The organism is Streptomyces sp. NPDC001889 (genome assembly GCF_053594535.1).
Genome location: NZ_JBSFER010000006.1, coordinates 173,015 through 230,685 on the forward strand (window position 1 = coordinate 173,015; position 57,671 = coordinate 230,685).

Genomic DNA, 57,671 nt, shown 5'->3' on the forward strand with positions numbered 1-57,671 from the left:
GCGACCGGCGGTGCGGCGACCCTGCTCTCCTGTCCCGCGACGGCGGTCTTCCTGACCCCGCAGGGACAGGTGGTGCACAGCATGGCCGCGGGCCCCGGGAAGCCCGCCCGGTTGCTGCCCACCCACCCCGGTGTGCTGAGCCGGGTCTCGGGCCAGGCGCTCGGCTCGGGCACCGGCGCCGAGATCGCGGACATTCCCCAGCCCCTGTGGCGGACGCTGGTGCCGTCCGACCATCTGAAGGGGGATGTCTCGCTGCTGGTGGCGCGGACGCAGCGGGGCCGCCCGGCGCTCTGTTTCGCGGTCCCGGCCGAGGCCCTGTCCGGCCCCGACGACCGGGAGCTCTTCCAGCACCTGGCGGTCGCGGGCGCGCTGGCGCTGGAGTCGCTGCGCAGCCTCGCGGAGGAGCACTCCCTGGCGCTCACCCTCCAGAAGACCTTTCTGCCGGACCGGCTCCCCACGGTGGCGGGGGTCGAGATGGCCTTCCGCTATGTGCCCGCCGGTGCCCAGGCCGAGATCGGCGGCGACTTCTACGAGGCGCTGGAGACCGCCGACGGGCTGCTGGTGGCCATCGGCGACGTGGCCGGTCACTCGCTGGCCGCCGCCACGGTGATGGGCGAGATCCGGCACGCCCTCCGCGCGTACGCCCTGGAGGGCCATCCCCCGCATCACATCCAGGACCGGCTGGAGATCCTGCTGGCGCATTCGCGCCCGGGGGTCACGGTCACCCTCTGTCTGATCCTCGTCGAACCGGGCGGACGCCGCGTCCGTCTCTCCAACGCCGGCCATATCCCCCCGCTGCTCGTGGAGCCGGACGGGCGGGCGCGGTTCCTCCATGAGCACGGCCCGCTGCTGGGGCTCGGTCTCCCCCACCCGGAGCCGACGGTCCATCACACCGCCCCCGGGACCCGGCTGGTCCTGGTGACCGACGGACTGGTGGAGGAGCGCAGCCGCAACCTCGACGACAGCCTGGGCGATTTCCTGGAGGCGGTGGCGTCGGGGCCGGCCGATCCGGAGGCGCTGAGCGACATGCTGCTCCAGGCCTTCGGCACGGAGAAGGACGACGACATCGCCCTCCTCGCCCTCCGGCTGGAGTAGGGCGCGGACGGGGAGGGTCCGATCGGGTGGCGCCGCCCGGCGGGCGGGTAGGAGCGGCGGGCGAGGGGTTACGGGTGGCTGTATGCCCCTTCAGCAGAGTGGAATCCCGTCCGCGCCGGCGCCTCAGGGCTCCGGTGCGCCGCAGCCGCCCGGCTCCCTGAGGCCCGCCGCACCCGCTCGGCCGGGCCGGGCCCGCGCCGCCGCCCTGTTCTGTGCCCTCGCCGTGTCGGTGCCGCTGGTCGCCGGCTGCGGAGGCACCGGTGACGACTCGGTGGTCTCGGCGGCCGAGGACAGCCCCTCCGCCGGGGCGACACCCTCCGCGGTGGCGTCCCTCTCCCGGGAGCGGACCCAGCGCAGGGCGCTGGTGGAGTCGACGCGGGTCGGCTGGGAGAAGGCGGCGTCGACGGCCACCGGGGAGGTGCCGCAGAGCGAACTCGTCGAGCTGGACCTGGGACGCGTGCACCACGGCAGCAGCCCCTCCCCCCAGGCGTCACCGCCCCCCGGGACCCCGCGGTGGACGGCGACGGTGGCCCTCAAGGACGGCACAGCCCATGTCGTGGACATCGACGCCGTCAGCGGGAAGGTGCTGCGCTCCGGTGCCGAGCGGGACCAGGACGCGGACGACAAGCGCGAGCTGGCGGGCCTGCTCGCCCAGGCGACCCGGACCCCTCAGCAGGCCGTCGACGCGGCCACCCGGAAGCACCCCGGCACCGTCACCGGGCTTCAGCTGGGGGACAGCGACGAGAGCGGCGACAACGTCGTCGTCTGGGAGACCGAGGTGGCCGACACCGGCGACTGGACGGAGGCCGATGTCGAGATCGACGCGGCCAGCGGGAAGGTCCTGCGGGAACGGATCGACCAGGACTGACGGCCCGCCCGGAGGAGGTGCGGCCGGTTCCCGGCGCCACCGGGGGCGAAGCCGCCGGCGCGTGACCGGCGCGGAGCGCGTGCCGCCTCCGGTTCCCCGGTCCTCACGCGCGGGACGAGGCACCCGGCTGTGGCCGGGGCCTCTCGCCCGGGGCACGGGGCGACCGCTCGACGACCTCGGCGAGCCGGCCGAGCATCCGGCGGTGCCGGAGCTGGAGCAGGGCGTCGAACGCCGCGTTGTGGAGATGGCCGCCGGGTCCGCGCAGCGGGTGCTCATCGACGACGACCAGGGTGTGTTCGCCCCAGGGCCGCACCTCGATGGCGATCCGGGCGGTGCCCAGCCGCCCGCTGTCGGCCTCCAGCTCGATGCGGTGGGGCGGCTCCACGTCCCGCACGGTCGTCTTCCCGCTCCCGGACCAGGGGCCGAGGCGGATGGTGTACTCGATCGTGGCGCCGAGCCGGGGCCAGTCGCTCCCGTCCTCCCGGGAGGCGTCCGGCCCGACGACCCACTCGCCGTAGCGGGACCCGTCGGCGAGCACCGCCCACACCGCCTCGGGCGGCCTGCGGATCAGCCGGTGACGTACGGCCATGGGGTCCTCCAGCGAGTCGAGGGGGAAGGTTCACGGGCGGGTACCCGGTCCGGGCGGCGGAATGCGGGGCGCGCCCGGACCGGTGGCGGCCCGCCCCCGGGGTCCGGGCGGACGGGTCAGCGGCCCAGGGCCCGGGCGAGCTGCTGCTTGTTCATGGTGGAGCGGCCGTCGATGTTCCGCTTCTTCGCCTCGGCGTAGAGCTGGTCCTTCGTGGGTCCCTGCGCTCCGCTGTGCGAGCGCAGTCCACCGCGCTGGGAGGCGGACTTCGGGTCCCGGGTGGAGGTCCGGCTCGCCGTCTTCGACTCCCCGGCCCGCGCCCGCTCCTTGTTCACCGTGCGGGCCGCGATCTCCTTCGCCCGGCCCGCCGGTTCACCGCGCCTGCGCGCGCTCTCCTTGACGTGCTCGTACTGACGCTCCCGCTTGGGGCTCGATCCTGCCGGCATGGTCCTGCTCCTTCGCTCTCGCGCGGGCGGGCCCGGGCGGGCCCGCGACAACGGGTGCCCGGCGCGGCCGCCCGCCGTCCGCGCCGTCGGGCACCCGGTTCCATACGACGCCCGCCACCCCCGGGCGCGCTAACCGGGAGAGCCATACGGTGGCTGTCCGAGGGTGCGCCGGGCACACGCGCCGACCAGGGCGCGCAGCTCACCGGTGCCGGCCAGCAGCTCGCGCTGGACGTGCGCGCCGCTGCCCGTCCTGAGCAGCGCGGCCAGCGCCTCCCGGACGGCCGGCAGATCGCCGCTGTCGTCCAGCGCGTCCCGTACGTGCTCGAAGAGCGCGCGCACCACCGCCTCGGCGGGTGCGGGCCGCATGGTGAGGGGGTGGAGCAGCCGGTCCTCAAGACCCGACCGGGCGGCCCGCCACGCGGCCAGCCGCAGCACCTCCACCCGCTGCCGGGACGGCGGCAGCCCCTCTTTCCACTCGCGGGCGGCGGTCTCCACCAGGGCGCGGGCCAGGGTGGCGATGAGGACCGTGGTGGAGGAGTCCAGACAGACATCGGCGACCCGGATCTCGACCGTGGGGTACGAGGCGGAGAGACGGGCGTCGAAGTAGATCATCCCCTCGTCCAGCAGCGCACCGGTGCCGACCATGTCCCGTACCTGCTCGTGGTACCGCTCGGCCGAGCCGAAGAGTTCCACCGGGCCCGCCGAGGGCCACCGTCCCCACACCCGGCTGCGGTAGCTGGCGTATCCGCTGTCCTGGCCCTGCCAGAAGGGCGAGTTCGCGCTCAGCGCGAGGAGCACGGACAGCCAGGGCCTGATCCGGTCCAGAACCGCGACACCCTCCTCGTCGGACTCCACCGACACATGCACATGGCAGCCGCAGGTGAGCTGCTCCTGTGTGGTCAGTCCGAAGTGCTCCTCCAGCCAGCGGTGCCGCTCCCCGAAACCGATCGAGGGGCTGACCGGCAGCGGAGAGGTCCCGAGCGCGGCGACGGACGCCCCGAGCCGTTCCGCGTGGCGGGACGCCTCGGCCCGGCAGCGGTCGATCTCGGCCGCCAGCTCACCCATGTCGGTCTGCGGCCGGGTGGCGAACTCCACCTGCTCCCGGTGCAGCTCCGCCTCGAAGACCTCCTCCTGCCCGCCGGCCTCCCGCGAGGCGGCGGCCAGCACCGCCGTCGCCAGCGCCCTCGGCTCACCACTGACGGCGTCCACCAGGAGCAGCTCCTCCTCGACACCCACACTCCGCACCACGGCAACCTCCCGGCCCCCGGCGCGGGCCCGTCCCAGGGCACGGCTCGGGGGCACTTCTCATGATCGGCACCGGCCAGGAGACCACATCCCCCGGCTCGGCCGCTGCTCCCGCCGCCCCGCGTCGGCGTCCTGACGCGCGACGGGCGGTACGGCGATCGGCGCCCCGGCGGCGGTCACCCGCCGCCGGGGCGGTCGTCACGCGCGCGGCGGCCAGTAGTGGGCGGCGAGCAGATCGCGGTAGCCGCTGTCGCCGAGGTGTGTCTCGCGGTGGAACTCGGGGGCGCGCTTGATCTGGTCCCTCGTCCGGTCGACGTGGACGCTCTTCTCCACCAGGTCGATCCGGGTGACGGCGCCGGCCGGAATGAGGACCTCCTTGCCGAAGATCCACGGACCCGTGTCCACGACCAGGCAGGCGGCGTCCACGTCCTCGGTGTGCTTGTCGACCTTGCCGATGGCACCGTCCACGGCCTCGACCCGGAAGCCGTTGAGGTCGGAGCCGGCGGTGTAGCCGGCCAGGGACGAGTAGTTCCAGGGGTGCACACTCATGACGGGTTCCTCTCTGCGTGATGTAGGGGAGAGCGGGGACGGCGGCCGTCCGGCCGATCCCTCCGCCGGTGGCGCCCGGCGCCCGCTTCCCGCCTCGGCCTGCGCCTGCCCCGCTCCGGGCGGAGCATGCCTGGGCACCGGTCCGGGAGAGGACCGACCGGCTGTCGGCGGACTCACCCTGACCCGGGCGGCGCGGCCGGAGAGGTGGATGAGTGTCCGTACGGATTCCGGCGAGGGCTCGCCCGTGGCCCGCTGTTGACCATGCAGAGAATGTCCCCGCACCGTCATCCGCATGCGCAACCGGGTCCGCGTCCGGGCCGCCGGGCCGCCCGCGCCGGCACCCGCGATCAGCGGTGGCGGCCGGCCGTCCGCCCGGATCGGGCTGGTGTGTCTGGCGTCGGCATGCCGGCGCAGTGCGCTCGGGCCGAGAGCTGTGGGAAACCGCCGCGTGAGCCGGAGTACCCCGCCTGGGCGGCGTTCTCGGTCAGCGCCGCCGCCGGGCTGTTCGCCTCCTTCGCGCCGCGCCGGTTCCGCTGGAGCCAGTGGGCCCGGCCGGGCGCCACCCCGCTGCGTCCGGGGGCGATGGCGGTGTCCGCCGCGATGGTGTGAACGGCCCCCCTCGCCGGGGTGACCGCCCGGCGGGTCCCTCATCCGGCGGCTTCGGACCCGGCCCCCGGTTCGTCCGACTCCGACCACATCTCGAGAAACGCCCGCAGGGGCGGATTCATCTGGTTGTCCAGCCGCCAGGCGAAGACCTTGTTGAAGGAGATGGCGGGGATCAGCGGGACCGCGACGACCCGACTGTCGGCGGAGAGCGCGGGACTGGAGTGGGGAACCAGCGCGATGCCGACCTTCTCGACGACCAGGGCGAGTTGGAGGGCCACGTTGTTCGTCGCGTACGCGATCTCGAAGGGCAGGCCCCGGGCGGCGAAGGCCTCGCTGATGAAGCCGTGGACGCCGCTGTCGGGTCCATAGGTGATCACCGGCGCCTTCGACACCTCGTCGAGGGTCAGCGGCCGGTCCGCCGAGCCGCCGGCGGGGAGAGCGGCGACGATCCAGTCCCGCAGCAGAACACAGGAGCCGAGGATCTCGGAGAGGTCCTCCCTGGGCTCCGCCATGACCGCCCCGTCCAGGGTGCCGTTGCGGACGGCTGCCAGCAGGGAGGGGCTCGACTGCCCCGTCACATCGACCGTGACCCCGGGGTGGCGCCGGTGGTACTCCCCCAGCAGATAGGGGAAGCGGGTGGCCTCCAGACCACCGACCGTTCCGAGCGCGAGCGAGCCGCCGAGGCGCCCGGCACGGCCGGCGAACTCCAGGGAGGCGGCCTTCGCGGCGGCCAGCGCGGCCCGGGCGTGCGGTAAGAGGGCGGCGCCACCGGCGGTGAGGACGACACGTCTGGGCCCTCGGTCGAACAGCGGCTCGCCCAGTTCCCTCTCCAGGCCCTGGATCTGCTGACTGATCGCGGGTTGGACGACATGGCAGCGCGCGGCGGCCTTGGTGAAGGACCCTTCTTCCGCCACAGCAACGAAGTACTCAAGCGTCCGAAGCTCCATGCCGTCGACGTTAGCAAGAACGCGATCGGCGCCGGGGCCGCTCCGTGGTCGGCTCCACCCTCCGGTGGCTGCTTTTCACCACGCGCGCGGAGAACCGAACGGCCTTTCCCCCGGCCCTGGTTGACGCCGCACCGTCCCGGAGCGGGCGCGGATCGCGCGGCGCGGAGGTCAGGACCGAGGTGTCTCCCGCTGGAGCAGCGGCAGGTGCTTCCGCAGTGCCTTCCGCCAGGAGCCGTCCGTCTCCATCCGCTCCAGCGCGGCCTGGATACCGGCCTTGTGGTGGCTGTTCCTCGGGATGCCGATCCCGTACCGCTCCTCGGTGAGCCGGAAGCCGCCGAGCCGGTAGGCGTCCGGCTTCTGGGAGGCGTAACCGGCGAGGATGGCGTCGTCGGCGGTGACCGCGTCCACCACGCCGTTCGCCAGATCGGTCAGACACCGCGCGTAGGTGTCGCGCCCCTCGGTCAGGGCCCCGGGGGCGGCCCACGCCTGGAGAGCGGCCACCGCGGACGAGCCCACCACCGCGCAGACCTTCTTGCCGTTGAGGTGGGCGGGTCTGCTGATGGCGACATTGTCCACGCTCAGCAGGACATCCTGCCGGGCCACCAGGTAGGGGCCGACGAAATCGACCGTCTCCCGGCGCTTGTCGGTGATCGCGTAGGTGGCCACGATGAAGTCGGTGTCGCCGCTCAGGAGCATGTTCTCCCGCTCGGAGCCGCTCGCCTCCTTCCAGATGATGTCGGCGGGGCGGTAGCCGAGGGCCCGGGCGACATAGGTCGCCACGGCCACGTCGAACCCCTGGTACCCGCCGTTCCCGTCCCTGAGCCCGATGCCTGGCTGGTCGAACTTGATTCCGATGCTGATCCTCTCCGGGCCGGGCCCCTCGCCCGATCCGGCGGAACGGCCGCCGCCACCGGCTCCGGCTCCGGCGCTGTTCGTGCCGCCGTCCGGAAGCAGGGTCCACAGCAGGACGGCACCGAGCGGCACCGCGACGAAGGCCGCCGTGTACGCCCGGACGCGCCGCCCCCGGATCGGCGTCCGCCCCGGGGGCGGGGTCGGCGCCGGGGGCGGGGTCGGCGCCGGAACGGGCTCCGGTTCCGGTTCCGGCTCGGGCTCACGTTCCGGTTCCGGTTCCGGTTCCGGTTCCGGGGAGGCGACGGCCGGGGGTGCGAGGGGATACGAGGTCACCGGGCCGGCCTCGGACACGGGGGCCTCCGACTCCACCCGCGCCAGCAGGGAGTCCAGCGCCTCCGCGTCCGGCCGCGCCGCCGGGTCCCGTACCAGCACGGCCATCAGCGCCCCGGCCAGCGGTCCGGCCGCGCGCGGCGGCGGGACGTCCTCGCCGAGCACCGCCGCGAGGGTGGCCAGGGCATTCGCCCGGCGCAGCGGGTTCCGTCCCTCCACCGCCACGTACAGCGTCAGGGCCAGCGACCAGAGGTCGGCCGCCGCTCCGCCGGCGTCGCCGCCGACGCGCTCGGGAGCCATGTAGTCGGGCGTGCCGATGACGGAGCCGGTGGCGGTGAGCACGGTGGAGCCCTGGATCTCCGCGATGCCGAAGTCGGTGAGGACCGGACGGCCGTCCGGCCGCAGCAGGACGTTCGCGGGCTTGATGTCCCGGTGCCGGATGCCCGCGGCGTGCGCGGCGCGCAGTCCGGCCAGCACCCCCCGGCCCACGCCGGCGGCCTCCCCCGGTGTGAGGGTGCCGCGGTTCAGGCGGTCCTGGAGCGAGCCCCCGGTGACCAGTTCCATGACGATCCACGGATAGCCCCCCTCGCCCAGGTCCACGATGTGATGGATCGTGACGACTCCGGGGTGGTCGACACGAGCCAGGGCCCGCGCCTCCCGCAGCACCCGGGCGCGCAGGGCCCGGGCGCCCTCGGGGTCGTACTCGGCCAGCGACGGGTCCGGCGGACGGACCTCCTTGAGCGCCACCTCCCGGTGCAGCATCAGATCCCGCGCCCGCCACACCAGCCCCATGCCACCACCGCCGAGCCGCGCCAGCAGCTCGAAGCGGCCGTCGATCACCCGTGCCACGCACTCCCCCTCAACGCCCCTGCGGGAGAGGCGGATACCCACACCGCGGGCCCCGCCCCGCCCGGTCCGACAGCACCCGCCCGACTGTCCCACACCCGGTACCGGTCCACGACCGCAATCCGGCGGACGGGTTCCGCCGACGGTGTCCACGGCCGTCCGGCGGTCATGGGAGTGCGCGGACCGGGAAGGCTCGTGATCAAGCCCGGCCGAGCCGGGGAACAGCCGAGAGGATGAGCGCCCGTGAGTGCATGGCAGCTGACCGAGACCTTCCCCAGCACCTCGGGCGAGGTCCGCTGGGACAGCCTCGGAGAACCCGGCCGGGACCCGGTCGTCCTGCTCCACGGCACGCCCTTCTCCTCCTATGTCTGGCGCGCTGTCGCCCGCGCGCTCGCCCGGCGCCACCAGGTCTTCGTCTGGGACATGCCCGGCTACGGAAGCTCGGAGAAGTCCGCCGGGCAGGATGTCTCCCTGGCCGCCCAGGGCCGGGTCTTCACCGAGCTGCTCACCCACTGGGGCCTGGTGGAGCCGCTGGTGGCCGCCCATGACTTCGGCGGGGCCGTCGCTCTGCGGGCGCATCTGCTGCACGGCGTCCGCTACCGCGCCCTCGCGCTGGTGGACCCGGTGGCCCTGGCGCCGTGGGGGTCCCCGTTCTTCCGTCTCGTCGGCGAGCACCCCGAGGTCTTCGAGCGGCTGCCGCCGGCGCTGCACCGGGCGCTGGTGCGCGAGTACATCAGCTCGGCCAGCAGCCCCGGCCTCCATCCGGCGGTTCTCGACCGGCTGGCCCGGCCCTGGCTGGACGCGCCGGGCCAGGCCGCCTTCTACCGGCAGATCGCCCAGGCCGACCAGCTCCACACCGACGAGGTGCAGGAGCGGTACGGCGAGATCTCCGTACCGACACTGGTGTGCTGGGGCCAGGACGACACCTGGATTCCCCCGGCCCGGGGGGAGGAGCTGGCGGCGCTCATCCCGGGCGCCCGGCTCGAACGCGTCGCGGGTGCGGGCCATCTCGTCCAGGAGGACGCGCCCGCCGAGCTGACCTCGGCGCTTCTCGCCTTCCTCCGGGAGCCGCACCGGCCCTGACGGCGAAGCGGCTCCCTCCGGCGCCATCGAGGCGCGCCTCCGACGCGGGCATCGCCCCGCCGGCGGACGGACCTCCCGGCGTCCCCGCCCCTCACGGAGGACGGTACGGACACCGCTGGACGGTCCGTCCTCCGTGGGGGGGCGGGCCCGCCGCCTGTCGGCGCGCACGCCCCGCGCGGGCGGTTCCCGGGGGGTGGCGCGGCTCCTACCGGCGGTGCGCCGGGGCGTCCGCCGAAGGGTCCGCCGGGGCGTCCTCCTCCGTCGGGGGCCGGCGGAGCAGATACAGCCCGACGCCCAGGGCGAGGAGTGTCACCACGGCCGTGAAGACCAGGCCCGCGCCCCGCAGCCCCAGCGGAATCGTCAGCGCGCCCACCCCGACCACGGGTACCGCGATTCCGGTGTAGGCGACGACGAAGAACGCCGAGATGGTCCCGCCCCGGTGCTCGCGCGGCGCGGCGTCGCCGACCGCCGTCAGACCGGCCCGGAAGGCGAGCCCCTGGCCGAAGCCTCCGGCGAGCGCGCCGGCCAGCAGCAGGGGCAGCGACTCCCCCCACAGGGACGCGCCCACCAGGAGGAGCCCGCCCACCAGGATCAGACACCCGGCGGGCAGCGACCGGCGCACGCCCAGCCGCCCGGTCGCCAGTTGTCCCAGGGTGGAGGCGAGAAACGCGGAGAAGGCCACGGCCCCGGACAGGGCGAGATCGTCGATCCCCAGCGTCTCGGCGACAAAGCTCGGGGCGACGGCGGTGAAGAGCCCGAGCAGCGAGAAGCCCGCGAAGGCCGCGATCGCCGCCGAGGGGAACACGGCACGCGCCCGCGGTGCCACGGCCATCCCCTGGGGCCGTCCGCGGGGCAGCCGGCGGGTGGGGGAAACGGTCTCGGGCAGCAGCCGGGCCGGGACCAGGGCGAGGGCCACCAGCGCCAGATGGACCGCGAAGGGCAGCCGCAGGGGTGCCGGGGCGTACTCCGCGAGGACTCCGGCCAGCAGCGTGCCACAGCCCAGACCGCCCATGTTGGCGGCGGTGGCGGCGAACCCGGCGCGTGCCGCGCGGCCCGGCGGGGCGAGTTCCAGGACGGCGGCGGTCGCCGCGCCGGTGAGGAGTCCGGCCGAGAACCCCGAGAGCAGCCGGCCCGCGAAGAGCGGCGGCAGCCCGGCCTCGAACAGGAAGCACAGATCGGCGGCGGCGGCGAACCCGAGGGCGCAGAGGATGACGGGGCGCCGGCCCACCTGGTCGGAGTAGTCGCCCGCCAGCAGGAGGGAGGTGATGACACCCACCGCGTACACGGCGAACACCACCGTCACCATCAGTTCGGAGAACCCGATCTGGGCGCGGTACATCCCGTACAGCGGTGTCGGCAGGGTGGTACCGGCCATGCCCACGGCGAACACCGCCGCCGCGACGAGGTACCCGGGGCGCCGGCTCCCGCGGTGAGGTGCGGCCATGCGGGCACCGTACGGCCCGCCGTGCGGAATCCGCCGCACCGGACGGCCGTCCCCGGCGGCGACCAGCCATCCGGCCCCACCGGGCGGGCCCCGGCGGATACCGGCAGCGGGGGTTTCCGGCCAGGGGGCGACGGCGGGGCGGGGTTCAGAGGCGCCCTCGGGCGTTGAGCCGGGCGGCGCGGCGCGTCAGATGGTCGCGCTCGGCGAGGCTGGGGGCCCGGCGGGCCGCCTCGGCGTAGAGCCGGGCCGCCGTCGCGAGGTCGCCGTCGCGCTCGTGGAGGTACGCCGCCACCGCGGTGTGACGGGGCACGGGCTCCCCCCGGCCCGCCGGGCCCGGGGAGGATTCCTCCAGCGCCGCGAGCGCCGCCAGGCCGGCGCGCGGTCCCTCCGCCTCGCCGACGGCGACCGCGCGGTTGAGCCGGACGACCGGGCTGTCGGTGAGGCGCACCAGTTCGTCGTACCACTCGACGATCTGCGCCCAGTCGGTCTCCTCGACGGTGGGCGCGTCGGCGTGGAGTGCCGCGATGGCGGCCTGGGCCTGGAACTCCCCCAGCCGGTCGCGGGCGAGTGCCGCCCGCAGGATGCCGATGCCCTCGGCGATCGCCCGGGTGTCCCACCGGCCCCGGTCCTGCTCGGCGAGCGGCACCAGAGCGCCGTCGGGCGTGGTCCGCGCGGCGCGCCGGGCGTGGTGGAGCAGCATGAGGGCCAGCAGTCCGGCCGGCTCGGGGTGGTCGATCGCCGCGGCGAGCTGCCGGGTGAGCCGGATGGCCTCGGCGGCGAGGTCGATGTCGCCGGAGTGGCCCTCGTTGAAGACCAGGTAGAGGACGCGCAGCACGGTGGCGACATCGCCGGGCCGGTCGAACCGCACGCCGGAGACGGTGCGCTTGGCGCGGCTGATGCGCTGGGCCATCGTCGCCTCGGGCACCAGGTAGGCCCGGGCGATCTGGCGGGTGGTCAGCCCGCCGACGGCGCGCAGGGTGAGCGCGGCGGCGGAGGACGGTGTCAGCGACGGGTGGGCGCAGAGGAAGTAGAGCCGGAGCGTGTCGTCCACCGAGGGCGCGGGCCCGGGCTCCGGCTGCTCGTCGACGAGCTCCTCGCGTCTGCGGCGCGCGGTGTCCGCGCGGGCCGCGTCGAGGAACTTGCGCCAGGCGACGGTGACCAGCCAGCCCTTCGGGTCCCGGGGCCGGCCGTCCGGCCAGACGCGGACCGCCTCGACCAGCGCGTCCTGTACGGCGTCCTCGGCCGCCGCGAAGTCGGCTCCGCGGCGGACGAGGATGCCGAGCACGCTCGGTGTGAGGCTTCTGAGCAGGGCCTCGTCCCCTTCGGTGGTCACTCGGTGACGGTGGGCGGCTCGGTGAGGAACGGACGCAGTTCGAGCCACTCGTGGATCGGCCTCCCGCCCGCCCCGGGGGCCGCCGACAGCTCTCCGGCCAGTGCGACGGCGCGCTCGTAGCTGTCGACATCGATCACCATCCAGCCGGCGATCAGATCCTTGGTCTCGGCGAACGGGCCATCGGTGACGGGCGGGCGGCCCTCGCCGTCGTACCGGACGAAGGTGCCCTCGGGGGCGAGCGCCTGGCCGTCGACGAACTCGCCGGTGCCTTCGAGCCGGGCGGCGAAGTCGTTCATGTACCGCACATGGTCGGTGATCTCCTCGGGTGTCCACTGGTCCATGGGCACGTCATTGACCGCGGCCGGGGCGCCCCGGTAGTGCTTGAGCAGCAGGTACTTGGCCATGGTGTCTCTCTCCTCGGTGCTGGTGCGACCCATCCTGGCCGCCTTCACCCCGGGGACGGAGCCGGACACGGGTTCTCGACATCGCGGACAGGGAAATTCTCCGGTTCTCGGTCGCGGAGGCGGGGCGGGCGCTGCCCCGGGGGCTCGGGACCCCCGGTCCGGGCCCGGCGGGCCCTGAGGGTGCGGGTCCTCCGGGTCTCCAGGTCCTCCGGGTCCGGGTCCTCCGGGTCCTCCGGGTCCGGGTCCTCCGGGTCCTCCGGGTCCGGGTCCTCCGGATCGCGGGTCCGGGTCCTCCGGATCGCGGGCCCGGGGCCTCCGGATCGCGGGCCCGGGGCCTCCGGATCGCGGGCCCGGGGCCTCCGGATCGCGGGCCCGGGGCCTCCGGTCCCGTCAGCGGGCTCCCTTGACACTCACGATTCAGGAGTTCTACGTTCCTGGGCACGTGAGAGCGCTTTCCCCCGCTCCTCACCCCCAGGACTCCGAGGTGCTGCCCATGCGAACCTCTCTCCCCGGACCCGCCCCGGCCATCGCCCTGGCCGTCGCCCTGACCCTCGCGGGTCCGGCTCCCGTCGCCTCCCCGGCCGCCGCCGGCACCGTCCCCGCCGGTTCCGGCAGCTACACCGACACCCGCCCGGCCGGAACCTCCGGGCCGGCCACCGACACCGGCACACCGGTGACCCCCAAGCTGACCGCCGCCGCCCGGAACAAACCGGTCCCGACCAACGACTGGTGGTCCTCCCTCGCCTACCAGCGCTACGGCGACAACCCGTACTCCACCCCGATGTACGGCCACCCCCTCACCTACCAGGCGAAAGCCTCCGGCCTCGAAGTCGGCTACCCGACCGCGCCCGCGATCGTCGGCGACGGCCGGCAGTACGAGTACCCCCACCGGGCCGACCTCACCATCGGCCTCAGCGGCCTCAACTCCCCCGACACCAGGGCCGACGCCTGGTCCGACTGGACGGTCACCCCCTACTGGGCGGACGGCACCCGCACCTTCCGGGCCACCATCGGCCACGGTCTGCCCTTCGTGTACGCCAGGGGCTCCGGCGGCGACGCCCGTGTCACCACCGCCTCCGCGCCCACCGTCTTCGCGGACAGCGGCAATGTCCTCGGCATCACCGTCGCCGGGCACCACTACGCCCTCTTCGCCCCGACCGGCGGCGACTGGAACGTCTCCGGCTCCACGATCACGGCCCCGCTCGGCTCCAGGGAGTACTTCTCGCTCGCGGTCCTGCCCTCCACCGACGCGCTCGCGGTCTACCGGAAGTACGCCTTCAGCTTCGTCACCGGCTCCCGGGTGGACTGGCAGTCCACCGGCGGCACGGTCAGGGCCACGTACACCCTGACCACGGAGGCCAGGGAGGGCACCGAGCGCGGCACCCTCCAGGCCCTCTACCGCCATCAGTGGCTGCACACCACCGACCCGCTCACGCCGTACACCTATGTCTCGCCGCGCGGCACGATGAAGGTGCGGGAGTCCGCGTCCTTCACCACCAGCCAGCGGGGCAGCGGTGTGCTGCCCGCCCTGCCCGCGTCCAGCCGGGTCGACCGGGCACGGCTGACCGGCTACCTCCACGAGGTGGCGAACGCCTCCGACCCGTTCTCCGGGGCGACGGACACCTACTGGACCGGAAAGGCGCTCGGCCGGCTCGCCCAGCTGGTGCCCATCGCCGACCAGATCGGCCTGCCCGCCGTGCGCGACAAGCTCATCGGACTGATGAAGGGCCGGCTCCAGGAGTGGTTCACGGCGGGCGGCTCCGGCCAGTTCGGCTACGACGGCGAGTGGAAGACCCTCACCGGCTACCCGGCCTCGTACGGCAGCGACACCGAACTCAACGACCACCACTTCCACTACGGCTACTACCTCTACGCGGCGGCGGTCATCGCCCAGTACGACCAGGCCTGGGCGGCGGAATCGGCCTGGGGCGCCATGGTCGGGCACCTGGTGCGCGACACCGCCAACCCCAGCCGCACCGACTCCGCCTACCCCTTCCTGCGCGGCTTCGACGTCTACGCGGGCCACAGCTGGGCCTCCGGTCACCAGGGCTTCGCGGCGGGCAACAACCAGGAGGCCTCGTCGGAGTCGGTCAACCTCAGCGCCGCACTGGTGCTGTGGGGCTCGGCCACCGGCGACACCGCGCTGCGCGATCTCGGCAGCTATCTGCTGACCACCGAGTCCGAGGCGATCACCCAGTACTGGTTCGACGCGAGCCGGCAGGTCTTCCCCGACTCCTTCCGCCATGACACGGTCGGGATGGTCTGGGGCAGCGGCGGCGCGTACGCCACCTGGTGGACCGCGAACCCGGAGGAGATCCACGGCATCAATGTGCTCCCGGTCACCGGCGGTTCGCTCCATCTGGCCCGGGAGAAGGCGGCCATCACGCGCAATATCGCGGAGATGGAACGCGAGAACGGCGGTCCGGCCCAGGAGTGGCGCGATCTGCTGTGGGAGTTCGAGTCACTGGCCGATCCGGCACGGGCGAAGTCCCGGTGGGACGCGGGCCACGCCGGTTACACCCCGGAGCAGGGCGAGTCCAGGGCGCACACCTACCACTGGATCGCCACGCTGGACGCGCTCGGCGCGCCGGACATGACGGTGAGCGGCTCCATCCCGACCTCCGCCGTCCTCGCCGGGAACGGCGTCCGCACCTATGTCGCCCACAACCACGGCCCGGCCGCCCGCACGGTCACCTTCTCGGACGGCGCGTCCCTGTCCGTGCCCGCCCGCTCGACCGCGACCGGCACCGGCGGCGGCGGAAACCCGGACCCCGGGGACCCCGGTCCGTCCACCGGCAACACCTTCCGGCTCAGGACCGGCGGCATCCTCACCACCGCCACCGACGACCAGCCGGGCGCCGACACCCTGGCGTCGGCGGACGGCGTCAACCGGGACGGCACTCCGTACCGCCCGGCGGTCTACGAGATCAGGGGTGTCGACGGGAGGCTGGTACCGGGCGCCGCGACCGCCTTCCGCCTGCGGGTGGACGCGGGCACGGCCGTCGGGCTCGCGCCCCAGGTGCGGGTGGGTTACGACCTGACCGGCGATGGCACCTTCGACCGGACGGAGACCTACCGCTACTTCGCGACCGACCCGGTCACCGGCTGGGAGGAGTACACCCAGGCGGTGGGCGTCAAGGCGGCCACCGGCGGCCTCGGTGACCTGGTGGGCGGCACCGTCCGGCTGGAGATCTGGAACGCGCTCGGCGACAGCGGTTCCCGGGTGCAGACCGGCACCGAGGGGGCGGTGCTCAGAATCCCGTACGAGTAGGTCACTCCGCTCCCTCCGGCGCGCCCGTGCCCCCGGGCCTGAGCGGCCGGGGGCACGGGCGGGCGGAACCGGGAAGCCCGATCCGGACGGAGACCGGGAGGCGGGATCAGAAGATGCCCGTGTACCCCTTCCAGCCGCCGGCGATCCTCGTGCGGGGGCCGAACGATCCCCTGCCGTCGCCGCTGTTGCGGTAGAGGTCGCCCGCCGAGTCCCGGGAGACCAGGTCGGGGCGGCCGTCCCCGGTGATGTCACCGGCGCCGACGATGGTGTTGTACGCGTTGCCCCAGCCGGTGAAGAGCTTCACCCGGTTCTTCAGCGTGCCCTTGCCGGTGCCGTCGAAGCGGTACAGCACCCCGTCCCGGGCGCGGGCCACGACATCGCCGGCCCCGTCGCCGTTGAGGTCGCCGGCGCCGGTGATGTGGGTGTACGTCCAGCCGGAGCCGATCTTCCTGCCCGCCGCCAGGGTGCCGTCGCTCTTCGCCGCGAAGAGGTGGAGCGTGCTGTCGGACGCCTTGCGCGCCAGCAGGTCGGGCCGCCGGTCGCCGGTAAGGTCGCCCGGCGAGGTGAGGACGTTGTACGCGGACCAGCCCTGGCCCAGCGAGGTCGACGGGGAGGCCGGGGTGAGCGCCTTGCCGCAGCCGGGGCGGTGGGCGCGCAGTTCGCCGTCGGGCCGCCGCACCAGCACGTCGTTGCAGCCGTCGCCGTTCACATCGCCGAAGGGCACGGCCACCGTCCTCGCCTTCCAGCCGCCGCCCGAGACCTTCCCGGCGTAACCGCCGGCCCCCGTGCCCTGCTGGAAGGTGAACGCGCCCGAGGAGTTCAGCGTCAGCAGGTCGGCGACGCCGTCCCCGCCCGCGTGGTCCCGGAAGGCCGGGGCGGCGGCGGGAGCCGCTTCCACCAGATGGATGGCTTCCCCCGGCCCCACGTGGGCGACCCGGTTGGTGTGCGGGTCCAGGGTCCAGCGGAGCTGCCTGCGGTCGCCGATGGAGCCGCCCTCGTCGGGGGCGACCTGCGCCAGCCGGCCGGTGACCGCCTTGCCGGAGGTCAGCGCCGTGCGCCAGAGCGCGGCGCTGCCGTGGCCCTGGTGGACGAGTACGCCGTCGCCCAGCAGCGCCGGGCTGTCGCTCACCGGGACGGAGCCGCCGCGGGCCCGGTCGAGGACACCCGCCTTGTTCTCGGCGTCGCAGTGCCAGTACACCCAGCGGCCCACGGCCTGGAGCTCATCGGGGACGCAGGCGGTGCCGGTGTTGACGGTGACCGCCGGGTCGGCGGAGCCCAGCCGGGTCAGGGAGAGCTTGCCCGGCTTCTCCGCGGTCCACAGCCGGCCCTCCCAGAGCGCCGCGGCCCTGGCCCGGTACTCCCTGGCGGTGGTGGGCTCGCGCCAGTCCAGGAGGAAGTGGCGTCCGTCGCCGCGGGAGGTGAGCGTATGGCTGCCGCTGACGCTCCGCACCGTGCTCCAGGCGAGTCCGGAGGCGGTCGCCTCGGTGACCCGGCCCTGGGCGTCCTGCCGGAAGAGCCGCTCGCGCTGCTGGTGGACCACGGACCCGTCACCGGCGCCGTACAGCTCCTCGCAGGCGATGCCGGCGGCGCACGACGGCTGGTGGAGCGCGCCCTGGCGTACCGGCCCGGCCTGCGGGTTCTTCCCGGCGGGGACGGTACGGGAGTGAAACCGGACCTGTCCGGCGGACGGCGCCGTGCGGTCGGTCCAGCTGAGCGTGGAACGGGAGAACGCGAGGCCGGTGACCGCGGCTTCGATCGGCGGCAGGCCGGCCAGCCGGGTGACGGCGAGGGTGCCGTCCGCTTCCTGGGTGACCCGGTGCACGGCCCAGTCGTCGGCGCCGGTACCACCGGCGTGGACACCCGATCCGTCCGCGGCGCCGCCGGGGCCGCCGCCCAGCGTGGAGCCGTGCGACTTCTCGAGCAGCTGCCGCCGCGGTCCGCCGTCGAGCGGGAGGGCCACGAGCGCGCCCAGCTCGCCCGCCTCCCGCGCCACCACATGGTCGCCGACGAGGATGTGGCCGGAGGTCCCCGCCAGGGAGTCGGCGGTGAGGGCGATCTCCGGAGCGTTCGGGTCGTCCCGGCGCTGGAGCCGGATCTCACCGCTCTCCGCGCGCCATCCGATGTACTGGTCGGAGAGCAGATACCGGCGTGAGTCGCGTCCCTGGACGGGCTCAAGGAACGGGGTCATCCGGCCGGACTCCAGATCGACCAGAGTCGCCTGGTGGGCGCCGGGTCCCGTCTCCCCGTCGAGCACCCGGTGGGTGATCAGCGCGGTGCGGGCGTCCCGCACGGCTACGGTGACCGGCGACGGGCTGCCCGGGAAGCCGCTGATCTGCCGCTGGAGGGTGGAGCCGCCCGGTCCGGGCTTCAGCAGATGAAGCGACCCGGTCCGGGTGCCGTCCATCCCCGCGGCGATGACGGTGGTGCCGGCGACCTTGAGGGTGCGCAGCTCGCGGGGGACGGTGACCGAGCCCCGGCCCCCTCCGTCGGGGCCGCTGAAGTGGTAGGTGCCCAAGCGGTACTCGTGGAAGGTGTCGGACGCGCCGGGCCGGGGCTGATGGTTCCTCAGCCAGGACAGATCCCAGCTCCTGCCCGTCGCGTACTCGGTCCAGCGGTAGTGCGCGGAGCCCTCGGGCTTCGAGGCGAAGCCGGTCTGGCCGAGTCCGCTGACCCTCAGCTCACGCGGCGTGGTCCGCGTCGCGGCGGGCAGCACCGTCTCGCCCGCGGCCCTGGCCTGCGGCTGCGGCTGCGCCGGGAGCTGGGCCCGGGCCTGCGGGGCGGTGGTCAGCAGCCCCGCTCCGACCGACAGCGCCACCGCCGCGGCGGCTCCCCGGCGTACCCCCTTCGGGCCGTCCGCACGTCGGGTCGCACGTCCGGTCGCCGACGCACGCGGGCGCGGCTGAGTCGATCCGGTCAACAGGGTCCTCCCCAGAACCTGACTGCCCGAAGGCAGAAGAAGAAAGAAGGGCATCGTGGGATGCCGCCGGTGCAGTCCACCCCGGTCTCCCCTGACCGATGGTGTCACCATGTAACGAGGCACGGATGCTAACAGGCAGGTCAACGGCGCTGTGGGCGCGGGTGGGCGGCACCGGCGCCCGCTGGCCGGACGGTTGGGCGGTCAAGGGCTCCTCCGGGTCCGGGGAGGTCGGCGGGGGTGCGTCCCGAGCCGGGGTGCCGAGGGGCGTGAAGGGATCGGCGAGCGCCGCTCCGTACCGGCGTGCACGGCACACGGCACGCACCGCGGAGATCTCTCTTCGGGCGCCGAGCGCCCTACCGAGGGCCCCGGGCCGCGGTGATGATGAAGCGGACCGCATGTGATCCAGGCGACTCCGCATCTCTGCCGCGCGGCCGGGTGGACACGCGGAGGAAGGAATCCACCGTGCTGCTTCTCATCTCCCCGGACGGTGTCGAGGAGGCCCTCGACTGCGCGAAGGCGGCGGAGCATCTCGACATCGTCGATGTCAAGAAGCCCGACGAGGGCTCGCTCGGCGCGAACTTCCCGTGGGTGATCAGGGAGATCCGCGAAGCGGTCCCGGCGGACAAACCGGTCTCCGCCACCGTGGGAGACGTGCCGTACAAGCCCGGCACGGTGGCCCAGGCGGCGCTCGGCGCCGCCGTCTCCGGAGCCGCGTACATCAAGGTCGGTCTCTATGGATGCACGACCCCGGAGCAGGCGGTCGAGGTGATGCGCGGGGTCGTCCGGGCGGTCAAGGAGTACCGGCCGGACGCGTTCGTCGTCGCATCGGGCTATGCCGACGCCCACCGGATCGGCTGTGTCAATCCGCTCGCCCTGCCCGATATCGCGCTGCGCTCCGGCTCCGACGCGGCGATGCTCGACACCGCGGTCAAGGACGGGACCCGGCTCTTCGACCACGTTCCGCCGGACGCGTGCGCGGAGTTCGTCCGGCGGGCCCACGACGCCGGTCTGCTCGCCGCTCTCGCGGGCAGTGTGCGGGTGGGCGATCTCGGGGTGCTGACCCGTGTGGGCGCGGACATCGTGGGGGTGCGCGGGGCGGTCTGCGAGGGGGGCGACCGCACCACCGGGAGGATTCAGCCCCGGCTGGTGGCCGCCTTCCGGGCGGAGATGGACCGGCGGGCCCGGGAGCACGCGGCCGCCGTCACCACCGCGGGCTGACCGCCGGTATGGCGACCCCCCGGCCCCGTCGTGTGCCCGGGAGCGGCGGCGAGCGCTTCGCCGTCCTCGACCCGGCGACCGGCGAGGCTTTCGACGAGGCCCCGGATCTGCGGCCGGACGCCCTGGACGCCGTCGTCGGCCGGGCCCACGAGGCCTGGCGCGGCTGGCGGGCCGACCCCGCCGCCCGCTCCCGCGCGCTGCTCGCGGCGGCCGCCGCCGTGGAGGCGGCCGGGGCCGACCTCGCTCCCCTGCTCACCCGGGAACAGGGCAAGCCCCTGGCCGAGTCGTACGCGGAGATCGCCCGCACGGCGGCCCGGCTGCGGTACTTCGCCGGGCTCGCCCCCGAGTGCCGGCCGATCGCGGACGGCCGGCCGGTGCGCGGCGAGATCCGCTGGCGGCCGCTCGGGCCCGTCGCCGCGATCGTCCCGTGGAACTTTCCCCTCCAGCTCGCGTCGGCGAAGTTCGCGCCCGCGCTCGCGGCCGGCAACACGGTGGTGCTCAAGCCCTCCCCCCACACCCCTCTCGCCACCCGCCGGCTGGTGTCCGTCGTCTCCGCGGCGCTCCCCGAGGACGTGCTGACCGTCGTCACCGGCCACGAACCCCTCGGCGCCCGGCTCGCCTCCCATCCGGGCATCCGCCATGTCACCTTCACCGGTTCGGCTCCCACCGGCAGGGCCGTGGCGCGCGGAGCCGCGGCCTCGCTCGCCCGGGTCACCCTGGAGCTGGGGGGAAATGACGCCGCTGTCCTGCTGGAGGACGTGGATGTGGAGGGGATCGCGGACCGGCTCTTCTGGGCCGCGTTCCGCAACTGCGGACAGGTCTGCATGGCGGTCAAACGCGTCTACGCCCCGGCCCGGCTCCACTCCGCCGTCGTCGAGGCGCTCGCGCACCGGGCGAGGAGCACGGTCGTCGGCGCCGGCCTCGATCCGGACACCCGGATGGGCCCGGTCAACAACGCCCCCCAGCTGGCCCGGGTCGAGCGCCGCACGGCGCGGGCCCTGGCCGCCGGCGCCCGGGCCGCGGCCGGCGGCGGGCGGCTGGACCGGCCGGGCTGGTTCCACGCCCCGACGATCCTGACCGATGTGCCGCCCGACAGCGCGGTGGTGACGCGGGAGCAGTTCGGCCCGGTCCTGCCGGTGCTGCCGTACGGGAGTCTCGACGAGGCCGTGGCCGCCGCCAACGGCACCGGCTTCGGGCTGGGCGGCTCCGTGTGGGGGACGGATCTCGACCGGGCCGAGTCGGTGGCCGAGCGGCTGGAGTGCGGGACGGCGTGGATCAACCACCACGCCGAACTCTCCCTCGCGCAGCCCTTCGCGGGCGTCAAGGAGAGCGGCGTGGGCGTCGCGGGCGGGCCCTGGGGGCTGTACGGGAATCTCCGGCCGTTCGTTCTGCACCGTCCCGAGGAGGCGTGAGAGGCGTGAGAGGCATGAGGAGGCGTGGGAGGCATGGGGATGCGGTTCGACGCGGCGGTGCTGCGCTCGCCCGATGGCCGGTTCGCGGTGGAGGAGGTGCTGCTGCACGAGGGTCCGGCCGAGGGCGAGATCCTCGTCAGGATCGCCGGCTGCGGGATGTGCCGGACCGATCTCGGGGTCCGGCGTCCGGCGGGCCGCTCACCGCTGCCGGCGGTCCTCGGCCACGAGGGGGCCGGGGTCGTGGTGGAGACGGGCGGCCCGGGCACCGGTCTGCGTACCGGCGACCATGTCGTGCTGAGTTTCGACTCCTGCGGGCGCTGCCGGAGCTGCCTGGGCGCCGCCCCGGCCCACTGCGAGTCCTTCGCCCCGCTCAACCTCTTCGGGGGGCGCGCGGAGAGCGCCGCGCGGTTCACCGACGCGGCCGGGGGCCGGCTGGCCCCGCGGTGGTTCGGCCAGTCCTCGTTCGCCGAGTACGCGATCGTCGCGGCCCGCAACGCCGTGCGGGTCGACCCCTCGCTCCCGATCGAACTGCTGGGGCCGCTCGGCTGCGGCTTCCTCACCGGCGCCGGGGCGGTTCTCCACTCCTTCGGGGCGGGGCCCGGCGACACCGTCGCGGTTCTCGGCGCGGGCGCGGTGGGCCTGGCCGCGGTGATGGCGTGCGCCGCCTCGGGAGCGACGGTCGTCGCCGTCGACCGCCACCCCGAACGGCTGGCACTCGCCGAGCGGTTCGGCGCGGTCCCGCTGCACTCCGCCTCGGCCGGCCTGCCCGGCCTGATCGCGCGGCTGACCGACGGCGGCGCACAGTACGCGCTGGACACCACGGCCTCCGCCCCGCTGATCAACGACGCGCTCCGGGCGCTGCGCCCGGCCGGGCACCTCGGCCTGGTGGCCCGGCTCCACACCGCGCTGGCGCTCCAGCCGGGAACGCTGGACCGGGGCCGGAGAATCTCCCACATCTGCGAGGGGGACGCCGTGCCGGGCCTGCTGATCCCGCGGCTCACCGGGCTGTGGCAGGCCGGACGGTTCCCCTTCGACGAGCTGATCCGCACCTACCCGCTGGCCGAGGTGAACGAGGCCGAGCGGGACTGCGACGCGGGCCGTGTGGTCAAGCCCGTGCTGCTGCCGGAGCGGGGGAGCCGGTGAGCGCGGCGTTCCGTGGTCCCCACTCGTCCCAGGAGGACAGATGACCGGCACAGCGCCCCCTCACACCGGTACCGAGGGAGTGGAGGGAGGCATCGGCGTGACCGCTCTGCTGGTCGCCGCGGCACGGGCGATCGAGACCCACCGTCACGACGCCCTGGCACGGGACGTCTACGCGGAGCACTTCGTCCGCGCCGCGCCGGCGTCCGCGGGGTGGCCGGTCCGCCCGGAGCAGGTCGCGGACGGGGAGGCGAACCCGCTGTGGGGGCGCTTCGCGCGCTACTTCGGTCTGCGGACGAGGGTCCTCGACGACTTCCTCCTCCGGTCGGTGCGCTCGGGGGACGCCCGTCAGGTGGTGCTGCTCGGGGCGGGGCTCGACGCACGGGCGTACCGGCTCGACTGGCCTTCCGGCTGTGTGGTCTTCGAGGTGGACCGGGAGGGGGTGCTCGCCTTCAAGCACCGGGTGCTCGACGGGGTCTCGGCCGTGCCGAGGGCGGCGCGCGTGCCGATCCCGGTCGATCTGCGCGCCGACTGGGCCGGGGCGCTCACCGGCGCGGGCTTCGACCCGGCCGCGCCGAGCGTCTGGCTGGCCGAGGGGCTGCTGTTCTATCTGCCTCCCGCCACGGAGTCGTCTCTCATCGGGACGGTGGACCGGCTGAGCACCGAGGGGAGCGCCCTGGCGTTCGAGGTCAAACTGGAGCCGGATCTGCTGGCGTACCGCGACAGTCCGCTCTACACCGCGACGGCGGAGCAGATCGGCATCGATCTGCTGGGTCTGTTCGACAGGGAGCCCCGGCCCGACTCCACCGGTGATCTGGCGGGCCGGGGCTGGTCCACGTCGGTCCTCACCCCCTTCGACTTCACCCGCCGGCTCGGGCGGGGCCCGCTGCCCGAGCCGAACGACGCGCTGGCCGGCAACCGCTGGGTGTTCGCGACCAGGGCCCGGGAGGACCGGGGCCGCCCCGGGCCGGGCGAACCGGTCAGGGATCGTCGCTGATCAGGAACCGCGCGGCGGCCGCCGTGCCGAGCAGTCCGATCCCCGTGACCACGAAGATCCCGCCCGTCCCGATGCTGCCCGTGAACGCGCTGAGCACGGCGGGGATCAGTGACTGGCCGACGCGGTTGCCGCTCAGGCGCAGGGCCAGCCAGGTGGAGACGGTGCCGGGCGGCGCGGCGGCGGTCACGATCGACATGGAGAGCGGCTGGCCGATCCCGAGGGCGAATCCGGCGACGGCGAGCAGGAGCCCCGAGACCACGACCGGCCCGGGAACGGCGAGGGCGCCCACGGCCGCGCCGGCGACGATGGTGGAAACATGGGCGAGCCGGGTCCTGCCCACCCGGTCGGCCAGCCGGGCCAGTCCGAGCCGCGAGGCCATCGTCGCCGCCGCGCGCACCGCCAGCAGCACACCGACGGTCGCCGACGGGATCTCACGCTCCACCCCGAGAGCGGGGAGGTAGACCTGTATCAGGTCGACCGCCGCGAGGACGAGCATGCTGAGCAGCATCGCGCCCGTCATGGTGCGCCGGGTCGTCCGGGGGACACGGAGGGCGGAGCGCAGCGACTGACCGCCGCCGGGTTTCCGGTCGGCGGTCCCCGGCGGGGCCAGAAGTCCGGTCACCGCGAGCAGGGCCACACAGGTGCCCGTGTAGATGGCGAAGAGGAGACCGGTGTCCGGGAGCACCGCGCTCCCCCCGACGACCGACAGCACCAGCGGCGCCGCCGCCTGACCCAGCGAGCCCACGAAGGTGTAGGTGCCGAAGGCGGAGTCGAGCCGCTCGCGCCCGAGCCGGGCGACCAGTGTCTGCTGGCCGACGATCGCGAGGAGGTGCCCGAGGCCGACGACGGCGTTCCAGATCAGCAGGCTCGCCAGATTCTCCGACCAGGTGAGGACCCCCACCCCCGCTCCGGTCATCAGCAGACCGCCGATGACCAGGCTCGGCCCGACATGGCCACTGTCGTTCCAGCGCCCGATCGAGACGGCGACGACGAGCGGCAGGAGAGCGAAGCTCGCGGCGATGAGGCCCACCAGCCGCGGGTCCACCCCCAGCTCGATCGCGCGGTAGGCCGAGGTCGGCCGAACGATGTACGCGGCGAGCTGGAGGAGGAACGCGTGGAACAGGAGGGCCGCGGGGACCCTCGGGGGCCCGGGGAGTCTCAACGGTCCGAGGACTCCCGGAGCTCGGGAACCTCGTCGTCGCGGCCGGCTCCGGCGGGCACGGGGCTGTGGCGCCGCGCCGCCCTGCGGAGCAGGAACCCGCCGAGGAGGACGGCGGCCAGCGTGAGGTACACGGCGATCGTGAACGGCGTCGACACCAGCGTGGTGATGTCACCGCCCGCGATGTCGAGCGCCCGCCGCAGCTGGACCTCCGCGAGCGGCCCGAGGATCGCGCCCACGATCATCGGTGACACGGGGAAGCCGAACCGGCGCATGAGATAGCCGGCGAGACCGAAGAAGAGCAGCACTCCCACATCGAACGGGCTGCCGTTCACGGCGTAGGTGCCGAGCAGCGCGAAGACCATGATCCCGGCGAAGAGATAGGGCTTGGGGATCTTGAGGATCTTCACCCAGAGGCCGATGAGCGGCAGGTTCAGCCCGAGCAGGATGACGTTCGCGATGAGCAGGCTGGCGATGAGCCCCCAGACGAGCGCGCCCTGGGTGTCCAGCAGTTGCGGGCCGGGCTGGATGCCGTACTGCTGGAAGGCGACGAGGATGACGGCCGCCGTGGCGGAGGTGGGGATGCCGAGCGTCAGCAGGGGTACGAGGGTGCCGGCGGCGTTGGCGTTGTTCGCGGCCTCCGGCCCCGCCACCCCCTCGATCGCGCCGTGGCCGAACTCCTCCCGGCGCTTGGACAGCTTCCGTTCCAGGGTGTAGGAGAGGAAGGTCGGTATCTCGGAGCCGCCCGCGGGGATCACCCCGAGCGGGAAGCCGATGGAGGTTCCGCGCAGCCAGGGCCGCCAGGAGCGCCGCCAGTCCTCGCGGCTCATCCAGCGCTTGCCCTTGCGCACGGGCATGATGTCGAAGCGGCTCGACGCCTGGTGGGCCGCCACATAGAGCACCTCGCCCATCGCGAAGAGGGCGACGATGAGGACGACCGTGTCGATGCCGTCGAGCAGGGGCACCTGTCCGAAGGTCAGACGCTGCTGGCCGCTCTGGAAGTCGAGTCCGACGAGGCCGACGGCGAGCCCGAGTGCCATGGAGACGAGGCCGCGGAGGGGTGAGCTGCCGACGAGCGCGCTGACGGTGAGGAAGGCGACCACCATGAGCGCGAAGTAGTCCTGGGCGCCCAGCCGGATCGCGACCTCCACCATCCACGGCGCGAAGAAGGCGAGCAGAAGTGTGGCGATGGTCCCGGCGACGAACGATCCGATGGCGGCGGCGGCCAGGGCGGCGGCACCGCGGCCCCCGCGTGCCATCTTGTTGCCGTCGATCGCGGTGATGACCGAACCGGACTCGCCGGGGGTCTTCAGCAGGATCGCCGTGGTCGATCCGCCGTACATGGCGCCGTAGTAGATGCCGGCGAACATGATGAACGCGCCGGCCGGCTCCAGGCCGTAGGTCATCGGCAGGAGCAGGGCGATGGTCAGCGCGGGGCCGATGCCCGGCAGTACACCGATCAGTGTCCCGACCATGGTGCCGATCAGCGCGAAGAGCAGATTCTCCGGGGTGACGGCGTGCGAGAGCCCGTGGAGGAGTCCTTCCCAGCCCGACATCAGAGCACCCCTTCCAGCACACCGGGGGCGAGCGAGATGCCGAGGGCCCGGGTGAAGACGAGGTACACCACGAGGGAGAGCACGACGGCGATACCCGCCGACCTGAGGTGGCTCCGGGCCCCGACGGCCCAGGCGGTGAGCCAGAACGCGAGCGCGGAGACGATGACATAGCCGAGCGTCTCGACACCGGCGATGAAGATCAGCACGGCTGCCGTGCAGACGGCGAACGGTATCCACTTGGTGGTGCGGACATCGACGTCGCCCTCGGCCGAATCGGCCTCACCGCGCTGTCCCCGGGCCACTTGGACACCGAGGACGGCCGCGAGGACGATGAGCAGAACGCCGACCACCTTCGGCATGAAGCCGGCTCCGACCCCCGACGCGGAGGTGGAGGCCGCCTGCCCGATGCCGTCGAGCAGGATGACCACGCCGATGGCGAGGAGCCCGGCGGTCACGGCCCACTCGCCCAGGGCCGCACCCCGGTGTTCGGGGGCCGGGGCCGGGGGTGGCTCGGGTGGTGTCGGGTGGGTGCTCATGGGAGTGCCTTTCTCACGCCGGTCGGCGGGTGCCCGCACGGAGCGGCGGGCACCCCACCACGGGACTCGGGGGTTACTTCTTGGACAGGCCGAGCTTGTCGAGGACTCCCTTGACCCGGGTGTTCTCCTCCTTCAGCCAGGTGCCGAACTCGTCACCGGCGATGAAGTTGTCGTTCCAGGCGTTCTTGACGACGAGGTCCTTCCAGGCCTGCGAGTCGTGCATCCGCTTCAGGGCCTCGACGTGCTGGGTCCTGGTCGCGGCGTCCATGCCGCCCGGGGCCATCATCGAGCGCCAGTTCTGGAACTCCAGCGACGGGTCGACGTCGGCGGCGGTCTGGGCGAACTCGACGCCCTCCATGGGCTTGAGCGACGAGACGAAGAGACCCTTCATCTTGCCGTCCTTGATCTGGGCGGAGAACTCGCTGAGGCCCGAGACGCCCGCCTGGACCTTGCCGCCGAGGATCGCCGTGGTCGCCTCGCCACCACCGCTGTACGGCACATAGTTGACGTCGGCGGGCTTGACGCCGTAGTGCTCGGCGAGCAGGCCGATGAAGATGTGGTCGGCGCTGCCGGCCGAGCCGCCCGCTATGGAGACCGACTTGGGGTCCTTCTTGATCGCCGCGAAGAGGTCCTCGACCGAGTCGTAGGGCGAGTCCTCGGGCGTGACGATGACCTCGTACTCGCCCATGAGCCGGGCGAGCGGGGTGAGGTCGTCCAGCGTGACATCGGTGCCGTTGCTGATGACACCGCTCATCATGGCGAGGCCCGAGGCGATCCAGAGGTCCTTCTTGCCCTTCTGGGGCGCGACCTGTGCGAGGGCCACGGTGCCCGAGGCCCCCGGGACGTTCTTCACCTCCGGTGCCTTCGCGAGGTCGGTGGATCTCAGCGCGTCCTGGACGGCGCGGGCGGCCTGGTCCCAGCCGCTGCCCGGCGCCGCGGGCGCGATGATCTCAAGCCGGTCGAGCGCCTGGAACTGCCCGCCGCCCCGGGGCTTGTCGCCCGACGAGGTGTCGCTGCCGCTGCCGCATGCGCTGAGGGCAAGGACAGCGACCGCTGCTGCGGCGGCGGTACGGGTGAACTTCATGGAGACGTCCTTGTCTCTCGGACGGAGTGTCGTGGGAGACGGAATGTATACAGACAGCGGGGTGCCCACAAGAGTCTGTGCAGATATAGCGGTCTATCGTGACCGAGGGACCAACTCGTGTATACACTCCGCCCATGTCGACCACTTCCCCCACCGCCGCGGAACGTGCCTACGCACACCTGCGGTCGGAGATACTCGACGGTGTCCTGCCCCCCGGTGCTCCCCTCTTAGAAGTGGAGCAGTCCGAGCGGCTGGGAGTCTCCCGCACCCCCGTGCGCGAGGCCCTGCGCCGCCTGTCCGCGGAGGGCCTCGTCGAGCCGTCGGGCAAGCGGGGCCTCGTCGTCACCCAGGTCCACGACCGCGATGTGCGGAGCCTCTTCGAACTGCGCGCCTGTCTGGAGGCCCAGGCCGCGCAGCTCGCCGCGGTCCGTGGCGAGCCCGTCGTCTTCGCCGCCTTCGGGGACCAGTTCACCCGGTGGCACACCCTCTTCCGCGGCCCGGCCGTCTCGGACGCCCAGGTGAGCGAGTACTTCGCGCTCATCCGGCGGTTCGACACCGCCATCGGCGAGGCGGCGGACAACTCCTTCCTCGCCGACGCGATGGAGAATCTGCGGACCCATGTCGCCCGGGTGCGCCGCATGGCCGGCCACTCCCAGGGCCGGCTGGAGGCCTCCGCTTCGGAACACTCGCTCATCGCCCGGGCCATCTCCCGGCGCGACGCGGCGCTCGCCCTGCACGCCACCCAGGTTCATCTGCACAACAGCGTCGAGCACTTCCGCCAGTCCTGGCGTCCCGCCGAGCGGGACGCGTCCGAGGGCCCCGGCCCCACCACAGCAACGGAGACGCCCCGATGAGAAACCACCCCCTCCGATCCCACCGCAGCGAGGAGAACCTCCCACGCGAGGAGCAACTGGCCTGGAAGATGGCGCAGGTGGCCACGGACCCGGTCGAGGTCGGCGACTCCGTCACCGAGATGATCATCAACCGCTTCATCGACAACGCGGCCGTCGCGGCGGCCTCCGTCGGCCGCTCGGCGCCGTCGTCGGCGCGCGAGCAGGCCCTGTCGCACGCGCCGAGCCGCGGGGGCGCGGGGGCGACGCTCTTCGCGCTGGGGCCGGATGTGCGCACCAGTCCCGAATGGGCGGCGTACGCCAACGGGGTCGCGGTCCGCGAACTCGACTACCACGACACCTTCCTGGCCGCGGACTACTCGCACCCCGGTGACAACATCCCGCCGGTCCTCGCCGTGGCACAGCACGCCGGCAGGGACGGGCGGGCGCTCGTCCGTGGCATCGCGACCGGCTACGAGCTCCAGATCGACCTCGTGCGCGCCATCAGCCTGCACAAGCACAAGATCGACCACATCGCGCACCTCGGCCCGTCGGCCGCGGCGGGCATCGGAACGCTGCTCGGCCTGGACCCCGAGGTGATCCACCAGGCCATCGGCCAGGCGCTGCACACCACGACCACGACCCGCCAGTCCCGCAAGGGCGAGATCTCCTCGTGGAAGGCGTACGCGCCCGGGTTCGCCGGGAAGCTCGCCGTGGAGGCGGTGGACCGGGCGATGCGCGGGGAGACGAGCCCGGCCCCGATCTACGAGGGCGAGGACGGGGTCATCGCCTGGCTGCTCGACGGCCCGGACGGACGGTACGAGGTGCCGCTCCCGGGTCCGGGAGAGCCCAAGGAGGCGATTCTGCTCAGCTACACCAAGGAGCACTCGGCGGAGTACCAGGCCCAGGCCTGGATCGACCTGGCGCGGAGGCTGCTGCGCGAACACCCCGAGGCGGCGGACCCCGCCGGGGTCGAGAGCATAGTGGTCCACACCTCGCACCACACCCACTACGTCATCGGCTCGGGCGCGAACGACCCGCAGAAGTACGACCCGCGCGCCTCGCGGGAGACACTCGACCACTCGCTGCCCTACATCCTCGCCGTCGCGCTCCAGGACGGGCGCTGGCACCATGTCGACTCGTACGCCACCGAGCGGGCCACACGCCCCGACACCGTCGCGCTCTGGCAGAAGATCACCACGGTCGAGGACCCGGTGTGGACGGAGCGGTACCACGCGGCCGGCGACAGCCAGTCGTACGGCGGCCGGGTCGTGGTGACGTTCCTGGACGGCCGGACCGTCGAGGACGAGATCGCCGTCGCGGACGCGCACCCCGCCGGGGCCCGCCCCTTCGCCCGGGAGGAGTACGTCGAGAAGTTCCGCACCCTCGCGACACCCGTGCTGGGCGACGACGAGGTGAAGCGGTTCCTCGGTCTGGCGCTGCGGCTCCCGGAGCTGACGGCGGACGAGGTCCGGGACCTGACCTTCGTCGTCCGGGCGGGCCAGCTGCCGCCCGCCGGGCGACCCGGAATTCTCTGAGGAGCGGGCGATGCTCTACACGACGCGAACCCCCACCGAGAAGCGCCAGTCCTTCCGCCGGCGGCTGGCCTCCGGTGAACTGCTGCGGCTGCCCGGCGCCTTCAACCCGCTCTCGGCGCGGCTCATCGAGCGCCGGGGCTTCGACGGTGTCTATGTGTCGGGGGCGGTGCTGAGCGCCGATCTGGGACTCCCGGACATCGGGCTGACGACCCTCACCGAGGTCGCGGCCCGCACCCGGCAGATCACCCGGGTCACCGACCTGCCCACCCTCGCCGACGCCGATACGGGATTCGGCGAGCCGATGAACATCGCGCGCACCGTCCAGGAACTGGAGGACGCCGGTCTCGCGGGTCTGCACATCGAGGACCAGGTGAACCCCAAGCGCTGCGGCCACCTCGACGGGAAGCAGGTGGTCGGCGCCGGGACCGCGGTACGGCGGATCAGGGCGGCCGTGGACGCCCGGCGCGATCCCGACTTCCTGCTGGTGGCCCGCACCGACGTGCGCGCCGCCGAGGGCGTCGAGGCGACGATCGAGCGGGCCCGCCGGCTGGTGGACGCCGGCGCGGACGCGGTCTTCCCGGAGGCGCTGCGGACCCTGGAGGAGTTCGCCCGCGTCCGCGCGGCGATCGATGTGCCGCTCCTCGCCAATATGACCGAGTTCGGCAAGAGCGAGCTGTTCACCGCCGACCAGCTGAGGGACGTCGGCGTCAACATCGTGATCTGGCCGGTCTCGCTGCTGCGGATGGCGATGGGGGCCGCGGACCGCGGTCTGAGCACCCTGCTGGACGAGGGCTCGCTCACCAACCGGCTCGACGAGATGCAGCACCGGCGTGATCTGTACGACCTCGTGGACTACGAGGGCTACAGCCGCTTCGACTCCTCCGTCTTCGACTTCCGCCTGGAGACGGAGTGAGCGGCGAGCGATGACGGGGCCGGCCCGGCCGCCGCGCGCCTCGCGGCGTCGGCGGTCAGGGCCGGCGGTGCACCGATACGGCGTACCCGCCACCGGTCCAGGGGTCGCGGGACCAGGTCGCGTACCGCGCTTCGAGGGCGAGTCCCGCCGCTCGGCAGTGTGTGTCGTAGTCGTCCAGGGTGTAGCCGCGGTCCAGGGAGAACCCCGCGACGAGACGGCCGCCCGGCCGCAGGTGGGCCGCAACCGAGGCGACCAGGGCGGGCTCGGTCCCGGGCGGGGTGAAGAGCGGGACGTTGCCCGCCATCACCACGGCGTCGAACGACCGCCCCAGGTCGAGGCCGACCAGGTCGCGCCGGTGCCAGGGGAGGTCCGGCGCGAGGCGCCGGGCGGTGGTGAGCATCGAGTCGTCGATGTCCACCCCCGTGACGTCGATCCCGTGCCGGGCCAGCTCGATGGCGACCCGGCCGGTGCCGCAGCCGGCGTCGAGCACTGTCCCCGGGGTGGGGGTGAGGGAGCGCACGAGCGCGGCCTCACCGTGGACATCGCCGCCGCCGGCGGCGATCCGCTCGAACCGGGCCTGGTAGTCGTCACCGTTCCACGTCATCCTCCCACCCTGGCACACCCGCCTCTCCCTGCCGGAGGGGAGATGGAGAAGCGGGGGTTCGGGGGCCGGCCCCCGACTGTGGCCCGCACCGTGCGGGGTCCCGCGGCGCAGGGTCCGTCCTCAAACGCCGGACGGGCTGAAATCGCCCGGGTCACCCGTAGCCCGGGGGCGGGGGTCAGGCCGCGTGTCCGTGCAGCAGCACCGGCAGCGTCTCGTAATCGTTCCCGATGAAAGACCTCTGAGGCTCCAGCCTCTCCCTCCCCACCGCGAGATCCATATCGGGAAACCGCTCGAACAACCGCGGCAGCGCCACCCCCGCCTCCAGCTTCGCCAGGGGCGCGCCGATGCAGTAGTGGACACCGAAGCCGAAGGCGAGATGCGCCTTGTCGGCGCGGTCCAGCCGGAAGGCCCCGGGGTCCCCGTGAGCCTCGGGGTCGCGCCCGTGCGCGCCGAAGTGGATGACGATGGTGTCCCCCGTGCGGAGCACCACCCCCTCGCCGAGATCGATGTCGGCGGTGGCGTACCGCAGCGGCAGATGCATGATCGGCGCGTGCAGCCGCAGGGTCTCCTGCGCCACGTCGTCCCAGCGGCCGGGCTCGCCGAGAGCGAGTTCGAGCTGGTCGCGGTGGGTGAGGAGTTCGCAGACGGCGTGGTTGATGAGCGAGGTCGTCGTCTCGGTCCCGGCCGCGATCATATTGAAGAGGGTGGAGACCATCTCGTGGTCGGTGAGCCGTTCGCCGTCCTCCGTCTGCGCGGCGATCAGCGCACTGGTCATGTCGTCACCGGGTTCGCGGCGCTTGGTCTCCACCAGGTGCCGCATGGCGTTCATCATGGTGTCGCGGGTGGCGGCGGCCTCCTCCTCGGTGGCCTCGGTGTCGAGGGACGCCGAGATGGCGTGCAGCATCGCCGGCCGGTCCTCCTCCGGCATGCCGAAGAGGTCGCAGATGACCCGGTTGGGGAGCTGGTGGGAGAAGGCGGCGCGCAGATCGACGGGCCGGCCGGGGTCGCCGGCCGCCATCGTCTCCAGCAGATCGGCGGTGATCTTCTCGATGGCGGGGCGCAGCTCCTGGACGCTCCGGGGGGTGAACGCCTTGCCGACCAGGGCGCGCAGCCGTTCGTGGTCGGCTCCGTCGGTGGTGAACATGGAGGCGACGTCCACCCAGGGGTTGAGCCAGGGTATGGCCCCGGGCTCGTAGCCGGGCCAGGACTTGCGGGCGTCCTTGGAGACGTCCGGGGAGGAGAGGAGCCGCTTGGCGATGTCCCCGCGCGTCACGGACCAGGCGGTGAGACCCTCGGGCAGTTCGATCCGGACGGCGGGTCCGGCGGCCCGGAGTTCATCGGTCTGGAGCTGGAGCTGTTCCCCTCCACGGCTGGTGAGTTCCACGGCACTGCTGGTGGGTGTCACGCTGTTTCTCCTGTTCGCTGACGGTGGCGGCGGGTGGTGGTGCCCGCCGTGCCCGCGCCGCCACGGCCGCGGGCCGGGGGTGCCGGAAGCAGTCGGCGGCCGGTGGGGCCGCGGCTCCGGCGCGTTCGCGTCGTACGGGTGGCAACGGTCCCGGGCCGGTGCGGGTCAGGCCCGGGTGGCGGCTCTGAGGTGCTCGCCGGTGAGGGAGCCCTCGGCGGTGAGCAGCTCGGCCGGGGTGCCCTGGAAGACGACGCGCCCTCCGTGGTGTCCGGCGCCCGGGCCGAGGTCGATGACCCAGTCGGCCGATCTGACGACATCCAGGTCGTGTTCCACGACGACGACGGTGTTGCCGCCGTCCACCAGCCGGCCGAGCAGATCGAGCAGACCCGCCACATCGGCCATGTGCAGTCCGGTGGTCGGTTCGTCGAAGAGGTAGAGGTCGCCCTCCTCGTGGAGGCGGCCCGCGAGCTTCAGCCGCTGCCGCTCCCCGCCGGAGAGGGTGGACAGGGGCTGCCCGAGGGTGAGATAGCCGAGGCCCACGTCCTGGAGGGCGCGCAGCCGGCGCTCCACGGTGCTCTCCGTGAAGAAGTCCAGGGCGTCGTCGGTGGTGAGGCCGAGGACGTCCACGATGGTGTGGCCGTCCAGCCGGTGGGCGAGGGCCTCGGGGCGGTAGCGCAGCCCCTCGCAGGCCTCGCAGGTGACGGTGACGGGGTCGAGGAAGGCCAGGTCGGTCTGGATGACGCCGCGGCCCTTGCACTCGGGGCAGCCGCCGTCGGAGTTGAAGCTGAACAGTCCCGGCCCGACGCCGCCCGCCCGGGCGAACAGCCGTCGCACGGTGTCCATGACGCCGGTGTGGGTGGCGGGGGTGGCACGGGGCGAGATGCCGGTGGACGACTGGTCGACGCTGATGGCCTCGGGGTACTGGGCGGCGAGCGCGCCCGACACCAGGCTGCTCTTGCCGGAGCCGGCGACGCCGGTGACGGCGGTGAGCACTCCGGTGGGCACCTCCACGGTGATGTTCCGCAGATTGTGCAGATCCGCGTCGCGCACCGTGAGGGTGGGCCCGGCGGTGCGGAAGGTCTTCTTCACCCGGGGGCGGCGGCGCAGTTGGCGCCCGGTGACGGTGTCGGCTCTCCGCAGGCCGCCGGGGGTGCCCTGGTAGACGACGGAGCCGCCGTGCGCGCCCGCGCCGGGTCCCAGCTCCACGACATGGTCGGCGGCGGCGATGACGGAGCGGTCGTGCTCGACCACGAGGACGGTGTTGCCCTTGTCGCGCAGGGCGCGCAGCAGTCCGGTGAGCCGGTCGACATCGCGGGGGTGCAGGCCGACGCTGGGCTCGTCGAAGATGTAGATGACGTCGGTGAGGCCGCTGCCGAGGTGGCGGATGGTCTTCAGCCGCTGGCCCTCGCCGCCGGAGACGGTGGAGGACGCCCGGTCGAGGCTGAGGTAGCCGAGTCCGATGTCCTCGATCCGGCGCAGGGTGGCGAGCGCGGCGGAGAGGACCGCCCCCGGCGCGGGGTCGTCGATGGCGTCGAGGACGCGGATGAGTTCGCTGACCTCCATCGCGCAGAGGCCGGCGATGGTGTGGCGGCCGACGCGGGTGCGGAGAGCGGCCTGGTTGAGCCGGGCGCCGCCGCACCGGGAGCAGACCTCCTCGCGCACCACGCCGGCGACGGCCCGGCGGTCGCGGTCGCTGAGCGAGTCGGCGTCCCGCTTGAGGTAGCGGCGGTTGAAGCGGGTGAGGACACCCTCGTACTCATTGCGGAAGACACTGTGCCGGGTGCGGCGCTTGACGGAGAAACCGCTGCCGTGCAGGAGGAGTTCGCGTTCCCTGGCGGTGAAGTCGGCGATGGGTTTGTCGGGGTCGAAGAGTCCGGACTCGGCGTAGAGCTGCCACTGCGCGCTGCCGATGGCGAACGAGGGGAAGGTGAGGGCGCCCTCGTTGAGGGTGCGGCTCTCGTCGATGAGCCGGCCGGGCTCGACGCCGATGGTCCGGCCGAGGCCCTCGCAGTCGGGGCACATGCCGCGCGGATCGTTGAAGGAGTAGGCGCTGGACGGGCCGGCGCTCGGCCGTCCGTACCGGGAGAAGAGCACCCGCAGGACGGGGTGGACATCGGTGAGGGTGCCGACCGTGGAGCGCGAGCTGCCGCCGAGGGGTTTCTGGTCGACGACGATCGCCGTGGAGAGATTCTCGATGGCCTCGGCACGGGGCCGTTCGCGGCGGGTGAGCCGGTTGCGGACAAAGGCGGGAAAGGTCTCGTTGAGCTGCCGCTGTGATTCGACCGCGATCGTGTCGAAGACCAGCGAGGACTTCCCCGATCCGGAGAGTCCGGCGAAGACGGTGAGTTTCCCTTTGGGGATGGTCAGGGAGATGTCCTTGAGATTGTTCTCCCGGCCACCTCGTACCACGATGTCGTTGCTGACGGGGCTCATGGCGTGTTCTCCACCTCCGTTTCCCCCGACCCCACCCTATCGCATATGGTTTCTCGACGGCAATCATCCGCACCGGGGTGGCGGCCTTCTCCAGCATCGCGAGGGATTCCATGTGGACGTATGAGCACACCATCACCACCAGTGCCACGCCGGAGGCGGTCTGGGCCTGTTACGAGGACCCGGCGCGCTGGCCCGAATGGGACCGGGAGGTCAGGGAACTGATTCTGGACCGGCCCTTCGCCGCCGGCGCCGGCGGCACGCTGCATCTGCACGAACTGCCTCCGATTCCGATCAGGGTGACCGAGGCGGAGAGGCTCTCCGGATTCCGCACCGAGACCCGTATGGCGGACGGGACCGTCATCCGCTTCGCGCACCGGCTGGCCGGCGAGGCCGGCGGAGCCACCCGGATCACGCACGGGGTGGAGATCGAGGGCCCGTCGGCCGGTGACGCCTTCGGGACCACGGTGGCGGCGCCGGTTCCGGGGACCATGCGGAAACTGGCGGACGTCGCCCGCGCCGGCGACCGGTAACCCTCGGGTACCCGGTCCCCGGCGCGGAACACCGCTCAGCCGGCGGTGCGCTCGGCGGCCCGGTCCACGGGCTCCGCCACCTCCCCGGCGGCGGCGCCGTGCTCCGTACGGCCGCCGAGCACCACCGGCAGGATCGCCAGCAGTCCGGCCACCGCCATCGCGCAGCCGATCCACAGCGGGGAGGTCAGCCCCAGATCCGCGTCGATGGCCAGACCACCCGCCCAGGGGCCGACCACCACTCCGACATTCACCGCCGAGGCGTTGACCGTGGACACCAGCGGCCCCTCGTTGGAGACCTGGATCACCCGGGTGCTCATCACGGGGCTGAGCGGCAGCCCGATCAGCCCGAGCACCGCGACCGCGGCCAGCGTCGCCGCCGGATCGCGCGCCACCAGCGCGAACACCGCCAGCACCACGGCCAGGGCGGCGAAGCCCCAGCCGAGCATCGGCATCATGTACCGGTCGGCGAAACGGCCCATGACCATGTTCCCGATGATCGTGCCGGCCCCGAAGAGCCCGAAGAGCCAGGGCACCGCCGAGGGCGGAAAGCCGGTGACATCGACGAAGATCGGCGAGAAGTAGCTGTTCGCCGCCATGATCGCGCCGATGATCAGGGCATTGGTGCCGTACGCGGCCCAGAGCGGGCCATTGCGGAAGGCCGCCAGCTCCCCCCGGACATCGAGCCGCTCCGCCGCCCCGGTGGCGGGCACGAGACGCGCCACGGCGAGCGCGCTCAGCGCGGCGAGTCCGGCCACCGCCCAGAAGCTGGCCCGCCAGCCGAAGTGCTGGTCGACCAGGGTCGCCGCGGGGAGTCCCACGACATGCGCGACCATCAGACCGCCGAAGAGGGTGGCCAGCGCCCGGCCGCGCCGCTCGGACGGGACCAGCCGCACACTCACCGCGACCGCGATCCCGAAGAACGCCGAGGCGGCGAGCGCCGTGACGATCCGGGCGACGACGAGCACCCAGAACTGCTCGGCCAGCGCGCCGAGCGCCTGCCCGGCCACGAACACGGCGAGCAGACCGGTGAGCGCGGCCTTGCGGGGGACGCGCAGCAGCGCGACCGTCAGCACCGGGCCGCCCACCACCATGCCCAGCGCGTAGACGGAGATCAGATATCCGACGGTGGACACCGAGACACCGAACTCGGCGGAGAGACTGGGCAGCAGGCCCGCGATCATGATCTCCGTCGTGTTGAGACTGAAGACCGCGACCCCGAGCACCGTGATGGCAACAGGCATGAGGACTCCGCTTTCGCTGTCCCGGCCGGCGTCACGCGCGGCCGGGCCGGCCGGGGCGGTGTCCGCCCCGGCCGAGGTGGTCCGAAGGGTTCCCGGCCGGGGCGCGGGAGAGGGAAGGGTCCGCTCGGCGGCCCGGGGCCGGGCGGGTGCCGCGCGGTCACGGGCGGGCGGGTGCCGCGCAGTCACGGGCGGGCGGCGGACCGCAGCTCCTCGATGCGCCGCGCCAGCTTCTCCGCGCTGTCGTACCGGAAGATCTCCTCCACCGGGATGTCCACGCCGAAGACCGTCCGCAGACCGGCGGCGAGCCGGACGAAGTGGAGCGAGGTTCCGCCCTGCTGGAGGAATCCCTCGTCCGGCGCGCACTCCCGCGTACCGATGACGTCCTGCCAGGTGCGGAGCACCGCGGCGACCAGGGGGCCGGGCGCGCCGTCGCCGTCGCCGCCCCGGGCCGTGGCGGCGGGCCGGGACGGGGCATCGGGGGCGGTCAGCCGGCTCCGGTCGATCTTTCCGTTCACATTCACCGGGAACTCGGTGAGCCGGTGGAAGGCGGACGGGATCATATAGTCCTGCACCGTGTCCCGGAGATGGCCGATGAGGTCGCCAGCGGGCGGGCGGACGCCGTCGCGGGTGGTGTAAAAGGCGATGAGCCGCTTCTGCGAGACCGCGTCGCCGTCCGCCTTGACCACCACCCGGTCGATGTCCGGATGGGCCCTCAGGGCCAGTTCCACCGCTCCGGTCTCCACACGGAAGCCCCGGATCTTGACCATGCCGTCCGCGCGCCCGATGAGCACGATGTCCCCTTCGGCGGTGGTCCTGGCCCGGTCGCCGGTGCGGTAGATCACCCCGCCGTCCGGCCCCGGGCGGCGGACGAACCGCGCCTTCGTCAGCGCTTCGTCGCCGGTGTAGCCGAGGGCGACACCGGCGCCGCCGATGCACAGCTCCCCCGGGGTGCCCGGCGGGCAGGGGCGGAGCTGTTCGTCGAGGACCTCGGCGGTCATCCCGGGCAGCGGCCGGCCGACCGGCACCGGCTCCGTGGGGCTGAGCGCGGCGGGGTCGGTGTGCACCGGGTGGACGGTGACGAGGGAGGAGCCCTCGGTGCATCCGTAGACGTTGTAGACGGCGGCCGGTGTCGCGGCGACGGCCCGGGCCAGATGGCCGGGCGAGGGGAAGTCGCCGCTGACGGTGATGACGCGCACCCCGGCGAGGGCGCGGGGATCGTCGTCGACCAGGAGGTTGAACAGCCCGCAGGGCAGGCTCAGAAAGGTCACACCGTGCCGCTCGACGACCGCCCGCAGCTCCGGCACGGTCGGCACCCCCGGGGGCGGGATCACGAGCCTGGCGCCGTGCAGCAGGCTCTGCCAGATCTCGATGGTCGAGGCCGCGAAGGAGAACGCCGCCTGCTGGAGGAAGCAGTCGTGCTCGGTGATGCGCAGTTCCTCGCTGTGCCCGGCGAGCCGGGCGAGGCCCCGGTGCGCGATGCGGACCCCCTTGGGCGTTCCGGTCGAGCCGGAGGTGAACAGGAGCAGCGCGGGGTCCTCGGGGTCCACCGCCACGTCCGGTCCGCCCGGCTCGCCGGGGCCGGTGCGCGTGTCCCGGGCGGTGAGCCCGCCGGCCGGGACGCCCCGCAGGCCGTCCCCGAAGCCGTCCGGGCTCTCCCCGTCCCGGTGCACCACCAGGGCGAGGCCGGCCTCCCGGGCGACGCGCCGGACCACGGGCCGGGGGTGTGCGGGGTTGAGCGGGACCAGGCAGCCGCCCGCCTTGAGCACCGCCAGCATCACCACGTACAGCTCGATCGAGCGGACCAGGTGGAGGCCCACCCGGTCGCCCGGCGCCACCCCCGCCCGGCGCAGCGCGCGGGCGGCCTCGCCGGAGCGGCGGTCCAGTTCGCCGTACGAGACGCGCTCGTCGCCGTACTCCAGTGCTGTTCTGTCCGCGTGCCGTGCCACCACGTCCGCGAAGACCCCGGTGAGGGTCCCGGCAACGGATACATCCGCCGACAACGCTCCGGGCATTCTCCGACTCCTCTCCATCGCCGCCACTCCCGCCATCGAGGGGCGGAACATCACTCATTCAGATATTTTCCTTGAGGAAACAACCTTGGGAGATATCGACAGCCGATGTCAAGTCCACCCCGGACAGGGCTCCGTTGGCGCGACCACGCATATGCGCCACCCACACCCCGGCAGCGAGTCGACAAACAAGAGACCATCTGATTTCCTTATGGAAATCATCACGGGAATCACCTGTACCGGAGAGAGCGCACCCCACCCCGTCCCGCGGATTCCAGGAGGCGTTTCATGACCAGGCCACTCCCCCGCCCGGCCCGGCCCCCGGGCCCCTCGGCCGGTGAACTGATCGGCCGTCTCGTGTCCGGCCCCCGGCCGCCCGCCTTCGCGCTGCTGCGGCGCGCGGCGCCGTCGGCCGGCGGCCGGGCCGGGCCGGTCGAACTGCTGCTGGGCACGGTCACCCGGGCCGACCGGATCGGCGACATCCCGCTCCCCGCCACCGGGACCGGCCCGTCCGCGCTGGCGCTCGTCCCCTTCCGGCAGATCGCCGAACGCGGCTACGCGTGCCACGACGACGCGACCCCGTTGCAGGTCCTGGCGGTGAAGGAGAGCCACACCCTCGATCCCGACGCGCTGCTGGAAGCCCTCCCCCGGGTGCCGGTCCCGCTCCGGGACGCGGCCTTCGACCTCGACGACGACGCCTACGCGGACACCGTGGAACGCATCATGCGGGAGGAGATCGCCCCGGGCACCGGCGCCAACTTCGTCATCCGGCGGGACTTCACCGCCCGCGCCGACGGCTTCGGCCCGGCCGGGGCGCTCACCCTGTTCCGCCGGCTGCTGACCGCCGAGACGGGCGCCTACTGGACCTTCTGCGTCCACACCGGCCCGGCGGCGGACGGCGGCGACGGCCGCACCCTGGTGGGCGCCAGCCCCGAGGCGCATGTGCGGGTGCGGGACGGACAGGTGGTGATGAACCCGATCAGCGGCACCTACCGCTACCCCGCCGCCGGACCGGACACCGAGAGCCTGCTCGCCTTCCTCGACGACCCCAAGGAGCGGGACGAACTCTCCATGGTGGTGGACGAGGAGCTGAAGATGCTCTGCTCCGTCGCCGACCGGGACATCCGGGTGCACGGCCCCTATCTGCGGGAGATGGCCCATCTCGCGCACACCGAGTTCGAGATCCGGGGGCACGGCAGCCGCGATGTCCGCGAGGTGCTGGCCCGCACCATGTTCGCCGCGACCGTCACCGGCAGCCCGCTGGAGAGCGCCTGCCGGGTGATACGCCGGTACGAGCCGTCGGGGCGCGGCTACTACGCGGGCGCGCTGGCGCTGTTCGGCCGGGACTCGGAGGGGGAGCCCTGGCTGGATTCGCCGATTCTGATCCGTACCGCCGACATCTCCCCCGGCGGTGAGCTGCGGGTGTCGGTCGGGGCCACCCTGGTACGGGACTCCGAGCCGCGCTCGGAGGTGGCGGAGACCCACGCCAAGCTCGCGGGGGTGCTCGGCGCGCTCGGTGTCACCGAGCGCCCCGCCCGCACCCGGGGCGCGGAACCGGCCGCCGGGTCGCTGCGCACCCCGGAGGTGCTGGCGGTCCTGGCCGGACGGCGCGGGAACATGGCCCCGTTCTGGCTGGACCCGGCGCGGCGCGCCCCCGGCGAACGGGCGAGCCGGCCCCCGGTGCCCGGGAAGGTGCTGGTGATCGACGCCGAGGACGACTTCACGGCCATGCTGGCGCATGTGCTGCGGTCGGCCGGACTGGTGACACGGGTCCTGCCGTACGACGACCCGGGGCTGGACCGGGCCCTGGACCGGCACCGGGGAGCGGTCGTCCTCGGCCCCGGGCCCGGTGATCCCACCAGCGGTACGGACCTCCGCATCGGCGCGCTGCGGACCCTGGCCGCCGAGCTGCTGGGCCGGGCGCGCTCCGGGGGCGGCCCGCTGGTGGGGGTCTGCCTCGGCTTCCAGCTCGTCTCCGCCGCCCTCGGTCTGCCGGTACACCGCAGCGCACGCCCGCTCCAGGGCGCGCAGCGCACGGTGGACCTGTTCCACGAGCGGGTGACGGCCGGCTTCTACAACTCGTTCTCCGTACGGGCCGACGCGGGGCGGGAACGCGCGCTGCGGGACGAGGGGGTGGAGCTGTCCCGGCACGCGACGACGCGGGAGGTGACGGCGGTCCGCGGGCCGGGCTTCGCCGGGGTGCAGTTCCACCCCGAGTCCGTGCTCAGCCTCTCCGGCCCCCGGACCCTGCTGTGGCTGCTCGGCGAGGCGTGCCGGGCCCGTCCCGGGGCCCCCGCGCCGGAGCGGGCGGCGGCCCGGTGAGCTGAGCCCGGGACGGGGCCGGAGGGGGCGGCGGCGCCCGCCCCCTCCGGCCCCGTCGCGCCGCCCGTGAGCGGGCTCCGGCGCTGACCCCCTGCGGTAAAGTGTTTTCCCTGGGGAAAAGATGTGGGAAGTGGAGTGACAGAGATGACCGGACCGGAGACCGCACCCGCGCCGAGAAGCGGGGCCCCGAGTCTGGAGGACGCCCTCTCCTTCCTCCAGTGCGTGCTGGTGGCCCGGCGCACCAGCGCCAGCCCGGAGCCGATCAACTGGCAGCAGTACGACGTGCTGGAGATGCTGCGCATCCGGGGCGCCATGACCCCCTCCCTGCTCAGCGAGTCCCTCGGGGTGTCCCGGCAGACGATCTCCAAGTCGCTCCGGGTGGTGAAGGACCTGGGGCTGGTGGAGCAGGCAGCGCTGGGCGACGACCGGCGCGAGCAGACGACGTCGCTGACGCACGAGGGTCATGTCTTCCTCTCCCGCAGTGCCCGTGGCCGCCGTGAGAACGCGCGGGCGGCGATGGACGCGCTGGGTCCGGATGAACGGGAGGCGTTCGCCGAGATGTGCCAGAGGACGGCGGACGCCATCAAGGGTCTGCTGCACGAGCGCCCGGCCGGCCGGGGCTGACCGAACCGACCGGGCTGACCGAACCGACCGGGCCGACCGGGCCGACCGCCACAGGGCCCCGGCCGGACCCCGTACCGAGGCGGGCGCGCGGGGGCGGGCGCGGCGGTCAGCGCGGCCGGTCCGCGCGCGGTGACCGCCGCGCCGGGGGACGCTACGGGCGCGCCCGCCCCTCGGCGCCCACCCGCTCCCGGGTGGTCTGCTGCCAGTGCGCGGCCACGGCGACGGCCTGCATCAGATTGAGCCTCGGATCGCACAGGGTGCGGTAGCGCGGCCCCCGGACGGGAGTCACCCCGGCCCCCGCGCACTCGGTGATGTCCTGCGGCGAGGACTCGATGTGGAGCCCCGCGCCCACCCCGCCGCCCTCGGACACGGCCGCCAGGAAGCCCCGGATCTCGTTCATGATGTCGTCGAGCCTGCGGACCTTCAGCCCGTCGCCGTCCTGCACGGTGTTGCCGTGCATGGGGTCGCACATCCACAGCACCGGGTGACCGGCCCTGCGCACGGCCCGCACCAGGGGGGCCAGCAGCCCCACCCGGGCGGCGCCGAAGCGCGGGACGAGCGTCAGCCGGCCCGGGGCGCGGTGCGGGTCGAGCAGCGCGCACAGCTCCCGTAACTCCCCGGCGGTGGTGTCCGGGCCCACCTTGCACGCCACCGGGTTCTCCAGCTCGGCCAGCAGCCGGACATGGGCGCCGCCGGGCTGCCGGGTGCGCTCGCCGATCCACGGCCAGTGGGTGGAGGCCAGATAGTGGCCGCCATCGCCGGTCGGCCGGACCAGCGGCCCCTCGTAGTCGAGGAGCAGCGCCTCGTGGCTGGTCCAGATCCGCTCCAGCGGGTCGGCACCGGCCCCCCGGCCGAGGGTGTCGAGCGCGCGGTGGACGCGGGCGGCGGCCGTGCGGCACTCCAGCATCCGCGCCGGGTCCGCCCGCCGGGCCCGGAGGGTGGGTTCCGGCCCGTTGACGAGGGGCCCCCGGAAGACCGGGAGGCTGACCCCGTCCCTCGTCTCGTACGGCCGGGAGCGCGGTTTGGCGAACTGCCCGGCGAGCCTGCCCACCCGGACGACGGGGCGGTCAGCGCCGACCCGCATGATGTCGCCGAGCACATCCAGCATCCCGGCCTTGAGCGCCACATCGGACTCGGCCGACTCGGCCGGGTCCTCGGCGCAGTCGCCGGCCTGGAGAAGGCACAGCTCACCGGCGGCGGCCCGGGCCAGCAGCCCGGCGAGCTGCCGTACCTCCGCGAGGCCGACGGGCGCCCTGGCCCGCGTCAGCCGGGCGCGCACGGACGCGGCGCGCTCGGGTTCCGGCCAGTCGGGCTGCTGCCGCGCGGGCAGCGCCAGGGCGCGGTCCACCTCGGTTCGGGTGGGACGGACTCCGGTCGGGACACGGTCGGTCACAGTCGTTCCCCATCTTCTTGAGGTCCCGGACACCGCCGTGGGGCGGTACCGGCTCGGCGCCGCGCGGCGTCGGCCGCGCGGCGGGGTTCAGTCGAGCTCGCCGGTCTCCCGGAAGAAGCCGATCATCCTGGCCACGGCCGCCGCGTCGATGGGCGGGCACTCCATCCCGACGGCGCGCAGCGCCCGGACGGTCGCGCCGTTGGCGTAGGTGTTCCCGCCCAGCTCCAGCGCTCCCTCGCGGAAGAGGGGCACCGCGGCGGCGAGAGCGTTCTGCCCGCCGGCGGCTGCCGACTCCTCCAGGCGGCGGAACCACTCATCGGCGGGCAGGATCTCCAGTGGCCTGCCGCCGCGCCGGATCGCCGTGTGCACGACGTCGAAGGAGACGGGGCGGGGGTGGAACAGATGGAAGGTCTCATCGGGCAGCGCGGTGCGGCGGGAGAGCCGCACCATGGCGCGGCTGACGAAGTCGACCGGCAGCAGATCGGTGGTCATCGTCTCCGGCGGTGGTGCCGAGCCCAGTTGGACGAAGCTCTTGATCTGCCGCCAGAGGAAGTCATCGGCCTGGCAGGCGCCGGTCGCGCTGTCCCCGGCGATCCGGCCGATGCGGTAGAGGGTCACCGGGACGCCCCGTTCGCGGGCCAGCAGGGCCAGCCGTTCGGCGACCCATTTGCTCTGGGTGTAGCCGATGCCCAGGTGCCGGTCGTCCTCCGGGACGCTCTCCTCGGTGATGACGCCCGGGCGGGCGGCCGGGGAGAAGACGGCGATGGTGGAGGCGCAGTGGAGCGGCACCGGGCGTCCGCCGGCCGTGCAGAGTTCCAGCAGGGCCCTCATGCCGTCCACGTTGGCCGCCTTCACGGAGGCGTAGGGGGCGACGAAGTTGATGTGGGCCGCCGCGTGGTAGACGGCTCCGACGCGGGCGGCGAGCGTCTCGTGCGTCCTCTCGTCGAGGCCGAGGCGGGGCGCGGCCAGATCGCCGGGCACCGGTATGACCCGGGGGTCCCCGAGGTCGTGTCCGAGCCGGTAGCGCGCCGCGGACTCGGCGAGCCGGCGCCGTGCGCTCCGCGCGTCGGGGGCGCGGACGAGGCAGTGCACCCGGGCGCCGGTCCGCTCCAGCAGATCCCGCAGCAGATAGGTGCCGAGGAAGCCGGTGGCCCCGGTCAGCAGGACGTCGCCGCTCTCGCGGGTGAGTCCTCCGCTGTCCGCGATCCGCCGGTGCGGCGCGGCGCCGGTCACGGTGTCGGGCAGCCGGATGTCGGCGCGGGGATCGGGTCCCGGCGCGGGCCCGGCCGGACGCCGGCCGCCGGCGGCGCGGTGGGCCTCCACGGTGGCGGCCATCCCGGCGACGGTGGGCCGGGCCAGCAGTTCGCGCAGTCCGATGCCGGCGCCGAAGTCCTTCCTGAGCCGGTGGACGAGCCGGGTCGCCAGGATGGAGTGGCCGCCGAGGGCGAAGAAGTCATCGTGCGCCCCGATGGAGGCGGTCGTCAGCAGTTCGCCCCAGCGGTCGGCGATCTCCCGCTCGACGGGGGTGCGGGGCGGCGCGGAGGCCGTCCGGGCCGTGGGGTCGAACAGGGCGGGCAGCGCCTTGCGGTCGATCTTGCCGCTGGGTGTGGTGGGGATGCGGTCCAGCCGGACGAAGTGGGAGGGCACCATGTAGTCGGGCAGCACCTCGCCGAGGAGCGCGCGCAGGCCGTCGGTGTCGGTGTCCTCCTCTGTGGCGAGGAAGGCGACCAGCCGCTTGTCCCCGCCGTCGAAGGGCACGGCGGCGACGGCGGACGCGGCCACGCACTCCAGGCCGTTGAGCGCGGACTCGATCTCGGAGGGTTCGACGCGGTAGCCCCTGATCTTGACCTGGCTGTCCACCCGGCCGAGGTACTCGAAGTCGCCGCCGGCGCCGATCCGGGCGAGGTCCCCGGTGCGGTAGAGCCGCAGCTCGCGGTCGGCGCGGCCGGCCCTGGCGCCCGAGGCGGTCCGGCCGTACCGGAGGAACCTCTTGCGGGTCTCGTCGGGCAGCCCGTTGTAGCCGGGGGAGATCAGTTCGCCCCCGAGGTGGAGTTCACCGGTGACACCGGGCGGCACCAGATTGCCCGCGCCGTCCAGGGCGAGCATCGAGAAGCCGGGGAGCGGGCGGCCGATGGCGGCGGCCTCGGCCCAGCCGCCGGGGTCGGCCGGGAGCCGGTGGGCGGAGACCACATGGGTCTCGGAGGGGCCGTACATGTTCCAGAGCCGGGCCTCGGGGTGGGTCCGGAAGAACTCCCTGATCTGCGGGGAGACCACGAGCTGTTCGCCGGTGGACACGACCTCCCGCAGGGCCTCCAGCCGCACTCCGTCGGCGGTCGCCAGGGCGGCGAGCTGCTGGAGCGCGATGTACGGGAAGTAGGCACGGGCGATGCGCTCACGGGCCATGAACCCGGCGAGCCGGTGCAGGTCCTTCTGGAGCTCCTCCGGTATCAGCACCAGCGTCCCGCCGCCGCAGAGGGTGCCCAGGATCTCCTGGATGGAGACGTCGAAGGAGAGGCTCATGTACTGGAGGGTGCGTTCGCCGGGGCCCACCGGCGTGACGGAGAGCTGGTACTCGACGAGCGCGGCGATGGTGGCGTCGTTCAGCACGACACCCTTGGGGGCGCCGGTGGAGCCGGAGGTGTAGATGACGTAGAACTCGTCGCCGGAGGTCTTGACGGTGCCCGGGTCGGTCGCGGGCCGGGCGTCGGTCTCGGCGGCCCGCTCGTCCAGCGGGAACAGCTCCGGGCCGTCGGGGAGCCGGCCGGCCAGCGCGGTCTCGGTGACCACGAGCCGGACCCGCGCGTCCCGCAGCACATAGCCGGTGCGCTCCTGCGGGTAGGAGGGGTCGATCGGCACATACGCGGCGCCGGACTTGAGGATGCCGAGCAGTCCCACCACCATCTCCGGCGAGCGGCGCAGGAACACACCCACCCTGCTGCCCGCGGCGATGCCCCGGGAGCGCAGCACATGGGCCAGCCGGTTGGCGCGCCGGTCCAGCTCCCGGTAGGTCAGGGTGCGGTCGCCGTGGACGAGCGCGACGGCGTCGGGGGTGCGCGCGGCCCGCTCCCGGAAGCGGTCCATGACGGGCCGCGGCGCGGGCCCGCCGCGGGGCCGGGTGCAGCGGGCGAGCAGCTCGCGCTCCTCCGTGTCGTCCAGCAGCCGGACCTCGCCGAGCGGGGTTCCGGGCCGGTCGGCGAACTGGTTGAGCACGGTGCGCAGATGGCGCCCCACGGCCTCGGCGGTGGTGTGGTGGAACAGGCTCGCGTCGTACTCGACGACACCGCTCAGCCCTCCGTCACCGGTGCGGTCCTCGATGAGCAGGGAGAGGTCGTACTTGGCGCTGTGGCCGGCGTACGGCTCCGTGTCCACGGGCAGACCGAGGCGGTCGAAGAGCCCGCCGTCGCCGTCCGGCATGACGAACAGGGTCTGGAAGACGGGAGGGTGGCTGGTGCTGCGCTCCGGCTCGACGCGCCGGATGATCCGGTCCAGCGGGGCGTGCTTGTGCCGCAGGGACGAGACGACGTCGTCCTTGGCCGACCGCAGCAGCTCCCGCAGCTCGGTGGCGTCCTCGAAGCGGTGCCGGGTGACGATGGTGTGGACGAGGTAGCCGATGACGCCGTGCAGCGCCGGGGTGTCGCGGAGCGAGGCGGGGCTGCCGATGAGGACCTCGGACTGCCGGGTGTACTTGTGCAGCAGGACCGCGTACGCCGACAGCATCAGCATGTAGAGGGTGACACCCTCCTCGGCGGCGCGCCGTCGCAGCCGCTCCGTCAGCTCCGCCGGGAGGATGAACCGGTGGCTGCCGCCCTCGTGGGTGCGGACGGCGGGGCGGGGCTTGTCGAGAGGGAGATCGAGGAGGGGCAGCGGCCCGGCGAGCTTCTCCTGCCAGTACGGGAGCAGGGTTTCCAGGGCGCGTTCGTCCACGGTGCGGCGCTGCCGGTCGACGAACTCGCGGTACTGGACGGGTGCGGGGCGGTCGTCTTCGCCGGGGCCCTCGCGCAGCCGCAGATATCCGGTGAACCAGTCGTCGAGCAGGATGCCGGCGGATGTGGCGTCGAAGACGATGTGGTGCACATTGCACAGCAGCCGGACGCGCTCCCGAGGGTCCACGGCGCAGACGACGCGCACCAGAGGGCCTTCGGCCAGGTCGAAGGGGGTGTCCATGACCCGGCGGACGATCCTGTCGTACTCCTCGTCATCCGTGTACCGCTCGACGGAGAAGTCGGCGCGGGGTTCCCCGGAGATCCGCTGGACGAGTGCGCCGTCCTCCATGGCGAAGGTGGTGCGCAGTGACTCGTGCCGGACGACGGTGCGGCGCAGCGCCCGTTCCAGGAGTCCGGTGTCGACCGGGAAGCGGGGGCGCAGCACGATCGGTGAGTTGTAGATGGCGGAGTTGGTGACGGACTGGTCGGTGTACCAGAGGCCGGTCTGGCCGTACGAGGCCGGAATCGCGCTGTCGTCCCGGGTGTCCGGGGACGGGGGGCCGGCCGGGCCGGGCGGTGCGGCGGCGCGGGCCGGCGGGACGCGTAACTCCTCCACCCGGGCGGCGAGTTCCCCCAAGTCGGGCTGGGCGGCGATCTCCTCGGGGCCGATGTCGACGTCGAGCACGCTGCGCAGCGTGGTCGCGAACTCGGCGATGTGGGTTCCCCGCTCGCCGGCCCGCCCCTCGGCGGTGGCGGGGGCGGGGAAGTCCCCTTTCCCGGCGATTCCTTTCCATATATCCACGACCACAGACTCCAGCGGGCTCGGCATTACCCCACCGCCTTCCGTTTCGATGGTTCGGACACGTTTCGGGCATGGCTTGAGAATTCAGATGGTTTCCAGAAGGAAATCACTATGGCCCGCTCCGTCGAGACGTGTCAAGTCGCCGGCCCTCCGCCCCCCGTGGCGCCTTCCGGGCCCCGCCTCCGGGCCGGCCCCGTGGCCAACTCCCTTGATCCTGAGGGTGGTTCCGCGCATGGTGGCGCCCGGCGCCGCGCGGTCGCCGCGTCGCGGGGGCAGCCAGGCTTCAGGGTTCCCAGGGCGGTGCGGAGTATTCCCGCGACCGCGGCACCTCTTGTCACGCGTCGTCGAATTCCCCGGGGAGCACGGAAGACGCCCCCGGTGGAGGATCACATTCCGAACGACGGGGAGAGAGGAGAGGGATGCGAGGGAGGAACCGAAAAGGGAGGAATGCGGGACAGGCGCGGGGAGCGGTTCGGGGCGGTCCCGGTCACGGCGTTCCGCGCCGCAGGAGCTGCTCCATGGTGGCGACCTCGTCGGTGAGGGACCCGCGCCGGGCGCGCGGGCCGCAGCCCTGGACCAGGCGGGTGTAGTCGGCCGCGGCACGGCTGACGCGGTCGCCCAGGGCCGCGCCGCTGTCGCGGGAGCCGAAGTCGTCGGTGGCGGCGTAGACACCCCGGGGGGACACGATGGCGTGCAGATACGAGAAGAGCGGACGGAGGGCGTGCTCCAGGACGAGGCTGTGCCGTTCGGTGCCGCCGGTCGCACCGATGAGCACGGGCATGTCGGCGAGGGTGTCCTCCGGCAGGACGTCGAAGAAGGACTTGAAGAGCCCGCTGAAGGAGGCGTTGAAGGCGGGGGTGACCGCGATGACGCCGTCGGCGCCCGCCACCGTGCCGTACGCCTTCTCCAGGGGTTCGGTGGGGAATCCGCTCAGCATCGCGTCGATGATCGCGCGTCCCAGCGGGCGCAGTTCGACGAACGAGGACTCGACCGCGGCACCGGCCGCGGTGAGTTCCGTGCGGACGGACGCCTCCAGCCGGTCGGCCAGCAGCCGGGTCGAGGAGGGTTCCCGCAGCCCGCCCGTGATGATCGAGATCTTGACCGTCATCTCAGCCGCTCCCTCTCGGTGTGCCGTCGTCCGCCGCACCCCCCGGCCCGTCCGCCGCGTCGCGCACCCGCAGCAGCGACTGGTGTGTGGGGGCGTCGGGGGCGGCGGGGGAACGGCCGACGGCGAACTCCTCGCGGAGCACCGGCACGACCTGCTCACCCAGGAGATCGAGCTGTTCCAGCACCGTCTTGAGCGGCAGCCCCGCATGGTCCACGAGGAAGAGCTGACGCTGGTAGTCCCCGGCGTACTCGCGGAAGCCCAGGGTCTTGTCGATCACCTGCTGGGGCGAGCCCACCGCCAGCGGTGTGAGCGAGGTGAACTCCTCCAGCGACGGTCCGTGCCCGTAGACGGGCGCGTTGTCGAAGTAGGGCCGGAACTCCTCGACCGCGTCCTGGCTGCGGGGCCGGAGGAAGACCTGTCCTCCGAGCCCGACGATGGCGGCCTCGGGTGGGCCGTGCCCGTAGTGCTCGAAGCGCTCCCGGTACAGCTCGACCATCGTGCGGGTGTGGGAGGCGGGCCAGAAGATGTGGTTGGCGAAGAATCCGTCCCCGTGGAAGGCCGCCAGCTCCGCTATCTCCGGGGTGCGGATGGAGCCGTGCCAGACGAAGGGCGGAATGCCGTCCAGCGGGCGGGGGGCGAGGGTGAAGCTCTGGAGCGGGCCGCGCAGCTCGCCCTCCCAGTCGACCACCTCCTCGCGCCACAGCCGGCGCAGCAGCCCGTAGTGCTCGACGGTCAGGGGGATGGCCTTGCGGATGTCCTGGCCGAACCACGGGTACACCGGTCCGGTGTTCCCCCTGCCCAGCATCACATCGGTCCGTCCGTCGGCCAGGTGCTGGAGCACGCTGAAGTCCTCGGCGATCTTGACGGGATCGTTGGTGGTGATCAGCGTCGTGGAGGTCGAGAGGATGATCCGCTCCGTCATCGCCGCGATGAAGCCGAGCAGGGTCGTCGGCGAGGACGGCACGAAGGGCGGATTGTGGTGCTCGCCCGTGGCGAAGACGTCCAGACCGACCTCCTCCGCCTTGGCGGCGATGGTCACGGTGGCCCGGATGCGCTCCGCCTCGGTGGGCGCGCGGCCCGTGGTGGGGTCGGGTGTCACATCACCGACGGTGAAGATACCGAACTGCATACCACTCATCTCGCTGCCACTCTCCTTACCGGGGTGACGCGCGGCTCCGCCGTGCGGGGTCCTCCTCGCTCGTGCGGCAGCCGGCTGCCGGCCGCCGCGCCGTGTGTACGGCCCACTGCGCTCCGCTGCCCCGGCCGGTGTGCCCCGGCGGGAGGGGCGGTGGCTCCCTCCGGCGGTGGCTCCCTCGGCGAGCGGGGGTGACCACACCCGCCACATCGGCCTCATGGCTCACTTACCCATACCCCGTGGACCCCGGAATCGAACCGGCCTCCGGGCGCCGGCCGGCGCCGCCACCCCCTCGTCTCCGGGATTCACCGAGGTGAGAGGGGGTGCGAAGCGGGGGGCGGCGACTCTTCCGCGCTCCGGGGACGGGCGCCGGCGGTGACGGGTGCGCGGCCTCCGGGGCGGCGGGCGCGCGGCCCACCGCGGGGACGGGTCGGCGGGCGCGGCGGACCCGTGCGCGGCCCGGGTCCGCCGGCCGGGGACGGAGGGTGCGGTGCGCCGCGTCCAGCCGGCCGATCACCGCCCGAAGCCCCTGACCCCGACGAGGGCGCGGAGCTCCGCAAGACAGGCATCCAGTTGATTCAGCAACGAATCATCATCCCTCCGATACCACCACTGGGCTGGACATTCCCGGAGTGACATCGATGACACAGACCATCCGGCCGCCTCGCTTGACCCTCGGTCGCAGGCGTGTTTATCTTCGTTGCAGAACGAACTATCTGGCTCACTTGCGGTCGGCCCCGCGCAGCGTCCGCGCGGTGCCCCCCACCCCTGGGAGAGCGGTCACGCCCTCTCTCCCCCACCACCCGCACAGAGGACTCACGCACCATGACCGATCACCTCAAGCCCGGCACCCCCACGGACCGGCACCAGCTGGGCGCGGCGGGCATGCCGCTCAACACCCTCGCCGACTACCGCCCCATACCCGCCGACAGCTACGGCGCGCTCTTCCTGCCGGAGCGGCTCGCCAAGGGCTACCACGTCGAGGAGATCAACGACGGCGCCTACTACGTGACCTCCGGCGCCTACGACACCATGTTCGTCAGCACCGGCAACGGTGTGGTCGTGGTCGACGCCCCGCCACTGCTCGGCGAGAACCTCAACCGCGCGATCGCGGAGGTCACGGACGAGCCGGTCACCCACCTCATCTACAGCCACTGGCACTCCGACCACATCGGCGCGGCCGGTGTCTTCGCCGACGCCAAGCCCAAGGTCATCGCGCACGACTACACCCGCGAGATGATCCAGCGCTGGCCCGACCTCGGCGGCGAGCGCGGACTGCCGCTGCCCACCGACACCATCACCGAGAGCGACACCCTCGACGTCAACGGCGTCCGGTTCCATCTCGACTACCACGGTGTCAACCACACACCCGGCAACATCTTCATCTACGCCCCGCGGCAGAAGGCGCTCGCCGCGATCGACATCATCAGCCCCGGATGGAGCGCGTTCAAGCACTGCGACGCCTCCGAGAACATCCGCGGCTGGGCCGAGGCGCACGACTGGATTCTCGGCTACGACTTCAAGGGCGTCGTCTCCGGTCATGTCAACCGCTACGGCACCCCCGAGGACGCGAGGGCATCCCGCGACTACACCCACGACATCGTCGAGTTCTCCAAGGAGGCCCTCGACCACGGCCAGGAGTTCGAGTACATCGAGAGGATCGGCTTCTCCAACGCCTGGGTCCTGTGGGAGAACTACTTCAACGAGATGACCAACTACGTCACCCGGAAGACTCTGGAGAAGGTCACCGACAACGGCCAGACCTGGGCCCAGCGCCTCGCCGGCGCCGATGTCATGACCAAGTACCACGCCTACTCGGTCCTTGAGGCGCTCCGCCTGGAGTACGGCATGGTCTCCGGCTTCGAGAAGCTCATCCTCCCCCGGCCCCGCGGCTGAACCCGGCAGCGGCGGCCCCTCCGCGACTCTCCGCGACGGTCGCCCCCATGGCGTCCAGGACCCGGCCGAGGCCCTGGACGCCGGTGCCGTACGAGGCCCGGATCACCGGTCAGTCGGCGACCGCGGGTCCGCTCGCCGCCTCCGTGCCCGGCCGGGGGGCCTGCGCTCCCGTGGCCGGCGGGGTGTCGTTCCGGCCCTCCAGGACGGCAGCCGGCTCCAGCGGCGAGGCGATCTCCTGGTCCTTGCTGCGGGACGCCCAGTCGCGAATCCCGATGACCACCATGACGAAGAAGATGGCGTACACGATCCCGGAGAAGTAGAGCTCGGAGTGGATGGCCAGGGGCACTCCGACGAGGTCGACGGCGAGCCAGGCGAACCAGAACTCCACATACCGGCGGGCCTGGGTGTACATCGCCAGGATCGAGCCGACGAAGATCCAGGCGTCCGCGAGGACCATCCACCAGGGGGCACCCGGGTAGAACGACGCCTCGGTGGTCTTGAGCAGGGCGCCGAAGGCGAAGGTCCCGGCCACCATGGCGACCAGCAGCACACCGCGCACCCGCCACGATGCCCAGCGGACGTTGATCGCGCCTTCCTTCTCCCTGCTCCGCCGCCACGTCGCCCAGCCCCATGAGGCCGATGCTATGATCACAATCTGCCGGGCGGCATTGCCTCCGAGATCGACGTTCAGGCTCGCGATCAGCAGGAGCACCGATCCGGTGATCTGCACCGGCCAGGCCACCAGCGATCTTCGCAGCGCCAGCCAGACCGTCGCGAGCGCCAGGATGTTGCCGAGGAAGTCGGACCAGTAGACGGGGAAGCCGAAGAGGCTGAACTGGTCGTTCAACCACGCGAATGCACTCATTACTCACACCTTTGTTCGTTCGAAGCAAGGCTGGGAGTGGGGGGTTGGGACCGGACCGGGCCGGTCATGGCACGGGAACCGGCAGTGCGCGCCGATTCCGTGCGGAGTGCTGCCTCAGCGGGAGACGGTCTTCCGGTGCGCGGCGAGCGCCGCGGCGAGGACGCGGCGCCCGGGGCCGGAGGCGAGATGTGCCTCCGACCGCGCGACGTCCTGCCGGGCGGCGCTGATCAGATCGCCGGGCGATGCGAACTTCACCGTGTCCCGGATGCGCGCCACGAACCAGAGTCCGACGCGCTCTCCGTAGAAGTCATCCGATGTGTCGTGGCAGTACACCTCGACATGGACATCGGTCGTGTCACAGAAGGTCGGGTTCGACCCGATACTGACCGTCCCCGCGTGGACGATGCCGGTCGAGTGGCGTACGACCCAGCCGCTGTAGATCGCGGGCGGGGGGACCCGCGAGCCGGGGTCGGCCGCGACATTCGCGGTGGGGAACCCCAGCCCGTGACCCCGGCCGGCGCCGTGCACCACCGCACCCGTGAGGTGCGCGTGGACCGACGGGGTCTCATCCATGGGGGGTGAGCTCGCGGAACTGGCTGGTGTGGAAGACGAGCGGCTCCACACCGGAGAACAGCTCCGCCGTCAGCAGCTCCATCAGCACGATCTCGTGGTCGCCGCCGTCGTGGGTCGCGCTCACCCGGGCCGTCAGCCAGAGCGCGGCGTCCTCGATGACGACCGCGCCCTCGGGCGTCGCCTGCCACGCGACGCCGTCGAAGCGGTTGACCTCCCGGGACGCCAGCCGCCGGCAGAGCCCGCCCTGGCCCCGGCTGAGCACACTCAGCCCCAGGACGGGTGCCCCGGCGAGCCGGGGCCAGGTGGTCGAGGTGCGGGCCACGCTGACCGCGGCCATGGGCGGTTGGAGCGAGATCGAGACGAACGAACTCGCCGCGAACCCGACCGGTTCGTTCCCGCGCAGCGCGCTGATCGCGACGACACCGGTCGGGTAGGCCCCGAACGCCCGTCGCAGCGTCGCCGCGTCCAGTTCCGCCGGCGCGGACGCCCCCTGCGGGTTGTGGGCAGCGGTGGCCATGGTCTTCGACATCCTCTCGTCGCGCGTTCTGTTCTGTTCTCAGTGCCGGTACTGCGCTGCGGGGTGGCTGGCCGGCAGTGCGCGGTCGGATGCCCCGGTGAGGCGCTCGCGCAGGCTCTCGCCCCGCGTGTACTCCCCGCGGAAGACTCCGCGCGCCCGCAGGATCGGCAGGACCGACTCGACGAAGTCCGTCGTCGACACGGGCTGGACGGTCGGGGAGAGCAGGAAGCCGTCGAGGTCGGCGCCCTCGGCGAGCGCGCAGATCTCGTCGGCGATCTCCTCGGCCGTGCCGACGACCGGGCGCGCTCCGACGCCGTGGGTGTGCCAGTCCGCGAGGACATCGCCGACCGTCCGCCCGGCGAAGCGGGCCACCTGGGTCTGCGACAGCTCGGTGGAGAGAGCGGTCATGGGGGTCTCGGGCGCGTAGGACGAGAGGTCGAGGCCGGTGAACATCGCGTAGCTGGCGACGGTCACCTCGGAGCGCTGCGCGTCCAGGATCTGCCGGTAGCGCCGCTCCGCGTCGGATGTCGTCGCACCCACGACACAGGAGAACGCGGACATCACCTTCACGTCGTCGGCCCGGCGGCCCGCCTTGACCGCCTCCTGGCGGATGGAGGCGGTGTGCCCGGCGAGCTGCTCGACCGAGCCGCTCCCGACGAACATGCACTCGCCGTGCCGGCCGCCGACCCGGCGGCCCGCGGGCGATGCCCCGGCCTGGAACAGCACGGGCGTGCCCTGCGGGGAGCGCGCGGTGTTGCCGTACCCCTGCGAGCGGAAGAACGGGCCCTTGTGCGTCACGAGGTGCACCTTGGCGGGGTCCGCGAACCGTCCGCCCTTGTCCTTCTCCAGCGCGTCCGGCTCCCAGGCCCCTTCCCAGTACTTGTAGACGAGATCGAGGAAGTCCTCGGCCATCCGGTAGCGGTCGTCGTGGTCCACCATCTCCATGCCGAACGCCTTGACGGCGGTGTCGGCGGTGCCGGTCGTCACGATGTTCCAGCCGATGCGGCCACCGGAGAGCTGGTCGAGCGTGGCCATGCGGCGCGCGAAGGCGTACGGGGGTTCCACCAGGGCCGAGCCCGTCATCACGAGACCCAGGTCGGTCGTCGTGGAGAGCAGCGCGGACGCCACGACTATCGGGTCGAGACGCGGGAGGTCGAGGGTCTCCTCCGTGGCGATGGGCGGGCGCGTGCCGTCGATCTCGGACCAGCCCCAGGCGTCGGCGAGGAACAGGAAGTCCAGTTTGGCGTCCTCGCAGACAGCGGCGAGCTCGCGCCAGTACTCAAGGGTGTCGAAGAGGTGCCGCCGGCTGTCGGGGTGGCGCCAGGTGGCCGTACCGCTCGCGTTGGTCTGCGCGTTCTCGAACACGCCGATCCTGAGGTTTCTCATGGGTGGTTCTCCGTTGTGCTGGTGGTGGACTCGCGAGGTGTCCGGGGCAGGGGTGTTCGCGGTACGCCGGGCCGGGCCGTGTGCCGCGCGGCGGTCCGCCGGCCGCGGCCCGGGGGCCGGTGCCGTGTCCGGGCGGGCCGGCGGGAACACCGCGGAAGGGGGCCGTCGCCATCCACGGTAGCGACGGTGTCCAGCGATGGCGCCGGGGTGGGCGTGGGTGCGGTGGGCGTGCGCCTCGTTCAGGACGGCCCGTCCGCCCCGGGCGCCGTCACGACGGTCCGGCGCGGGAGCGCGGCGCGTTCCGGCGGACCGTCACATCATCGGCGGTGGAGCCGGCCGGAACCGGATAAAGGGGACGAACTCAGCGGGGGCGACGCCGGCGGCCGGCCGCTCGGGGCGGTGTGCCCGAACGGCGCGACGTGCCGGGCGAACGCGGTCTCGACAGGTCGCGACAGGTCCCCGGCGGTCAGGGCGACGTCGCGGTTCACGGAACCGGCGACTCTGGTGAGCGACATGCGAACTCCTCGGGAGATCGATTTCCGACATGCTGTACCAGCGCACCCGTGCCGTCAAGTAGCCTCGTGCTGCCCGGTCGCCCGACACCGTGGCGCACCCCGCCCCCCGACCGAGAAGGACACCTCCGTGACAGCGCCCCGACTCATCGACGTGGCCAAGTCCGCCGGCGTCTCCCGCGCGACGGCATCACGCGTTCTCGCCGGCACCCAGCGCAATGTCGATCCCGACCTCGCGCGCCGTGTCGAGGAGGCGGCGGACCGGCTCGGCTACCAGCCCAACCACTCGGCCCGGGCACTGCGCACCGGCGCGACGGGCACCATCGGCGTCATCGTCCCCACGCTCGCCAACCCCTACTTCGTCCAGCTCGCCGATGCCATCGCCCGTCATGTGCGCGCCGTCGGCGGTGCGCTCGTGGTCTCCGACGCGGCGAACGACACCGCGATCGAGGCCGAGCAGATCGACACCCTGCTCGGGGGCCGGGTGGACGGTCTCTTCGTCGTCCCCGTCTCCGCCGGCGCGTCCGGACCGGCCATCAGGGAGGCCGCCAAGCGCCGTCCCGTCGTCCTCTTCGACCGGTGGGCCAAGGGGTCGGGCACGGTCGCCGTCACGCTCGACAACGTGTCGGCGGTCGGGCTTCTCGTGGATCATCTGAAGGACATCGGGCGGCACCGGATCGCCCTGGTCGCCGACCAGACCTCCTCCTCGGGCGCGGAACGGCTGGCGGCCTTCACCCGGGCGCGGGGACCCGGCGCCACCACCATCCTGCTGCCCGATTTCACCACCGACGCCGGGCGGACGGCGGCGCGCCGCATCATCGAACAGCGCGACCGGATCGACGCCGTCGTCTGCGGAGCGGATGTCCTGGCGGTGGGACTGGTGAGCACACTGCACCGCTCATCGGTCGCCGTGCCCCGGCAGATCGCCGTCACCGGATTCGACGACACCGAGATGCTCAAGCTCCTCGACCCGCCGATAACGTCCATCCGCCACCCGCTCTCCGCCATGGCCGAACGCGGCCTGACGCTGCTTCAGGCCCCCGGCGGGGAACGGACCGAGCGGGTCGAGCGGTTCCCTCCCCAGCTCGTTGTGCGCGCCTCGACCAGCGAGATCTGACGGCAGCTCACATCCGCTGCTTCGGCGTCCAGTTGGCGCTCCGGCGGACACCCGGGGGAACGGCGTCCGGA

Annotated in this window: 44 protein-coding genes (1 of these 44 cut by a window edge); 17 read left to right on the forward strand and 27 right to left on the reverse strand. The window is 73.2% G+C overall.

Annotation, left to right across the window (positions count from 1 at the left end; translation table 11 throughout):
* Positions 1-1,095, forward strand: the 3' portion of a protein-coding gene (locus tag ACWCRA_RS08565) for a fused response regulator/phosphatase (protein WP_351542789.1). It extends 510 nt beyond the left edge of the window; only the last 1,095 of its 1,605 coding nucleotides appear in the window; its start codon lies off the left edge, out of view; the stop codon is at positions 1,093-1,095.
* An 82-nt stretch (positions 1,096-1,177) separates the two neighbouring features.
* Entirely contained in the window at positions 1,178-1,963 is a 786-nt protein-coding gene (locus ACWCRA_RS08570) for a PepSY domain-containing protein (protein WP_351542792.1), read from the forward strand.
* A 103-nt stretch (positions 1,964-2,066) separates the two neighbouring features.
* Here ACWCRA_RS08570 and ACWCRA_RS08575 read toward each other — a convergent pair whose 3' ends face one another.
* The 4 genes from ACWCRA_RS08575 to ACWCRA_RS08590 all read right to left on the reverse strand — a co-directional run bounded on the left by ACWCRA_RS08575 (position 2,067) and on the right by ACWCRA_RS08590 (position 4,789).
* Positions 2,067-2,552, reverse strand: coding sequence for an SRPBCC family protein (locus ACWCRA_RS08575; RefSeq protein ID WP_351542795.1), 486 nt, complete (start codon positions 2,550-2,552; stop codon positions 2,067-2,069).
* A 116-nt stretch (positions 2,553-2,668) separates the two neighbouring features.
* Positions 2,669-2,995, reverse strand: a complete 327-nt coding sequence (locus ACWCRA_RS08580) for a plasmid stabilization protein (RefSeq protein ID WP_351542798.1) — start codon at positions 2,993-2,995, stop codon at positions 2,669-2,671.
* A 129-nt stretch (positions 2,996-3,124) separates the two neighbouring features.
* Positions 3,125-4,240, reverse strand: a complete 1,116-nt coding sequence (locus tag ACWCRA_RS08585; RefSeq protein WP_351543198.1) for a glutamate--cysteine ligase 2 — start codon at positions 4,238-4,240, stop codon at positions 3,125-3,127.
* A gap of 198 nt (positions 4,241-4,438) precedes the next feature.
* Positions 4,439-4,789, reverse strand: a complete 351-nt coding sequence (locus ACWCRA_RS08590; protein WP_351542801.1) for a PRC-barrel domain-containing protein — start codon at positions 4,787-4,789, stop codon at positions 4,439-4,441.
* A gap of 387 nt (positions 4,790-5,176) precedes the next feature.
* Between ACWCRA_RS08590 and ACWCRA_RS08595 the strand changes: the two genes are divergently transcribed.
* A complete protein-coding gene (locus ACWCRA_RS08595) occupies positions 5,177-5,398 on the forward strand; it encodes a hypothetical protein (RefSeq protein ID WP_351542804.1) in 222 nt (73 codons plus the stop codon).
* 38 nt (positions 5,399-5,436) lie between these two features.
* Here ACWCRA_RS08595 and ACWCRA_RS08600 read toward each other — a convergent pair whose 3' ends face one another.
* Both ACWCRA_RS08600 and ACWCRA_RS08605 read right to left on the reverse strand, forming a co-directional pair.
* Positions 5,437-6,342 (reverse strand): LysR family transcriptional regulator, encoded by a 906-nt coding sequence (locus ACWCRA_RS08600; RefSeq protein ID WP_351542807.1) that lies wholly within the window; start codon positions 6,340-6,342, stop codon positions 5,437-5,439.
* Positions 6,343-6,510: 168 nt separating this feature from the next.
* A complete protein-coding gene (locus ACWCRA_RS08605; protein ID WP_451067148.1) occupies positions 6,511-8,364 on the reverse strand; it encodes a serine/threonine-protein kinase in 1,854 nt (617 codons plus the stop codon).
* Between the two features lie 249 nt (positions 8,365-8,613).
* On the opposite strand from ACWCRA_RS08605, the gene ACWCRA_RS08610 reads away from it, so the two are divergent.
* Positions 8,614-9,453 carry an alpha/beta fold hydrolase gene (locus tag ACWCRA_RS08610; RefSeq protein ID WP_351542811.1) on the forward strand — a complete coding sequence of 280 codons (840 nt, stop codon included), beginning with the start codon at positions 8,614-8,616 and terminating at the stop codon, positions 9,451-9,453.
* 205 nt (positions 9,454-9,658) lie between these two features.
* On the opposite strand, the gene ACWCRA_RS08615 is transcribed toward ACWCRA_RS08610, so the two are convergent.
* The 3 genes from ACWCRA_RS08615 to ACWCRA_RS08625 all read right to left on the reverse strand — a co-directional run bounded on the left by ACWCRA_RS08615 (position 9,659) and on the right by ACWCRA_RS08625 (position 12,634).
* The gene (locus tag ACWCRA_RS08615; protein ID WP_451067101.1) at positions 9,659-10,897 is read right to left on the reverse strand and encodes an MFS transporter; all 1,239 of its coding nucleotides are present in this window, start codon (positions 10,895-10,897) and stop codon (positions 9,659-9,661) included.
* A gap of 145 nt (positions 10,898-11,042) precedes the next feature.
* Positions 11,043-12,230: an RNA polymerase sigma factor gene (locus ACWCRA_RS08620; protein WP_451067102.1), complete on the reverse strand. Its 1,188-nt coding sequence runs from the start codon at positions 12,228-12,230 to the stop codon at positions 11,043-11,045.
* The gene (locus ACWCRA_RS08625; RefSeq protein WP_351543204.1) at positions 12,227-12,634 is read right to left on the reverse strand and encodes a YciI family protein; all 408 of its coding nucleotides are present in this window, start codon (positions 12,632-12,634) and stop codon (positions 12,227-12,229) included. Before ACWCRA_RS08625 ends, ACWCRA_RS08620 begins: the two co-directional genes overlap by 4 nt.
* Before the next feature lie 493 nt (positions 12,635-13,127).
* Here ACWCRA_RS08625 and ACWCRA_RS08630 point away from each other — a divergent pair, with 493 nt between their 5' ends.
* Positions 13,128-15,905, forward strand: a complete 2,778-nt coding sequence (locus tag ACWCRA_RS08630; protein ID WP_451067103.1) for a glycosyl hydrolase — start codon at positions 13,128-13,130, stop codon at positions 15,903-15,905.
* Positions 15,906-16,011: 106 nt separating this feature from the next.
* On the opposite strand, the gene ACWCRA_RS08635 is transcribed toward ACWCRA_RS08630, so the two are convergent.
* Positions 16,012-18,720 carry an FG-GAP repeat domain-containing protein gene (locus ACWCRA_RS08635; protein ID WP_451067104.1) on the reverse strand — a complete coding sequence of 903 codons (2,709 nt, stop codon included), beginning with the start codon at positions 18,718-18,720 and terminating at the stop codon, positions 16,012-16,014.
* Positions 18,721-19,284: 564 nt separating this feature from the next.
* On the opposite strand from ACWCRA_RS08635, the gene ACWCRA_RS08640 reads away from it, so the two are divergent.
* Genes ACWCRA_RS08640 through ACWCRA_RS08655 form a run of 4 tightly spaced genes read left to right on the forward strand, consistent with a single transcriptional unit; the run spans position 19,285 to position 23,589 of the window.
* On the forward strand, positions 19,285-20,040 hold the full coding sequence (locus ACWCRA_RS08640; protein WP_351542826.1) for a (5-formylfuran-3-yl)methyl phosphate synthase: 756 nt from the start codon (positions 19,285-19,287) through the stop codon (positions 20,038-20,040).
* Between the two features lie 8 nt (positions 20,041-20,048).
* Positions 20,049-21,452, forward strand: a complete 1,404-nt coding sequence (locus tag ACWCRA_RS08645; RefSeq protein ID WP_351542829.1) for an aldehyde dehydrogenase family protein — start codon at positions 20,049-20,051, stop codon at positions 21,450-21,452.
* Positions 21,453-21,491: 39 nt separating this feature from the next.
* Positions 21,492-22,595: an NAD(P)-dependent alcohol dehydrogenase gene (locus ACWCRA_RS08650; RefSeq protein WP_451067149.1), complete on the forward strand. Its 1,104-nt coding sequence runs from the start codon at positions 21,492-21,494 to the stop codon at positions 22,593-22,595.
* Between the two features lie 40 nt (positions 22,596-22,635).
* Entirely contained in the window at positions 22,636-23,589 is a 954-nt protein-coding gene (locus ACWCRA_RS08655) for a class I SAM-dependent methyltransferase (protein ID WP_451067105.1), read from the forward strand.
* Here the strand turns inward: ACWCRA_RS08655 and ACWCRA_RS08660 are convergent.
* The 4 genes from ACWCRA_RS08660 to ACWCRA_RS08675 all read right to left on the reverse strand — a co-directional run bounded on the left by ACWCRA_RS08660 (position 23,573) and on the right by ACWCRA_RS08675 (position 27,924).
* Positions 23,573-24,751 (reverse strand): MFS transporter, encoded by a 1,179-nt coding sequence (locus tag ACWCRA_RS08660; RefSeq protein ID WP_351542835.1) that lies wholly within the window; start codon positions 24,749-24,751, stop codon positions 23,573-23,575. The genes ACWCRA_RS08655 and ACWCRA_RS08660 overlap by 17 nt on opposite strands.
* Positions 24,748-26,304, reverse strand: a complete 1,557-nt coding sequence (locus tag ACWCRA_RS08665; protein WP_351542838.1) for a tripartite tricarboxylate transporter permease — start codon at positions 26,302-26,304, stop codon at positions 24,748-24,750. Before ACWCRA_RS08665 ends, ACWCRA_RS08660 begins: the two co-directional genes overlap by 4 nt.
* Positions 26,304-26,840 carry a tripartite tricarboxylate transporter TctB family protein gene (locus ACWCRA_RS08670; RefSeq protein WP_351542841.1) on the reverse strand — a complete coding sequence of 179 codons (537 nt, stop codon included), beginning with the start codon at positions 26,838-26,840 and terminating at the stop codon, positions 26,304-26,306. The genes ACWCRA_RS08665 and ACWCRA_RS08670 overlap by 1 nt, the downstream gene beginning before the upstream one ends.
* Positions 26,841-26,913: 73 nt before the next feature.
* On the reverse strand, positions 26,914-27,924 hold the full coding sequence (locus tag ACWCRA_RS08675) for a Bug family tripartite tricarboxylate transporter substrate binding protein (protein WP_351542844.1): 1,011 nt from the start codon (positions 27,922-27,924) through the stop codon (positions 26,914-26,916).
* A gap of 134 nt (positions 27,925-28,058) precedes the next feature.
* Between ACWCRA_RS08675 and ACWCRA_RS08680 the strand changes: the two genes are divergently transcribed.
* From ACWCRA_RS08680 to prpB, 3 genes are read left to right on the forward strand one after another with little or no spacing between them, the layout of a single operon-like run.
* Positions 28,059-28,778, forward strand: a complete 720-nt coding sequence (locus ACWCRA_RS08680) for a GntR family transcriptional regulator (RefSeq protein ID WP_351542847.1) — start codon at positions 28,059-28,061, stop codon at positions 28,776-28,778.
* Positions 28,775-30,292 (forward strand): MmgE/PrpD family protein, encoded by a 1,518-nt coding sequence (locus tag ACWCRA_RS08685; protein ID WP_451067106.1) that lies wholly within the window; start codon positions 28,775-28,777, stop codon positions 30,290-30,292. Before ACWCRA_RS08680 ends, ACWCRA_RS08685 begins: the two co-directional genes overlap by 4 nt.
* Before the next feature lie 10 nt (positions 30,293-30,302).
* Positions 30,303-31,205 carry a methylisocitrate lyase gene (gene prpB, locus ACWCRA_RS08690; protein ID WP_351542853.1) on the forward strand — a complete coding sequence of 301 codons (903 nt, stop codon included), beginning with the start codon at positions 30,303-30,305 and terminating at the stop codon, positions 31,203-31,205.
* 55 nt (positions 31,206-31,260) lie between these two features.
* On the opposite strand, the gene ACWCRA_RS08695 is transcribed toward prpB, so the two are convergent.
* The 3 genes from ACWCRA_RS08695 to ACWCRA_RS08705 all read right to left on the reverse strand — a co-directional run bounded on the left by ACWCRA_RS08695 (position 31,261) and on the right by ACWCRA_RS08705 (position 35,647).
* Positions 31,261-31,809: a class I SAM-dependent methyltransferase gene (locus ACWCRA_RS08695; protein WP_351542856.1), complete on the reverse strand. Its 549-nt coding sequence runs from the start codon at positions 31,807-31,809 to the stop codon at positions 31,261-31,263.
* A 175-nt stretch (positions 31,810-31,984) separates the two neighbouring features.
* On the reverse strand, positions 31,985-33,214 hold the full coding sequence (locus tag ACWCRA_RS08700) for a cytochrome P450 family protein (RefSeq protein ID WP_351542858.1): 1,230 nt from the start codon (positions 33,212-33,214) through the stop codon (positions 31,985-31,987).
* Positions 33,215-33,379: 165 nt separating this feature from the next.
* Positions 33,380-35,647, reverse strand: coding sequence for an excinuclease ABC subunit UvrA (locus ACWCRA_RS08705; protein WP_351542861.1), 2,268 nt, complete (start codon positions 35,645-35,647; stop codon positions 33,380-33,382).
* 110 nt (positions 35,648-35,757) lie between these two features.
* On the opposite strand from ACWCRA_RS08705, the gene ACWCRA_RS08710 reads away from it, so the two are divergent.
* On the forward strand, positions 35,758-36,177 hold the full coding sequence (locus tag ACWCRA_RS08710; RefSeq protein WP_351542863.1) for an SRPBCC family protein: 420 nt from the start codon (positions 35,758-35,760) through the stop codon (positions 36,175-36,177).
* Between the two features lie 35 nt (positions 36,178-36,212).
* Here the strand turns inward: ACWCRA_RS08710 and ACWCRA_RS08715 are convergent, their stop codons facing one another.
* Both ACWCRA_RS08715 and ACWCRA_RS08720 read right to left on the reverse strand, forming a co-directional pair.
* Entirely contained in the window at positions 36,213-37,418 is a 1,206-nt protein-coding gene (locus ACWCRA_RS08715; protein WP_451067107.1) for an MFS transporter, read from the reverse strand.
* A 182-nt stretch (positions 37,419-37,600) separates the two neighbouring features.
* Positions 37,601-39,430 carry a non-ribosomal peptide synthetase gene (locus tag ACWCRA_RS08720; protein WP_451067108.1) on the reverse strand — a complete coding sequence of 610 codons (1,830 nt, stop codon included), beginning with the start codon at positions 39,428-39,430 and terminating at the stop codon, positions 37,601-37,603.
* 285 nt (positions 39,431-39,715) lie between these two features.
* Between ACWCRA_RS08720 and ACWCRA_RS08725 the strand changes: the two genes are divergently transcribed.
* A complete protein-coding gene (locus ACWCRA_RS08725; protein WP_451067109.1) occupies positions 39,716-41,749 on the forward strand; it encodes an anthranilate synthase family protein in 2,034 nt (677 codons plus the stop codon).
* A 144-nt stretch (positions 41,750-41,893) separates the two neighbouring features.
* Positions 41,894-42,373: a MarR family winged helix-turn-helix transcriptional regulator gene (locus tag ACWCRA_RS08730; protein ID WP_351542874.1), complete on the forward strand. Its 480-nt coding sequence runs from the start codon at positions 41,894-41,896 to the stop codon at positions 42,371-42,373.
* A 151-nt stretch (positions 42,374-42,524) separates the two neighbouring features.
* Here ACWCRA_RS08730 and ACWCRA_RS08735 read toward each other — a convergent pair whose 3' ends face one another.
* From ACWCRA_RS08735 to ACWCRA_RS08750, 4 genes are all read right to left on the reverse strand, one after another.
* Positions 42,525-43,766 (reverse strand): 3-deoxy-7-phosphoheptulonate synthase, encoded by a 1,242-nt coding sequence (locus ACWCRA_RS08735; RefSeq protein ID WP_351542877.1) that lies wholly within the window; start codon positions 43,764-43,766, stop codon positions 42,525-42,527.
* Between the two features lie 87 nt (positions 43,767-43,853).
* Positions 43,854-48,491, reverse strand: a complete 4,638-nt coding sequence (locus ACWCRA_RS08740) for a non-ribosomal peptide synthetase (RefSeq protein WP_451067110.1) — start codon at positions 48,489-48,491, stop codon at positions 43,854-43,856.
* Between the two features lie 487 nt (positions 48,492-48,978).
* Entirely contained in the window at positions 48,979-49,599 is a 621-nt protein-coding gene (locus tag ACWCRA_RS08745) for a CE1759 family FMN reductase (protein WP_451067111.1), read from the reverse strand.
* Position 49,600: 1 nt separating this feature from the next.
* Positions 49,601-50,728 (reverse strand): CE1758 family FMN-dependent luciferase-like monooxygenase, encoded by a 1,128-nt coding sequence (locus ACWCRA_RS08750; RefSeq protein WP_451067150.1) that lies wholly within the window; start codon positions 50,726-50,728, stop codon positions 49,601-49,603.
* A gap of 831 nt (positions 50,729-51,559) precedes the next feature.
* Here ACWCRA_RS08750 and ACWCRA_RS08755 point away from each other — a divergent pair.
* A complete protein-coding gene (locus ACWCRA_RS08755; RefSeq protein ID WP_351542886.1) occupies positions 51,560-52,630 on the forward strand; it encodes an MBL fold metallo-hydrolase in 1,071 nt (356 codons plus the stop codon).
* 109 nt (positions 52,631-52,739) lie between these two features.
* Here the strand turns inward: ACWCRA_RS08755 and ACWCRA_RS08760 are convergent, their stop codons facing one another.
* From ACWCRA_RS08760 to ACWCRA_RS08775, 4 genes are all read right to left on the reverse strand, one after another.
* A complete protein-coding gene (locus tag ACWCRA_RS08760; RefSeq protein WP_351542889.1) occupies positions 52,740-53,495 on the reverse strand; it encodes a nicotinamide mononucleotide transporter family protein in 756 nt (251 codons plus the stop codon).
* A gap of 114 nt (positions 53,496-53,609) precedes the next feature.
* Positions 53,610-54,068, reverse strand: coding sequence for a riboflavin kinase (locus ACWCRA_RS08765; RefSeq protein ID WP_351542892.1), 459 nt, complete (start codon positions 54,066-54,068; stop codon positions 53,610-53,612).
* Positions 54,061-54,585: a flavin reductase family protein gene (locus tag ACWCRA_RS08770; RefSeq protein WP_351542895.1), complete on the reverse strand. Its 525-nt coding sequence runs from the start codon at positions 54,583-54,585 to the stop codon at positions 54,061-54,063. Before ACWCRA_RS08770 ends, ACWCRA_RS08765 begins: the two co-directional genes overlap by 8 nt.
* Before the next feature lie 39 nt (positions 54,586-54,624).
* Complete coding sequence (locus ACWCRA_RS08775; RefSeq protein WP_351542898.1) at positions 54,625-55,971, reverse strand: NtaA/DmoA family FMN-dependent monooxygenase; 1,347 nt, start codon at positions 55,969-55,971, stop codon at positions 54,625-54,627.
* Between the two features lie 642 nt (positions 55,972-56,613).
* Between ACWCRA_RS08775 and ACWCRA_RS08780 the strand changes: the two genes are divergently transcribed.
* Positions 56,614-57,600, forward strand: a complete 987-nt coding sequence (locus tag ACWCRA_RS08780) for a LacI family DNA-binding transcriptional regulator (RefSeq protein WP_351542902.1) — start codon at positions 56,614-56,616, stop codon at positions 57,598-57,600.
* The last annotated feature ends 71 nt before the right edge of the window (positions 57,601-57,671 follow it).

Bases quoted from the DNA above. Each gene is read 5' to 3' on its own strand.
- ACWCRA_RS08570 (WP_351542792.1), top strand. From the start codon at position 1,178: ATGCCCCTTCAGCAGAGTGGAATCCCGTCCGCGCCGGCGCCTCAGGGC.
- ACWCRA_RS08575 (WP_351542795.1), bottom strand. From the start codon at position 2,552: ATGGCCGTACGTCACCGGCTGATCCGCAGGCCGCCCGAGGCGGTGTGG.
- ACWCRA_RS08580 (WP_351542798.1), bottom strand. From the start codon at position 2,995: ATGCCGGCAGGATCGAGCCCCAAGCGGGAGCGTCAGTACGAGCACGTC.
- ACWCRA_RS08590 (WP_351542801.1), bottom strand. From the start codon at position 4,789: ATGAGTGTGCACCCCTGGAACTACTCGTCCCTGGCCGGCTACACCGCC.
- ACWCRA_RS08600 (WP_351542807.1), bottom strand. From the start codon at position 6,342: ATGGAGCTTCGGACGCTTGAGTACTTCGTTGCTGTGGCGGAAGAAGGG.
- ACWCRA_RS08615 (WP_451067101.1), bottom strand. From the start codon at position 10,897: ATGGCCGCACCTCACCGCGGGAGCCGGCGCCCCGGGTACCTCGTCGCG.
- ACWCRA_RS08625 (WP_351543204.1), bottom strand. From the start codon at position 12,634: ATGGCCAAGTACCTGCTGCTCAAGCACTACCGGGGCGCCCCGGCCGCG.
- ACWCRA_RS08630 (WP_451067103.1), top strand. From the start codon at position 13,128: ATGCGAACCTCTCTCCCCGGACCCGCCCCGGCCATCGCCCTGGCCGTC.
- ACWCRA_RS08645 (WP_351542829.1), top strand. From the start codon at position 20,049: ATGGCGACCCCCCGGCCCCGTCGTGTGCCCGGGAGCGGCGGCGAGCGC.
- ACWCRA_RS08650 (WP_451067149.1), top strand. From the start codon at position 21,492: ATGCGGTTCGACGCGGCGGTGCTGCGCTCGCCCGATGGCCGGTTCGCG.
- ACWCRA_RS08655 (WP_451067105.1), top strand. From the start codon at position 22,636: ATGACCGGCACAGCGCCCCCTCACACCGGTACCGAGGGAGTGGAGGGA.
- ACWCRA_RS08665 (WP_351542838.1), bottom strand. From the start codon at position 26,304: ATGTCGGGCTGGGAAGGACTCCTCCACGGGCTCTCGCACGCCGTCACC.
- ACWCRA_RS08670 (WP_351542841.1), bottom strand. From the start codon at position 26,840: ATGAGCACCCACCCGACACCACCCGAGCCACCCCCGGCCCCGGCCCCC.
- ACWCRA_RS08675 (WP_351542844.1), bottom strand. From the start codon at position 27,924: ATGAAGTTCACCCGTACCGCCGCCGCAGCAGCGGTCGCTGTCCTTGCC.
- ACWCRA_RS08680 (WP_351542847.1), top strand. From the start codon at position 28,059: ATGTCGACCACTTCCCCCACCGCCGCGGAACGTGCCTACGCACACCTG.
- ACWCRA_RS08685 (WP_451067106.1), top strand. From the start codon at position 28,775: ATGAGAAACCACCCCCTCCGATCCCACCGCAGCGAGGAGAACCTCCCA.
- prpB (WP_351542853.1), top strand. From the start codon at position 30,303: ATGCTCTACACGACGCGAACCCCCACCGAGAAGCGCCAGTCCTTCCGC.
- ACWCRA_RS08695 (WP_351542856.1), bottom strand. From the start codon at position 31,809: ATGACGTGGAACGGTGACGACTACCAGGCCCGGTTCGAGCGGATCGCC.
- ACWCRA_RS08705 (WP_351542861.1), bottom strand. From the start codon at position 35,647: ATGAGCCCCGTCAGCAACGACATCGTGGTACGAGGTGGCCGGGAGAAC.
- ACWCRA_RS08710 (WP_351542863.1), top strand. From the start codon at position 35,758: ATGTGGACGTATGAGCACACCATCACCACCAGTGCCACGCCGGAGGCG.
- ACWCRA_RS08715 (WP_451067107.1), bottom strand. From the start codon at position 37,418: ATGCCTGTTGCCATCACGGTGCTCGGGGTCGCGGTCTTCAGTCTCAAC.
- ACWCRA_RS08720 (WP_451067108.1), bottom strand. From the start codon at position 39,430: ATGCCCGGAGCGTTGTCGGCGGATGTATCCGTTGCCGGGACCCTCACC.
- ACWCRA_RS08725 (WP_451067109.1), top strand. From the start codon at position 39,716: ATGACCAGGCCACTCCCCCGCCCGGCCCGGCCCCCGGGCCCCTCGGCC.
- ACWCRA_RS08730 (WP_351542874.1), top strand. From the start codon at position 41,894: ATGACCGGACCGGAGACCGCACCCGCGCCGAGAAGCGGGGCCCCGAGT.
- ACWCRA_RS08745 (WP_451067111.1), bottom strand. From the start codon at position 49,599: ATGACGGTCAAGATCTCGATCATCACGGGCGGGCTGCGGGAACCCTCC.
- ACWCRA_RS08750 (WP_451067150.1), bottom strand. From the start codon at position 50,728: ATGCAGTTCGGTATCTTCACCGTCGGTGATGTGACACCCGACCCCACC.
- ACWCRA_RS08755 (WP_351542886.1), top strand. From the start codon at position 51,560: ATGACCGATCACCTCAAGCCCGGCACCCCCACGGACCGGCACCAGCTG.
- ACWCRA_RS08760 (WP_351542889.1), bottom strand. From the start codon at position 53,495: ATGAGTGCATTCGCGTGGTTGAACGACCAGTTCAGCCTCTTCGGCTTC.
- ACWCRA_RS08765 (WP_351542892.1), bottom strand. From the start codon at position 54,068: ATGGATGAGACCCCGTCGGTCCACGCGCACCTCACGGGTGCGGTGGTG.
- ACWCRA_RS08770 (WP_351542895.1), bottom strand. From the start codon at position 54,585: ATGGCCACCGCTGCCCACAACCCGCAGGGGGCGTCCGCGCCGGCGGAA.
- ACWCRA_RS08775 (WP_351542898.1), bottom strand. From the start codon at position 55,971: ATGAGAAACCTCAGGATCGGCGTGTTCGAGAACGCGCAGACCAACGCG.